Source organism: Allobosea sp. P2_A10 (genome assembly GCF_056405115.1).
Genome location: NZ_JBFUCS010000023.1, coordinates 1 through 57,671, shown reverse-complemented (window position 1 = coordinate 57,671; position 57,671 = coordinate 1). Strand labels below are relative to the sequence as shown.

20 protein-coding genes (1 of these 20 running past the window's edge) are annotated in these 57,671 nt (G+C 67.6%); 13 read left to right on the top strand and 7 right to left on the bottom strand.

From position 1 onward, the window contains the following. The 3 genes in view from AC1DZY_RS23475 to AC1DZY_RS23465 are tightly spaced (at most 5 nt apart) and all read right to left on the bottom strand, a layout consistent with a single transcriptional unit that may run on beyond the window. Window positions 1-269, bottom strand: partial view of a carbohydrate ABC transporter permease gene (locus AC1DZY_RS23475; protein ID WP_476822578.1) — the 5' portion only. The gene continues 784 nt to the left of window position 1, outside the view; the window shows 269 of its 1,053 coding nt (coding positions 1-269); it begins with the start codon at window positions 267-269; the stop codon falls past the left edge of the window. Then, complete coding sequence (locus AC1DZY_RS23470) at window positions 266-1,285, bottom strand: carbohydrate ABC transporter permease (protein WP_476822577.1); 1,020 nt, start codon at window positions 1,283-1,285, stop codon at window positions 266-268. Before AC1DZY_RS23470 ends, AC1DZY_RS23475 begins: the two co-directional genes overlap by 4 nt. A gap of 5 nt (window positions 1,286-1,290) precedes the next feature. Then, window positions 1,291-2,571, bottom strand: a complete 1,281-nt coding sequence (locus AC1DZY_RS23465; protein ID WP_476822576.1) for an ABC transporter substrate-binding protein — start codon at window positions 2,569-2,571, stop codon at window positions 1,291-1,293. Between the two features lie 168 nt (window positions 2,572-2,739). Between AC1DZY_RS23465 and AC1DZY_RS23460 the strand changes: the two genes are divergently transcribed. From AC1DZY_RS23460 to AC1DZY_RS23435, 6 genes are all read left to right on the top strand, one after another. Next, window positions 2,740-3,756 (top strand): LacI family DNA-binding transcriptional regulator, encoded by a 1,017-nt coding sequence (locus AC1DZY_RS23460; RefSeq protein ID WP_476822575.1) that lies wholly within the window; start codon window positions 2,740-2,742, stop codon window positions 3,754-3,756. A 211-nt stretch (window positions 3,757-3,967) separates the two neighbouring features. Beyond that, complete coding sequence (locus tag AC1DZY_RS23455) at window positions 3,968-5,899, top strand: glucosaminidase domain-containing protein (protein WP_476822574.1); 1,932 nt, start codon at window positions 3,968-3,970, stop codon at window positions 5,897-5,899. Between the two features lie 106 nt (window positions 5,900-6,005). Further along, complete coding sequence (locus tag AC1DZY_RS23450) at window positions 6,006-7,037, top strand: alpha/beta fold hydrolase (protein ID WP_476822573.1); 1,032 nt, start codon at window positions 6,006-6,008, stop codon at window positions 7,035-7,037. Between the two features lie 182 nt (window positions 7,038-7,219). Then, window positions 7,220-9,202 carry an efflux RND transporter periplasmic adaptor subunit gene (locus AC1DZY_RS23445; RefSeq protein WP_476822572.1) on the top strand — a complete coding sequence of 661 codons (1,983 nt, stop codon included), beginning with the start codon at window positions 7,220-7,222 and terminating at the stop codon, window positions 9,200-9,202. A 10-nt stretch (window positions 9,203-9,212) separates the two neighbouring features. Then, on the top strand, window positions 9,213-11,396 hold the full coding sequence (locus AC1DZY_RS23440) for a PqqD family peptide modification chaperone (protein ID WP_476822571.1): 2,184 nt from the start codon (window positions 9,213-9,215) through the stop codon (window positions 11,394-11,396). Continuing rightward, complete coding sequence (locus AC1DZY_RS23435; protein ID WP_476822570.1) at window positions 11,389-13,413, top strand: preprotein translocase subunit SecA; 2,025 nt, start codon at window positions 11,389-11,391, stop codon at window positions 13,411-13,413. The genes AC1DZY_RS23440 and AC1DZY_RS23435 overlap by 8 nt, the downstream gene beginning before the upstream one ends. Window positions 13,414-13,422: 9 nt before the next feature. On the opposite strand, the gene AC1DZY_RS23430 is transcribed toward AC1DZY_RS23435, so the two are convergent. The 4 genes from AC1DZY_RS23430 to AC1DZY_RS23415 form a co-directional block, all read right to left on the bottom strand. Further along, on the bottom strand, window positions 13,423-14,274 hold the full coding sequence (locus AC1DZY_RS23430; protein WP_476822569.1) for an efflux RND transporter periplasmic adaptor subunit: 852 nt from the start codon (window positions 14,272-14,274) through the stop codon (window positions 13,423-13,425). Then, the gene (locus AC1DZY_RS23425; protein ID WP_476822568.1) at window positions 14,271-14,594 is read right to left on the bottom strand and encodes a DUF3467 domain-containing protein; all 324 of its coding nucleotides are present in this window, start codon (window positions 14,592-14,594) and stop codon (window positions 14,271-14,273) included. Before AC1DZY_RS23425 ends, AC1DZY_RS23430 begins: the two co-directional genes overlap by 4 nt. Window positions 14,595-14,638: 44 nt before the next feature. After that, window positions 14,639-47,260 carry a CARDB domain-containing protein gene (locus AC1DZY_RS23420; RefSeq protein WP_476822567.1) on the bottom strand — a complete coding sequence of 10,874 codons (32,622 nt, stop codon included), beginning with the start codon at window positions 47,258-47,260 and terminating at the stop codon, window positions 14,639-14,641. 320 nt (window positions 47,261-47,580) lie between these two features. Continuing rightward, window positions 47,581-48,969: an aminotransferase-like domain-containing protein gene (locus AC1DZY_RS23415; RefSeq protein WP_476822566.1), complete on the bottom strand. Its 1,389-nt coding sequence runs from the start codon at window positions 48,967-48,969 to the stop codon at window positions 47,581-47,583. Between the two features lie 144 nt (window positions 48,970-49,113). Here AC1DZY_RS23415 and AC1DZY_RS23410 point away from each other — a divergent pair, with 144 nt between their 5' ends. From AC1DZY_RS23410 to AC1DZY_RS23380, 7 genes are all read left to right on the top strand, one after another. Further along, window positions 49,114-50,433 (top strand): hydroxymethylglutaryl-CoA reductase, degradative, encoded by a 1,320-nt coding sequence (locus tag AC1DZY_RS23410; protein WP_476822565.1) that lies wholly within the window; start codon window positions 49,114-49,116, stop codon window positions 50,431-50,433. A gap of 77 nt (window positions 50,434-50,510) precedes the next feature. After that, the gene (locus AC1DZY_RS23405) at window positions 50,511-51,713 is read left to right on the top strand and encodes an ABC transporter substrate-binding protein (RefSeq protein ID WP_476822564.1); all 1,203 of its coding nucleotides are present in this window, start codon (window positions 50,511-50,513) and stop codon (window positions 51,711-51,713) included. Between the two features lie 187 nt (window positions 51,714-51,900). After that, complete coding sequence (locus AC1DZY_RS23400) at window positions 51,901-52,818, top strand: branched-chain amino acid ABC transporter permease (protein WP_476822563.1); 918 nt, start codon at window positions 51,901-51,903, stop codon at window positions 52,816-52,818. Further along, window positions 52,818-54,635 (top strand): branched-chain amino acid ABC transporter ATP-binding protein/permease, encoded by a 1,818-nt coding sequence (locus tag AC1DZY_RS23395; protein ID WP_476822562.1) that lies wholly within the window; start codon window positions 52,818-52,820, stop codon window positions 54,633-54,635. The genes AC1DZY_RS23400 and AC1DZY_RS23395 overlap by 1 nt, the downstream gene beginning before the upstream one ends. Before the next feature lie 2 nt (window positions 54,636-54,637). Then, window positions 54,638-55,342: an ABC transporter ATP-binding protein gene (locus tag AC1DZY_RS23390; RefSeq protein ID WP_476822590.1), complete on the top strand. Its 705-nt coding sequence runs from the start codon at window positions 54,638-54,640 to the stop codon at window positions 55,340-55,342. Between the two features lies 1 nt (window position 55,343). After that, the gene (locus tag AC1DZY_RS23385) at window positions 55,344-56,204 is read left to right on the top strand and encodes a hydroxymethylglutaryl-CoA lyase (protein ID WP_476822561.1); all 861 of its coding nucleotides are present in this window, start codon (window positions 55,344-55,346) and stop codon (window positions 56,202-56,204) included. Window positions 56,205-56,616: 412 nt separating this feature from the next. Then, window positions 56,617-57,671: HAMP domain-containing protein (locus AC1DZY_RS23380; RefSeq protein ID WP_476822560.1), on the top strand; the 1,055-nt coding region annotated here is incomplete at its 3' end.

Here is a 57,671-nt window from a genome sequence, read left to right as displayed (position 1 = left end):
CGCTTGCTCCCGTCCGGCATCTCGACCTCGAACAGCGGCAGCGGCTGGGGCTGGCCGGGCAGCACGACCTCCTTCTGCGACAGCGGCAGCAGCGAAGGCGGGAATTCGAGCAGCGCGGCCTGTGTCTTGAAGGATGACAAGACCAACCAGGCGACGGGCCCGAACATCAGGATGACGCCGAGCCCGAGATAGGCGTAGGCCGCGACATCGGTCCAATGCCAGCGCCCGCTCTTGCGACGCGCGCCAACCAGTTGCGCGAGCCGGCTCATGCCGCCTTCCTCCGGTTCAGCGCGAGCTGGATCACGGTGAGCACGAACAGCACGACGCCGAGCACGACGGAGGCCGCAGCCGCCAACCCGAAATTCTGGACCTGGTTGGCGAAGGCCGTGTCGTAGATGTACTGCACCACCATCAGCGTCGCAGTGCCCGGCCCTCCCCCCGTCAACACGAAGACCTCGTCGAAGGTCTGCACCGCGCGGATCAGCGCGAGCACGATCACGACGATCAGATTGGGCCAGAGCAACGGTAGCGTGATCAGCCGGAAGACGCGCCAGCGCGGCGTCGCATCCATCTCGGCGGCTTCATAGAGATCGGCGGGAATCGCCTGCAGCCCTGCGAGCAGGATCAGGGTGTAGAAGCCCATATGGGCCCAGATCGAGACGAACACCGCCCAGAACATCGCCCAGCCGGGATCGACGAAGAACAGGATTTTCTGGCCGCCGAGCGAGGTCAGCCCGGCGTTCAGCAGCCCGTCGCGTTGCAGGATCCATTTCCAGATCAGCGCGACCACGACCGGCGAGAGCAGAACGGGGAAGAAGTAGACCGCCCGGAAAAAGCCGCGCGCCGCGATGCGCATGTTCAGCACCACCGCCGTCGCGAGCGAAAACAGCACCATGGCGACGACCTGGAACAGCGTGAACTTCGCCGTGTTGGCGACGCCGCGCCAGAAATGGTCCTCCCGGCAGGAGTTGGGATCGATGTAGGAGCCGCAATCGAAGAGATAGGCATATTGCCCGGCGCCGACATATGGCCGCTCGGAGGGGAAAAGCGCCGCCCCTCCCGTCACCGAGAAGATCAGGTTGATGAACAGCGGCACGAAGACGAAGACGCCGAAGAAGACGAGGTTCGGCAGCAGGAAAACATAGGCCATGCGCCGCTCGCCGATCAGCGCCTGCAGCCTGCTCATGGGCCAGTCGATCAGCCGCATCAGCAGGCCAAGCGGCCCCGATGCGAGGCGCGTGAGCCCGCCGCCGCTTGCAGGCGTCGATGGGGTGCCGGTCGTCACGGCGCTCAGGTCTTCTTGCGCTCGGCGATCTGCTGCTTCACGTCGGAATCGATGCGCTTGAAGGCCTCGTCGAGCGTAATTTCGCCGGAGATCGCCTGGCCGAGCCGGCTGATCGTCGGGTTGAACAGCAGCTGGTTGTAGATGTAGGTCTTGACCTTGTTGGCCAGCGGCGTGATCGCCTTGACCTCCTGGGTGAAGACGCCGAGCGCAGCCTTGGCCAGCGGGCTCGCGGTCGGATAGTCGACGCCCTTGGCCGCGAGCCCGATATGACCGGGCACGAACAGGGTGCGGCTGTAGAACTCGCGCTGCACCTCCTCGCTGGCGAGATAATCCATCACCTTCGCGACGGCCTTGGGTTCCTTGGTGGTCTTGATCGCGACGAGCCCCGCGCCGCCCGGCATGCCGGTGCAGCCGCCGGGTCCGCAGGGGTTGGGCACCGCGATCCAGTCGAAGGCGTTGCCGATCGTCTTGTCGAACTGGGCGATCTGCCAGGAGCCCGACATGTACATCACGACCTGGGCGTTCTTGAACTCGTCATTGGCGCCGCGATAGGCCGCGCCCGAGACCGAGCCCCAGAGCTCCTTGCTCATCACGCCGGAGCGGTGCCAGTCATAGACCGTCCTGGCCATCGCCTTGAAGCCGTCGTCGATCAGTTCCGGCTCGCCCTTGGCGTCGAAGATCTTCGCCCCTTGCGAGATCGCAGGTCCGAAGAAGCGGTGGCCCGAGCGGTCCATCGCGATCGGGAACGGCGCCTGGACCTTGTCGGCCACGGCCTTGGCGGCCTTGGCCCAATCGTCCCATGTCGCCTTGGGGCCGGGCATGGCGATGCCGGCCTGCTCGAACAGCGTCTTGTTAACGAAGGGGCCGGTGATGGTGAGCTGCGTCATCAGGCCGGGGATCGCGGTCTTGTCGCCTTCGGGCCGCATCCATTCGAGGAACGGCCCGAAATTCTCGTCCCAATAGGCCGCGTTGGTCAGATAGGGCCGCAGATCCAGCGTATAGCGCGCGACGCCGCCGAGATCGGTGACGCGGGCCATATCGGGCCCCTGTCCCGAGGCCAGTTGCACGGGCAGCGTCTCGTTGATCGCCTTGAACGGCACCTGGTCGACGACGACCTTGATGTCGGGGTTCCTGGCCTCGAAGCGCTTGAGCAGGTCGAGCAGGACCTCGCCCTCATTGCCATCGGAGTACCAGGCCATGCGCAGGGTCGTCTGCGCCTGCGCGACGCTGCCTGCCAGCATGCCCGCCGCCAGGGCGAGCGCCGAAATCCAGCCTGTCCTCGTCATGTCCGCTCCGTCCCTGTCGATCTTTGCGAGCACCTCATCGGGTGCCTTGATCTGAATTAGGCAAACGTTTGCCTAACTTGTCAACCGGCACGATACTGGCCATTCAGGACATGCGGATCGCGTCGAAAAATTCGCTGCGCCTCGACCGCGTCGCTACCGAGGATGACGATGGAGGGCGCGAGCTCGAAACCGATAGCGCCCAGACCGGCTTCGCTGGTCACGGTGGCGCGCGAGGCCGGCGTCTCCGCCGCGACCGTCTCGCGCATCGTCAATGGCGAGACCCGCCGCGCATCGGCCCAGACGATCGCGCGCGTCGAGGCGGCCGTCGCCGAACTCGGCTACCGGCCCAACCATGTCGGGCGGGCGCTGCGTCGCCAACAGAGCCGCATCGTGGCGATGCTCGCGCCCAATCTCGACAACCCGGCCATGGCGGCGATCGCGGTCTCGACGGAAGCCGCGCTGCGCGCCGCCGGCTACGTCATGATCCTGTGCGACACCCATGACAGGGCCGATCTGCAGGACGAATACCTGCAGGCGATGCGCGCCCAGTTGGTGCAGGGCTATGTCATGGTCAGCGCCGTCGAAAGCCCGGCGCTGCGGGACGCCATCGCCCGCGACGAGCCCATCGTCTATGTCAGCCGCCGCAACCCCGAGGGCGGCGGCGCCTATGTCGGCATCGACAATTACGCCGCCGGCGCGGCGGCGGCCGACCACTGTCTGGCGCGCGGCATCACAGCGCCGGCCGTGATCGTCCCCGCCCAGCGCTCGTCATCGACCGGCCAACGCGCGGCGGGCTTCGTCGACCGGCTGGTGGCGCGAGGCGTGCCGGAAGCGGCGATCGGGCGCGCCTCGGCGCCTGGCCTGTCGCATCTCCAGGTCGGCTACGAGGCGGCGCGCCGTCTGGTCTCCCAGACCGGCGGCTGGCCCCAGGCGCTGCTCTGCGTCAGCGACATGATGGCCTATGGCGCCTATCGGCTCGCGGTCGAGCAGGGCGTCGCCATCCCCGAAAACTGCCTGCTGATCGGCATCGACGGCAACCCGCTGAACAGCTGGATCGCGCCCTGGCTGACCTCGGTCCATATCCCCTATCGCGACTTCGGCCCGAAGGTGGTCGAACAGCTCGAAGCCCTGTGGACCGGGCTCTCCCCCGGCGACGCCCTGCTGGCGCACACGATCGATCCCTGAGTGTCGTCTCGCGCCATCACCAAGAGTAACCCGGCGGCACGACCGCGCCATGACTTGATCGGCTTATGAACTCATCCGGAAGCTACAAATTTTAGTGATAAATCAATAAAGGACATTCCGTGTCCGCGAATTCACGTCGGCGCATCTCTTGCCCTCCAGGGGATTTATTGCAACCATTCCGTGCTGATGCGCTCATGAAGGAGCACTCGCCATGCTTCGGATCGATCAATCCGCCCTCAGGGGCAAGGTTCGCGATCTCCCGATCAGCAGGCAGCTTGAAGATGTCCTGCTGAAAGCTGGCGCGGCAGCCGGCATCGACATCATTTTCGTTACGTCAGGTGGACAGCCCGGCACGAGCGGCAGAAGCGTCGGCTCGACGCGCCACAATGGCGGCCGGGCGGCGGATCTCCAGCTCATCGTTCAGGGCAGGACGCTGAGTTTCTCCGATCTGGATGGCGGCGATACCGTCGAGAGGTTCGTCACGGCCGCGGCCGCGAACGGCGCCATCGGCATCGGCGCGGGCCTGGCCTATATGGGCTCCAAGACCATGCATATCGGCTTCGGCGCGACGGTCGACGACCACCGCAAGATCGTCTGGGGCAAGGACGGCAAATCCAAATTCGCGCCGCAATGGCTGCGGGACGCCGCCGAACGCGGCTGGAACAATCCGCCGGCCTGGGCCTTCGCCACGCATGACGGATCGACGACCGAAGAGCACGGGGAAGAGCATGTCGAGGATCATGTGATCCGCGAACATGCCTTCGATCCGCGCGACGTTCCCAGCCGCTTCCCCATCGACGTCATTCTGGCGGCGCAGGCGACGCAGCGACTCTACGGAATCCCGACCTCCGTCACGCTGGCGCAATGGGCGTTGGAAAGCGCCTATGGCAAGCGGATGCCGGCGGGCTCCAACAACCCCTTCGGCATCAAGGCCAGGACCGGCGAGCCGAGCGTCATGGCCTTGACGAAAGAGGTCATCCACGGCCGGACGGTGTCGGTCCGCGCATCATTTCGAGCCTTCCCGACCCTTGACGACGCCTTTATCCGGCATGCCACCCTGCTGGCGACGGGAGATCGCTACAAGACCGCGCGGCTGTTCATGAGCGACCCTAATCGCTTCGCCGACGCCCTGACCGGGGTTTACGCAACGGACCCCAACTACGGAACGCTGCTCAAATCGATCATGCGCAGCAACGATCTCTACCGCTTCGACAAGCTCGACGGCGACCCGTCGTCTCACGAGACCGAACGGGAGGACGATGTGACGCCACCTCTGCAGCAGGGCTCGGAAGACATGACCGGCGTTAAGGCGCTCCAGCAGCGCCTGGTCGAACTCGGCTATCCGGTCGGCGATATCGACGGCAAGTTCGGGCGCCTGACGGCAGGCGCCCTGCTGGCCTTCCAGAACGAGAACGGCCTCCCCACAACGAGCGTTGTCGACACCGCGACGCGGGACGGGCTCAAGACCGCCCAGCACCGCCAACTCGACGAAAAGCGGATCAAGGCCGGCGAGAAGGAGCTCGCCGCCGACGGATCGCGCATCGTCATCGACGCCGGTCGAAGCCGCATCCTCAGCTGGATCACCGGCGGGGTCGGCGCGCTCGGCCTCGGCAACAGCGCCATCATCAATGCCGGTGGCGGCGCGCCTGCGCGGACGCCCGGCGTACTACCCGAGAACATGCTGTCTTTCCTTACCGAGGTGCAAAAGCTCACGCCGACATCGAGTGCAGAGGTCCATATCCGGCTCGCGGGCCTCGCCCGGACGCTCGCCGAACAGCTCGGTGGGCCGATCCTGCCGCCCGAGGCCATTCAGATCCTCGATCAGCTGCGCAAGACGATCCCGCCAGATGTGCTGGCGAGAAATCCCGACGTCATCAAAACCCTCGATCTGTTCGGCAAGATGACCGCCGCAAAAACGCCGGCGATGAACACGATCTTCGACGTCCTGCCGACGCTTGTGTCCAGCGGTGGCGCGCTCGAAGCGACGATGAAGGGCATCGCCGCCGTCGGCGGCAGCGTGCTGCCGGGCTTCGGCGGCTCGCTCGCCGTGCTAGGCGTCGGCCTTGCCGGGCGCTATTTCGCCAACCGGATCGCCGCCGCGCGGGTCGAGGACCACAACACCGGCAACAACATCAAGCGCTGAGGCGGAATGACCGTCGCAGCGTGGCCCCGCTTGTGCGCGGCCGGCAGCCCGGCGATGCTGCTGTCCTGGTCTTCGGACCGGAACATCCTCGCCCGGAGCCGCCAGCATGAACCCGCCGCTCGACTACTCCCTGTTCGAGGCCGGCGACGTCACGCTGGCGTCGGGCGAGGTCTTTCCCGCGATGAAGCTCGCCTACAAGACCTATGGCCGCATCAACGCCGCCCGCGACAACGTCATCGTCTACCCGACCTCGTTCAGCGCCCAGCACTTCGACACCGAATGGCTGATCTCGACTGACGGCATCCTCGACCCCGAGCGCTATTTCATCGTCATCCCCAACCTGTTCGGAAACGGGCTGTCGTCCTCGCCCTCAAATTCGGCCGACGCTCTCGCCGGCGCGCCGTTCCCGTCGCTCAGCTACCACGACGCCATCGCGGTGCAGCGCCGATTGCTCACTGAGGTTTTCGGCATCTCCAGAATCGCGCTGGTCTATGGCTGGTCGATGGGCGGCATGCAGGCCTATCACTGGGCCGCGCTCCATCCCGAAATGGTCGAGCGCGCGGCCGTCGTCTGCGGCAGTGCGCGCTGCGCGCCGTTCAACCACGTCTTCCTCGAAGGCGTGAAGGCGGCGCTGACCGGCGATCCTGCGTTTCAGGACGGCCGTTTCGTCCACCAGCCGACAGCCGGGTTCAGGGCGATGGGCCGGGTCTATGCCGGCTGGGCGCTGTCGCACGCCTTCTACCGGGACGAGGCCTGGCGCATGCTCGGCTTCACCTCGCTGGAGGATTTCCTCGTGAGGTCATGGGACTCGACCTTCGCAAGACGCGACGCAAACGACCTGCTCGCCCAGATCGCGATCTGGCAGGGCGGCGATATCAGCCGCTGCGCGAAATTCGGCGGCGATGTCGCGAAGGCCCTGGGTGCGATCGAAGCCCGGATGCTGCTGATGCCGGGCCAGACGGATTGCTATTTCCAGGTTGGCGACAACGCCGACGAACTGGCGCTGCTGACGAACGCCCGCTCGGCGGAGCTTGCGCCGATCCCGTCGATCTTTGGCCATCGCGCCGGCAATCCGATGCTTATCCCCGCTGATCGGGCCTTCCTCAAGGCGAAGGTGGCTGAACTTCTGGCGATGTAGCGGCCATGCCGCATCGCGCTGAGCCTCTTGGCCGGCGTGATTCACCAAACCTTCAAATAGTCGCAAGCATTTGCCGCATCCTCAGCCCGCATCTCCGGCTATGACGTTGCGCAACCTGCGTTTTCGCGGTCTAAATACCATCAGGATATCGCAGGCAGCAGGCTTGTCTCCCCGGGGCAGTTGTGAACATCCGCCAGACGGCCCAGTACAGCGCCCCGCAGGCCGATGCAGCCGAGCATCTGCTCTGGGCAAGCTTCGCTCAGCCGGCCGATGGCAGCGCCTTCCTGTCGGCATGGCTCGCGCTCCTCGTCAATCAACTCGGGCCCTCCGAACTCGCCGTCCTGCTGCTGCGCCAGCCTGACGGCGCCTTTGCGCCGGCCGCCGTCTGGCGCGAGGGCATTGCCGGCGACGCGCCGCTCGAGATCGACGTTTCCGCGCTCGGGCCGGTCTGCGAGCAGGCGCTTGAGAAGCAGCGCGGCGTGGTGCGAGGCGTTGGAGACGCCGCCCATATCGCCTTTCCGCTCGAACTGGACGGAGGCGCGGGCGGCATCGTCGCGGTCATCCTGAAGCGCCACCCCGGCGCTGGGCTCGCCGGCCTGTTCCGGCGCGTGCACTGGGCCTCGGGCTGGCTCCAGGCGGCGGCGCTGCGCACAAAAGCCCTGGACGGCGACCGCCGCGTCACCCGCGCGGCCGCCGTGCTGCAGGCGCTGGCGGCGCTGGAGGAACAGCAGACGCTCGATGGCGCGATGCTGGCCTTCTGCAACGAGCTTTCGGCGCGCTTTGCGGCCGACCGGGTCTCGCTCGGCCTGCGGCGCGGCCGTCGCGGCGCCGGTCGCGCGCGGCTGGTCGCCATGTCCAATGCCGCCTGGTTCCAGCGCAAGACGGCGCTGGTGCGCGCCATCGAGACGGCTCAGGCAGAGGCACTACATCAAAACGAGATCGTGCAGGCGCCGCCCTTGCCCGATGAGCGCCGCGCCATCGACGCGGCCCATCGCCGGCTTGCCTTCGGCCATGGCGCAAGCGCGCTGATCAGCCTGCAACTGCGCTATGAAGGCGATGTCATCGGCGTCGTCACGCTCGAACGCTTCGGCCAGGCCAAACCGGAGACCGGCGATGCAGACGCCGACGCCGGACCCGCCCTGTCGTCAGAGACGAATTTCGACGCCGAGACAGTCGAGAGCCTGAAGCTCGCGGTCGCTTTGGCTGGTCCGGTCATCGGGCTGAAGCGGCGGGGCAATCGCTTTTTGTCCGGACGCCTGCGCGACGCCACCGGCGAAGGTCTCGCAAAACTCTTCGGCCCGCGCCGGCCCGGCCTGAAACTGCTGGTGGCGGGGCTGGCGGTCGCGCTCGCCTGGCTCTCGCTGGCGCAGGGCGAGTTCCGCGCCGGCGCGCGCGCCACGATCGAAGGCGCGGTCCAGCGCGCGGTCGTCGCGCCCTTCCAGGGTTTCGTCGCCGAAGCGCCGGTGCGGGCGGGCGAACGCGTCGAGGCCGGACGCCTGCTCGCCCGGCTCGACGACCGCGAACTGCGCTTCGAGCGGCTGAAATGGGAAAGCGACCGGCTCAAGGCCGAGCAGCGCCAGCGCGAGTCGCTGGCCAAGGGCGAACGCGCCGGCGTGCTCGTTGCAGCCGCCCAGATTGCACAGGCGCAGGCCGAACTGGCTCTCGTCGATGAAAAACTCACCCGCACCCGGCTCGTTGCCCCGCTGGCCGGCCTCGTCGTCTCCGGCGACCTCAGCCAGATGCTCGGCGCGCCGGTCGAACAGGGCAAGGTGCTGTTCGAGATCGCCCCGCTCGATGCGATCCGCGTCGTGCTGCAGGTGCCCGAAGGCGATTACCGCCCGGTCGCGGCGGGTTTCGCGGCACGCCATGACAGCCCTGAGGGCCTGCGCGGCGCGCTGACCCTGACAGGAGAGGCCGGCCGCGCCCTGCCGATCAGGATCACAGCCGTGATGCCGGTCTCGACGCCGCTCGACGGTCGCAACAGTTTCCGCGTCGAAGCCGAGCTGATCGAGGACGCCGCCTCCGGGCTGGCGGCCGGCGCAGGACTACGGCCGGGCATGGAAGGCTTCGCCAAGGTCGATCTCGGTCAGGCCAGCCTGATCTGGATCTGGACGCGGGCGTCGATCGATCGCGTGCGGCTGTTCCTCTGGACCTGGCTGCCGTGAGCGCRCGGTCGTGAGCGAGCCGTTCCTGTCATCGTCCTGGCATCGGGTCTCGGGCCTCAAGCCCAGGCTCAAGCCGCATGGCGAGATCGACGCCCATCTCTATGGCGACGAGACCTGGTATGTGCTGCGCGACCACGCGACCAACCGCGTGCATCGCTTCACGCCATCGGCCTTCGCCCTGATCGGCGCGCTCGACGGCACGCGCACGCTCGACGCGATCTGGAACGATCTTGCCGCGCGCATGGGCGACGCCGCGCCGAGCCAGGACGATGTCGTCAGGCTCCTCGCCAACCTGCACCAGCAGGATCTGCTCGCCGCCGGCATCCCGCCGGAATCGCGCGAGCTTCTGGAGCGCATGCGCAAGCAGAGCCGCCAGCAGCGCGGCAAGCTCTACAAGAACCCGCTCTCGATCTCGATCCCGCTGCTCAATCCGGATCCGGCGCTGGCCGCCATCGCCGCGAGCCTGCGCTGGATCGATCGCCGCTGGCTGCTCGCGCTCTGGGCGGCGCTCGTCGTCCCCAGCGCCATCGTCGCCGGTCTGCACTGGCACGAACTGACCTCCAATCTTGGCGACCAGGTCCTGGCCGCGCAAAATCTCGTCGTGCTCGCACTGGTCTTCCCACTCGCCAAGATCATCCATGAACTCGGCCATGGCCTCGCCGCCAAGGTGCAGGGCGGTGCGGTCAACGAGAGCGGCGTGATGCTGCTGGCGCTTTATCCCGTGCCCTATGTCGATGTCAGTTCGGCGCAGGCCTTTCCCTCGAAATGGGATCGCGCGCTGGTCGGCGCCGCCGGAATGATGGCGGAGCTCGCCTTCGCGTCGCTGGCGCTGTTTGTCTGGCTGAATGTCGAGGAAGGCCTGCTCAAGGCCGCCTGTTTCAACATCCTTGTCATCGCCGGCGTCTCGACCGTGCTGGTCAACGCCAACCCGCTGCTGCGCTTCGACGGCTATTTCATCCTCTGCGACCTGATGGAGCAGCCCAATCTGGGCCAGCGCGCCGATCGCTGGTGGGGCCGGCAGGCGCAAAGGCTGCTGCTCGGACGCAACGCCGCCCGCCCGGAGCCGACAACGCGCCTGGAAGCGACGATCTTCACGGTCTATTCCCCCGCGGCCTATGTCGCGCGGCTGACGCTGCTGGCCTCGATCGCGCTGTTCGTCGCCAGCGAGTATCTCTTCGTCGGGCTGCTTCTGGCGCTCTGGTCGGTCTTTCTCGGCGTGATCCAGCCGCTCGGGCGCGTCGCTAAGCATCTCCTGACCCATCCGAGCTTCGCCGAACGCCGTGGTCGCGCCCTGCTCGTCATCGGCGGGCTCACCGCCACCGCATTCGCCGCCGTCGCGATCGTGCCGCTACCGCATCATGCGCTCGCCGAGGGTGTGATCTGGCTGCCCGAGGATGCGCAACTGCGCGCCGGCACCGACGGCTTCGTCGCCGAGGTTGTCGCGGTGCAGGGCGCGCAGGTCCGCCGCGGCGATATCCTCGTCACCATGCGCGAGCCCTTGCTGGAGACCCGTCTCGACGTGCAGCGGCGCAAGCTCACCGAAGTCGAGGCGCGGCTCGCAGCCGAACGCTTCGGCGATCAGGTCCGCGCCGCCCTGCTGCGCCAGGAACTCGAGGATGCCCAGGCCGAGGAGGCGCGGCTGGCCGAGCGCGTCGATCGTATGACCGTCCGCGCCGGAGCCGACGGCGTCTTCGTCATCCCGCGCGCGGCCGATCTGCCCGGCCGCTACGTCAGGGAGGGCCAGGTTCTGGCGCATATCCTGCCCGGCGAGGCCACAGCAAAGGACGCCAGCGGGATCACGGCCGCAGGCCGCCAGCTGCGTGCCGTGGTCGGGCAGGACGACATCGACCTCGTGCGCCAGCGCACCCGCAGCGTCGAGGCACGCCTGCCCGACCGCGCCGGCGAGACCTTGGCGGCGCAGGTCCTGCGCGAGGTTCCAGCCGCCGACAACCGCCTGCCGAGCCCGGTGCTTGGCGCCAATGGCGGCGGCAGGCTGGCGCTCGATCCGCGCGACTCCGAAGGCCAGCGCACGCTCGCACGCGTCTTCCAGTTCGATCTCGCGCTGCCGGGCGCGAGCAGCGATGTCGGCTATGGCACGCGTGTCCACCTGCGCTTCGAACTGACGCCGGAGCCGCTGGCGCAGCGTGTAATCCGGCGCGTCCGCCAGCTCTTCCTCGCCCAGTTCAATGCGTGACGCGGCAACCAAGCCCTGGCTCGCCTGCGAACTGGCGGATGCGCCCTGGAGCGAGCGCATCCGGCCCGAGGCCGCCTGGTGGGACCAATGGCTCGTCGCCATCGGCGCGCTGTGGTGGCGCGCCTGGGCCTCGCCCGATGTCGCGGCGCACTGGACCGTCTGGCTGACGCGCCGGCGCGCCGGCAAACTCTCGAAATGCGACGACGCGACCCTGCTCGCCCGGGCGGAGGCCTTGCGGCCCGGGCTCCTGGCCCAGGGCTTTCGCCCCGCGCTCGTCGCCGAGGCGTTTGCTCTCGCGATCGAGGCCACCGCCCGCGAGCGCGGCCTGCGCCATCATCGCGTCCAGATCCTCGGCGCGGGCCTGATCCTGCGCGGCCACATCGCGGAGATGGCGACTGGCGAGGGCAAGACCATCACCGCCGTTCTGGCGGCTGCCACCGCAGCGCTCGCCGGCACGCAGGTCCATGTCCTGACCGTCAACGATTACCTCGCCAGACGCGACGCCGACACGCTGCGCGGCATCTATGCGCGGCTCGGCCTCAGCGTCGGGCTTGCCGCCTCGAAGGAGGACGGCACGCAGGAGGATCCCGCCATCCGCCGCGCCGCCTATGGCTGCGACATCGTCTATGGCTCCAACAAGGAGGTCGCATTCGACTATCTGCGCGACCGCATCGCCATTCGCGAGACGCCGACCGCGCTGCGCACAGCCGCCGCGCTCGTCACGCGGCCGGCCGGCCAGGCGATCAGCAAGCCGACGGCGCGCGGGTTGCCCTTCGCCATTCTCGACGAGGCCGACAGCCTTCTGGTCGACGAGGCGCGCACCCCGTTGATCATTTCCGGCGCGGCCGACGGCGACACCGCCGCCATCGTCTACGCCGCCGCGCTCGACCTCGCCCGCAGCCTCGAACAGGGCCGCGATTTCGAGCTGGAACCGGAGATGCGCCGCGTCCGCGTCACCGATCCCGGCCGCGCCCTGATTCGCCGCCACAAGGACGCCCGCCTCGATGGCTACTGGACCGCCGCCCGCGCCCGCGAGGAACTGGCGACGCAGGCGCTGAGCGCGCTGCATCTGTTCAAGCGCGATGCCGACTATGTCGTGATCGAGGATGAGGTCCAGATCGTTGACGCCTCGACCGGCCGCATCATGCCAGACCGAAAATGGGAAGCAGGACTGCACCAGCTGATCGAGACCAAGGAAGGCTGCGAGCTCTCCGACAAGCGCATCACGCTCGGCCGCCTGACCTATCAGCGGCTCTATGCGCGCTATCTCTGGTGCGGCGGCATGAGCGGCACCGTCGCCGAGGTCGGCCGCGAGCTGCGCCAAGTCTACGAGCTGCGTGTGACGCGCGTACCGACCCATCGCGTCAGCCGGCGCCGCCATATCGGCACGCGGATCAGAAGCTCGCAGGACGCCAAATGGCGGCTGGTGGCGCAAGCCGCGCAAGCCCGCACGCAGACCGGACAGGCCGTGCTGGTCGGGACGCGCTCGGTCGCCGATTCCGAAGCGCTGTCGGCGGTGCTCGGGGCAAAAGGCCTCGCCCATGTCGTCCTCAACGCCCGCCAGGACAAAAGCGAGGCCGAGATCATTGCGGAAGCCGGCAAGCCCGGTCGCATCACCGTGGCGACCGCGATGGCCGGACGCGGCACCGACATTCATCTCGACCCGGCCGTGCGCGCGGCCGGCGGCCTCCACGTCATCCTGACCGAGTATCACGAATCCGGACGGGTCGACCGCCAGCTCTACGGCCGCGCCGGCCGTCAGGGCGATCCGGGTTCGACGGAGGCGATCGTGGCGCTCGACGATCCCCTGTTTGCCGACAATTGCGCCTGGCTCACGCGCGGCCTGCGCCCATTCGCCGTCGCAGCGTCGGGCTGGATGCCGGGCTGGTGCGCGAGCCTTCTGCGCTTTGCCGGCCAGCGCAAGGCCGAGGCTGTCGCTGCGCTATCGCGGCGGCGCACGCTCGCTTCGGCGCGCGACCTCGACCGTCAGCTCGCCTTCGCCGAACGACCGGACTGAAACCGCGCTTCAACCGGGACGCGCCTCGAAGCGGATGCGGCAGCGCAGTCCGGCAGGGATCGCGAGCCCCGGATTGGGCAGGTCGAGCCGGACGCCGAAGGTGCCGCTGGCGGCATCGATGGTGCGGTCGATCACGGTGATCTTCGCCTGATGCTCGCCGCCGATCGGCTGCTCCGGCATCACGGTCGCGCTCATGCCGACCTTCAGCGCGCCAAACAGCCGCAACGGCGCGAAGACCTCGATATGCAGCGGGTCGATCCGCGCCAGGGTCAGCACATGCGCCTGCTCGGAGCGGTACTCGCCGACGGTCAGCGCCCGCTCGACCACGACCCCGTCGATCGGGCTGGAGACGAGCCGCAGACCCAGCGTCGCCTTGGCGCGCACGGCTTCCAGCCTGGAAAGATGGCGGTTCTGCTCGGCGTCGCGCACCGCCGCGAGTGCGGCGGCAACCTCGGTCGTCGCCTCGTCCGCCTTGACCTCCGTCACCGCGCCGGGACTGGCCTTGCGCAACCGGCCGAGCCGGTCGAGCACGCGCCGGGCAAGGTCGAGCCGTGCATTGGCGCTGGCGATCGGCTGGTCATTGGCGGCGCGCGCCTCGGCGGCGGCGAGTTGCGCCGCCTCTACGCTCGATTCAAGCTCGACCAGCGGCTGGCCGACTCGCACGACATCGCCGCGATCGACAAGTATCTTGCTGATGACTCCGACGCTTGCGGCGCTGACCTTCACGCGCGAATGCGAATCGACCAGACAGTCGAACGCCTCGTTGGGCGAAGGCTGCGCCGATACAATCGAGGCCCAGGTCAACGGTCCCGACAGCGCCATCGCAAACAGCGCGTGGCGCGCCGATAGAGATCGCCTCACCGCGCGGTTCCGTAGCGCTTCTCGTGCTCGCCCAGCAATTGGCCGAGCACCTCGTAGAGCCGCCGCGCGGCATGCGGGTTCAGAATCACGCGATGGTGCAGTTCGACGTCAAGCGTCGTCCCGCCGAGATCCCAGTTCTGGTTGATGCCGAAATTGAGCACGACCTCCTCGCGGGTCGAGGAGGCGTTGCAGACATTGCAGTAGCTGCTCTTGAGGTGCCGGGTGTCGACATTGGTTGTCGGCGCCGCCGGTTCGGGGGTCGCGCCGGAGCCGTTGACAGGGGCTGTGCCGGAAGCACCGGGGCCGGTTTCGGTCGACATGGATGAAAAGCCTCTCTGTTGGGAATCGAGCCGGGACGTCCCGGTCAGTCTTGCGCACCCAAGCCGGCATGCGCCAGAGGCGCGGCCCGACGCTGGAAATCGATACGCGCGCCGCTGTCGCCGGCCGGGCGGGGATTTTCACCGGCCGACAGCGCATCCGCAAGCGGCCCGTCCTCGACCTCGCCCGGCAGCATGATCGGACCCGCGCCGCGCCGCGCATTGCGACGCCGCAGCGCCAGCGCCGCAGCGGCAGCCCCAAGCATCACGCCAGCACCATCGATCGTCCTGCCATTGGTGATCCGAAGCGGCGCGACGGCTGCAGCCTCTGCTTCAACGGTGTCGGCCGTGCCGCCATCCACCCCGGTCTCGACCAACTCTGTCGCGGCGAGTCCGGCCTCAGCCACCAGGCGCTCATCGTCCGATGGCATGCCTTCGCCTTCCGCCGATTTCGTCGACAGGTTGAGGTCGGAATTTTCCTCGATGAACTCGATGAAATCGCTGAACGAGGCCGGCCCTGCCGCAGGCAGATAGGGGCAGGCGCGGCGCAGCCCCGCAGCGCTTGTCAGAAGCTCTCCCGAAGCCAGCCTGCCAAGCGAGCCTGTGGTCTCGGTCGGGTCCGACAGGCGGTTGCCGACCTGCCGGAACTCGTTCCCCGTGCCGGACGCCGTGCCGGCATCCGCCGAAGCGCCGCGCTCGCGGCCGCCCGCCGAGCCCGTGGCGGTCGAACCGGAACCCGTCCCGACCGAGGTACCGCTGCTCAGCAGCGACAGCGTCACGAGTTCGCTCAGGCCGTTGCTGAAGCCGCCGAACGGATCCGTCGTCGAAATCTGCCCCGACGGGTTGCGGCCGAACGGCGTCTGGATCACCCCGCCCGGGCCGCCAGCCGTACTCCCGCCTATCGGCAGACCGGCAAGACCATCATCGAGATTGGTCGGCAGGCCAGGCCGCCCGGGGCCAGTCGGGTCGCCCGGACCGGTCGGGTCGCCGGGGCCGGTCGGATCACCAGGACCAGTCGGATCGGTCGGACCGGGGCCGCCTGTGGCGAGCGCCGTCAGCAGCGCAGGATCGACCAGCGGGAATGCCGGCAGGCCCGTCGTCAGACCTGCCGTGTAGAGCGCGAAGGAGAGTGTATCGAAAGCCGTCAGTACACCATCACCGTCGGCGTCGCCTGGCCGAGTCGCCACGGTCAGCGCATAAGCGTCCGACGGCAGGTTCTCGGATTCTCCATTGATCCTGAGCACGCGGACCACGACGGCGCCGGCGCTCAGCGGCGTCGCCCCGCCGGCCATCGCGCCGGTGAAACGCAGCAATTCGCGGGCGCCCGGCGGCGGCGCGGATGGGAAGGTCAGCGCCAGCATCACATGGACATGGCCGCTGCCATCGGTGGTGGTGGTCACCGTGCGCGTCGCGTCGCCCGGCCAGCCGGCGCCATTGGCGATGCCCTGGAACGCGACCAGCGCCGGATCGAATTCGAGCTCGACGATCATGTTCCGGACGCCGCCATCGCTGGTCAGCGTCAGCGGCACGCCGTCTGCCCCACCAAATGTCAGGCGTTCGCCCGGGCGGGCGAGCAGGGGCGAGAGCCGCACTGTGTCGGCAGCCGTGCTGCCATTGCGTGCAAACAGCGTCAACTGCGTCTGGAAATCGCCCCCGGCCTCGCCGTTGCGGTCGCCGTCGAGCGCTCCTGCCGCGATGCCGACGAAGCCGGTCGGGCCGCCCGACAGCAACAGGCTGTAGACGCCCGCGCCGAGCGCACCTGCCGTCGGCACGAAGGAGAAGCCGCGCCCGTCACGATCGAACAGGACGCTGCCGGCGATGGCCGCACCATTGGCGTCACGCAAGGCGAGGTCGATCTCGCCTCTCGTGTCGCCGTAAAGAGCGATCCGATCGGCATCGACGGCCTGGTTGAAACGGACGGCAAGCCGGTTCTCGTCAAGCACGGCGGTTTCGACGAGCAGGAGCGAACCAGGCTCGGTGACGACCTTGGCACGCACCGAGACAGTCACGCTGGCCTTCGCCGTAGCGCCGGCGCTGTCGGTCACCGTGTAGACGAACCTGTCCTGCCCGACCGTCCCGGTCGGGAGGCCGTTAAAGGCGCCGGCGGGATCGTAGACGAAGACGCCGTCGGCGCGCAGCGTGACCTGCCCGAGCAGCCCAGTGCGATCGAGGTCGTAGGTGAAGCGCTCGCCGGCATCGGGATCGGACACGTCAGGGCGGATCACGATCGGCGCGGCATCGGCCGATGTCGCAGCCGTCACCGGCCGAGCCTGCGGCGGCTGGTTGACGACGGTCGGCGCGCGCACAGTGACCGTCACCGTCGCGGTCGAAGTTGCGCCCGCGCTGTCGGTCACGGTGTAGGAGAAGCCGTCCTGGCCCGACGAGCCGATCGGCAGGCCGTCGAAGGCGCTGCCGGGGTCGTAGATGAAGACGCCATCGGCGCGCAGCGTGACCTGGCCGGCCAGCCCGGTGCGATCAAGGCTGTAGGTGAAGCGCTCGCCGATGTCGGGGTCGACGACATCCGGGACGATCGCGATCGCCGGCGCATGGGCATCGGTCGTTGCCGTCACCGGGCGGGCCAGCGGCGGCTGATTGGCGACATCGAAGGCGACGTCGTCGATCCGCACGCGGGAATCGGCTGCGGCAAAACCGAGCAGGTCGAAATAGAGCGTGACGCGCTGCCCGGCCGGAATGCCGCTGACATCGATCACGACGACGAACGGCCCCGAGCCCGACAGGTTCTGCCCGTTCATCGGCCCGCGCAGGGTGACGGCCGGTCCGGCGCTGTAGCTGCCATCCGCCTGGATGTTCAGCAGGGCGTCGGAGCCCCAGCGCCCGATGCTGCCCACGGCGGGCTTGCCGTCCTGCGCCAGCAGCGCGATCTCGAAGGCGTCGGGCGGCTGTCCCTCGGCCGCATTCAGCGTCAGGTTGCTGATCGTCAGTGATAGCGTATGCGCGCCCGCCGGCAGCGTGAAGCTTTGCGTGGCGCGGCTCGTGACGCTGGCGCTCTCGGCGAGGTCGAGTTCGCCGCCCGCCACCACCGCGCTGCCGGCAAGGCTCCAGCCAAAGCCGGGATCGGCGGCGTCGCCGACCGAGAACGCGCCGTTCCGTAGCGGGGCGCCCGGGCCGATCGGGATCGCCGACCAGACCGCGAGGTTATCCGCCGCGAGAGCGTTGCGCTGCGCATTGCTGACGAGAGTCTGGTTGAACGGATCCGCCACAACGCCGGTGCCGTCATCGGGCTCGCCGCTGGGCTGGAAGACGATCGTGCTGGCGACGGGCGCAGCGCTCTTGGCATAGGCCGGCAGCAGCGTCGCCTTGGTGAGATGCAGCAGCGTGTCGGCGAATTGGCGCAGATCGCCGCCCATAAGTTCATAGGGCGAGGTCGTCGACGGGGCCGCATGGTTCGTGGCGAGCCACAGCGCCTGGCGCTCGAACTCCGAGACCGGCAGCTTCCAGTTCGCGTCGGCGGTGACATAGTCGGCGGGGTTGAGGCCCATATAGGTGCCCGGCGTCGTCAGCTGATGCGACGACTTGGGGTCATATTCCTCGGGCAGGCCTAGCGTGTGGCTGAGCTCGTGCACCAGGATCGCGCCGAAGAGCCGCCCCGCCTTGATCCGCGCCGCGGTGACGGCGGCCGGGTCGGAAACATCGACCTCGCCGAGTTGGCGCAGTGCGCCATAGACCGAGAAGGTCACGCCGCGCTGGGCCACCGATTGGGCGCCCCTGTCGCCGGGAATGACAGTGGAACGGTCGGCATCCGTCGGGTTCAGCAGCTTTTCCAGGCGAAACCGCAGCGAGGCCAGCGTCAGATTGGGGTCGATCGCGACGCCGTCGCCGATCGAGCCGATCGGGTTGGTGGGATCGATCAGCGTCTGCGACAGCAGATCGGTCCTGAGATCGAGCACGGAATTGCTCAATCGCTGCTCGTCTTTAGGATCGCGGCCCTGCCCCGCCGGCGTGTCGGCGGGATCGACGCGTCCGCCCTTCACGGCTGTGATTTCGATGCCGAGCAGGTTCTGCGGCTTCTTAGCCAAACCTTGAGCCGTCAACTCGCCTACGCTGGTGTTGGCGACGCCTTCGGGCAGAATCAGCTTTAGCAGCCCGGCATCGGTCAGCGGCTTCGCCCAGGCGCGCACGACATCGATCATCGCGGTCTGGAAGGCAGCATAGTCATTGGCGAAGAGACGGCCCTGGCCAGGCGCATCCACATCGTCGCGGATGAAGCGCAGCAGCGTGGGCAGCGAATCGTAATCGCCATGGGCCAGGCCGTTGAAATCGGAAACCGCGCTCGATGGCGGCGTGCCGCCGGCCGCGACGAAGCGATCGGCATCGCCCGCCAGCAGCGTCAGCATGCCCTGGACGTTGGAGAGGAAGCTGGTCAGGTCGACCGTCGTCGTCGAGCGCGTGCGCGCCGCGATGTCGAAATTACCGATCACCGCGCCCTTGTAGGTCAGCAACACCTTGCCCGAACGGGAGCGTCCATCGGCCAGGTTGTCCTGCGACGGGGACGCGCCGAAATTGCCCGTATAGGACAGCGTGACCTTGTCGGCCGTATCCGGCCCGGTGACGATGGTCTCCGATTTTATGGCAAAATAGGGCTGGGCCGACGCGCTCAGATCGAGCTTGAGCGCGGTGTCGCGCTTGTCGATCGCCAGCGTCACAGTCTGGCCCTCGCGGGCGTCGCGTAGCGACAGCGTGCCGTCGAGCGCGTTTTGATCGGCGATGTCGAGCAGATAGAAGAATTTGAGCGATTGCGAACCGATCTGCGAGGTCGGGGTGCTGGCCGAAATGGTGATGTCGGCGTCGAGAAGAACCACGTCCTTGTCGGCCATGGACCGCAGGAAGGCAGGGGTGACCGCTGAATAGAACGTCAGGGTCTTCTTCTCGCCGGAGGCCAGGTCGAGCCGGAAGCTCGTTGTGTTGTCGAGGTGGAGATCGACGTTGGCGGGATCGACGAGGTAGAGGAAATCATTGGCGCCGCTGCCCTTCAGGATCAGCGTCATCGTCTCGGTGCCGGTATTGGTGAAGGTGACGCTGTCCTTGTTGTAGCCCGCGACGAGCTGGCTCAGGCGGCTGCCGCCGAGATTGAGCACCTGCGAGGTGTCGGGCGAATAGCCGAGATCGTCGGACAGGAAGATGACGCCGTCGTCGACCGCGCCGTTGGTCTCGTTGATCTTGAAGGCGGCGGTCCCGATATTGTCGATGAAGAAGTCGGGGAAGACGACGCTCAAGCCCGGAACGGTGACAGGCTTGATGGCCGAGAAGGACAACCGTCCGGCCTTCCCGCGAAGATGCGGAGGAATATCGACGCCGACGCGCACGAACTCCTTGTTAATGCCCGGGATAGTCGGCACGAACCGGGAATTCAGCGTCCCATCCGGGTTCAGGACCGATGCGAAGCCGAGGAATTCCGAGTGACCGTCGGGCGTTCCATCGTCGACGATGAAGCGCACCTCGACCCCGGCCTGCCCGATGTTGAGCGAGGTCCAGTCGATCAGGTCCGTGACGTTGTAGCCGAGCTGCAGGTCGAAGCCGAGATAGTCCATGTCATTCGGGATCACCATCTCGTTGTGAACGAGATCGAACCGGGACAGGTTGTAGGACCAGTCGATCAGGTTCGCCTGGACGAACTTGATCGCCCAGATCCCGAGATCGAGCGCCAGATCGACGCCGAAATCGTTGAACGAGCCACCCGGCTTCTTGGCCGCCGGAGCCGTTGTGATCGTCTTCGAACGAGAGAGCAGCGCGTCCAGGAGATCCTTCAGTTCGCCGGCGATGGTCGCGCCGCCCGCCTTGATCGCCTTGACGACGGCGGCGGTGCCTTGGGCGAGCGCGTCGGCGAAGGCCTTGATCGCGGCCTGCGAATCCTTCGGCGCGGAGGCGATGCTGAGCTTTCCGAGCGAGTCCTTCACGGTGTTGAAAAGATCGCCGATCGTCGAGCCGATATTGTCTAGAAAGCTGCCAATCCGCTCCAGCGTCTCGCGCGAGAACAGCTTTTCGACCGAATGCAGCAGCGAATCGAGAGCGCCCTGATTGAAGCGGGGGCTCAGGTTCAGCACCTGGGCGAAGCTGCCGGAGCCGCCCTGCAGCGCCCAGCCCGGCAGGTAGAAGCCGGTCACGCTGCGTCCGTAGAGCGGGGCCTTGCCAGCCTGGAAGTCGCCGTTGAAGACGGACGCGATCGCGTCGGCGTCGATCCTCGCCTGCTTGTCCTGCGCTTCGGTTGCTGCCTTGGGCCGTTCATCCTTGCCGCCGCCAGCGGCCGAATAGAACCAACCGGAGCCGATGCCCTCCCAGGGCCGCCGGTCGATCGCCGGAATGATCCCGACTTTGCTGGTGATCTCCTGGTTATAATACCAGGAGCCGGCCTGCAGGTCGGTATTTGGGTCGGCTTTGAGATCGTCAATGTTGCGGAAAGCGCGAAAATCGACGCCGATGCGGCCGTTGAGCGCATTAACGCCCGCGGACCGAACGATATTGAAAGGGTTCAGCGTAGCGAACGGCTCAAGCAGGCTGATCGGCCTGATCTTGTCGAAGCCGCGGTCGGCGAAGGTCCGCCAGATACGGTCGGTCGGCAGGAACGGCGTGTTGAACGGGGTGATCGCCGAAATCAGATTCTCTTCGCTGCGATAGGGATAGCCGGCGGGGAGATCCGACAGCGAGAGATTGGCCGTGCCGGTGTACCAGGAGGTCACGCGCCGGTCGACGGAGCCGATGCCGACCGTGCCGAAGATCGCCTCGTCATAGATGAAGCCTGGCCGGCCATTGAGCTGGATCTCGGCGTCGACACCCGGCAGCGAGCGCCCGTTTGGCGTCAACGTGAACCGCGTCACCCCGCCGACGACGGAGCCGAAGACCGGCAGCAGCCCGATGCCGAAGGTCAGCGCCTGGCCGAAGGCGCTGGAATTGTCGTAGGCGAGATCCTGATAGTAATTGTCCCAGAAATCGACGCCTTTCCAGACCTGGATCGAGGGATCGCTGAAGTCGCCGAAGGCGAGGTCGGCGAGACCGCTGACCTTGATCGACTTCTCGAACGCTTTCGCCCAGGCGGCGAGGCCGCCGAAGGTGATGGCCGCGCCCCCCGTCACCGTGCCGCTGGCTGCGGTCGCGCCGCCGGTAAAGGGCGAAATCAGGAACTGCGCTACCGACGCGAACGCCGAAGCGCCCGCAGCCACTTCCGCGACATGACCGAAGGTCCCGATCAGGTCCTGCAGCGCGACGTTCATCGTCGTCTGCGCCTGGTCATGCGGATCGAGCGTCGTGACGTGCAGATCAGGCAGCCGGCCGCCGCGCTGTCCGGGCAGCTCGCCGAAATAGTTCAGCATGCGCTGCGACATCTCACTGGCGATGACCGCGCCGCGCCCGATCCCGATCAGATGCACCGGCGAATTGAACAGTGCCTTGGTGAGCTGGCCGTCCAGCGCCAGCAGCTTGGCGAAGAAGGCGTCCGCCGCCGCTTCCGTATACCCGGTGTCGAACAGGAACTTCACCGAATCCCAGTCGAGCACCAGCGTCAGCGCCTTGCCGCGCGCCTGCTGCGGTGTGCTGCCGATCTCGGTCAGCGGCTGCCATTCCACGCCTGGAGCGCGCGAGCCGATGATATTACCGTCGGGCGCATAAATGTAGTCGGAAGCCCAGCTATGGGCATTGAGCGTGAAGGCCAGACCCTTGTTCTGGGTGGCGATCGCCTGTGCAAGCGCGACCGCGCTCGCATAGCTCGAATCCACCAGCGGCAGGATGTCGAGCGGCGTGTAGCCGGGGATGACGATCGTCACCGAGCTGAAGCCGCCCTGGTCGGCCGCCGGCTTGACCTGGAAGAAATCGGCCTTTTCCACGGTCGAGGCATTGGGCGGGAAGGCGCGGACACCCCACCAGTAGGTCTGCCCCCTGGTCAGCTCCAGCCCCTTCGGCAACTGGATGCGGATTTCGGTGCCGGCGGCGACCGGCGCGAAGCTCTTGGAGTAGATGCGGTTGCGGTTGCCGTCTCCCTCATATGGGGTCGAGCCCTCGCCCAGCGACGTTGCCTGGAAGCCGAGCGCGATCAGTTCTTTTTGGAGCTCGTCGCTCTCGTCGCCGGGGAACAGGCCCTGCCCGGGCTCGGCCACCGCGACGAAGAGTTCTGTGCGGACATCGCCCTTGAGCACGCGCCAGGCGAAAGTCGGTAGCGTCCCCTCGACCGTTTGGCCCTGTCCGGGCTCGAGCAGGGTCAGCAGCGAATCCTGCACGCCGATGCCGCGCGGATAGCCGCCGACATTGAGCGGTGCGTTCGGCGAATTTGGGACGGAGGACGAAAGAACCGGCCCGCCATCGACCAGCCTGACCCCGAAATCAGCGCGGATGTCGATGTCGGCGTTGAACCGTGTCGAGGTGCCCGGATAGGCCGAGTAGAAGCCGGTGTCGGGATTGAACAGCCGGAGATATTCGGTCTTGCTGCCGTAGCCGCCCCAGACGTCGTCGATGCCGATCAGGCGCTCGTAGCGATAGGTGTTATCGACGAACGGTTTGACCTGATTGCTGATAGCCGCGACGTCGAACACCAGCACGGCATGCTGGCCGGTATAGGACGCGTACAAATATTTGCCGTCGTCGGAGATGTTGAGCCCCTGGGCCCAGGCCTCCGGGATCATGCGGGTCGCGGCGACGAGTTTCGGATTGGCGCCGAATGGATCGGCGATGATGCCGATATTCGAGCCGCCGGGCTGGAAAATCGTGTTGCCGCCGAGCAGGCCGAAGAAGCTCGGCGTGGTGATCAGCGAGGGATCGCGCTGCGGATCGCCCCAGGTCAGGCGGTCGAAGCCGAGGACGAAGGCGAATTTCTGATCCGGACTGATGACGATGTCGATCGCGTCGGAGACGTCGAAGGAGCCGCCCGACGCATGGGGCAGCTGCACATTGATCGTCTTGTCGCCGACCCAGCCCTTCGGCCCGCGCTTGAGGATGCCGACGCCGGCGGCTTCGTTGGAGCGGTCGGTGTAGACGATGCGCGGCTGGCCGTCCTCGCGGCTGACGATGACCTTCAGCCCGTAGGGTTCGTAGAGAGCGTTGCCGTTGACTTCGCGGATCAGGTACTCGCTGACCACGGCGGCGGTCGGGATCGCGCCCTTGGGCGAATTGGAGCCCTGCAGGATCGCGGAGATGTCGGGCCGCGTGATGATCGCGATCGCGCCATTGTCTTCGCCGCGGACCACGCTGGTCGCGGTCGGGCTCGGCATGGTCGCGATCAGCTCCTTGCCGTCGGGCGTATAGACGAGGTCGCGGATGCCGTTGCCGCGCAGCGTCAGTGTCGCCACCACCGTGTGATAGCTGTCGACGTCGCGCTTGGTGTCGATGACGTAGATCACCGCCTTGAAATAGTCGGCGACCATCAGATAGCGGCCGCTCGGCTCGAAGGTCATCGCCGACGGTGCGGCTCCCTCCGGCAAATGGATGAAATCCGAGTTGTTGACGCCGTCGGCCCCAGGCTTGCGGTCGACGTCGACCTGCTTGAGAAGCATGGTGTCGACGACCGCGACGCCGCCCTTGCCGCGCAGCGCGACATAGGCGCGGGCGTTGTCGCCCGACATCAGGACGTCGCCCGGCAGGCCGGTGCCGTCGAGGACGTTGCCGTTGCGGTCGACGGTGCCGATCGGGATGCGCGCGATGATCGCCGGACCGCCGTCGACGGTCGAAGCGGTCGGGCTGATCACGACGATCTGGTCGCGCCGCTTGATTGGGCTGCCATCGGCATAGTCGCCGTTTGCCACCGCGACGAAGACGTTCGAGGTCAGGGCGCTGAACTTGAACTGGCCGCTGGAAGCGGCCGACAGCTCATAGGCGGCGCCGTTGCCAAGCACGCCGGCGACGGCTTTGGAGGCGGCGGCGCCGGCGACGGCGCCTGGAGAGGTGTCCTTCTTGGCGGCCTGGACGCCGTTCTCGAGCCTGAGCACACGGATCGAAGCTTCGCCGAGCACGACCGTCGGCGGCGTCTGGAACCAGACGCGGTTGCCCCCGAGCAGGCCGATGGTCTCGATCGCCTCCGCCCGGAAGACCCAGCCGCCGCCGATCTTGACCGGGGTCGCGCTGCGCAGCACTTCGTCGGTGATCAGATCGTCCGAGACGTTGCCCATGACGATGCGGACGCGATCGAGCAGCGGGCCGTTGATCGGCGGCAGGAACGGCAGGTTGGTGTCGAGGCCAACCGTGTCGAGCGTGACATAGGCGCCGGTCGGACCTGGCGGCGAATCCGCGTCGGGCGCCGGCAGCGCATCGAACCGGACCTGACCGGAGGTGATCGACGGCGCGTTGGCGTCCGCACCCTTGGTGGTGTCGAATATCTGGAAGTTTGCGCTGGCCACCGCGCCAGGCTGGATCTCGGCGGTCGCGCTGGTAAAGCCGAGCGGGCCCTGCGGCGCGAGCACCCCGATCGAGAGGTTCTTCACGCCGCGCCCGACAGTGAGGAACATCGTCGCGAACGGCGCCGCGACCACGCCGACGACGGTGCCTGACAACTGCAAGGAGGCGACCGCGTTGCGTTGCGCGCCGGTCGGCGCCCCGAGCAGGCTGACCGAGAGGTTGAGCATGCCCGCCGCGAGCGAGGTCTTGCCATCCCCCATCGCCTGGCCTGCGCCGATGGCGATGTATTTGCCCGCTTCGGCTGCGCCCGGATGGGGCAGCGAGGTCGTGCGCGCGATGCCGTCGGCGCCGACGAGACCGGATTCGACCTCGATCCAGCCCTCGACGATCTGGCCTTCATAGGCGAGCGGGCCGCGCTTGTAGAAGATCACGTAGTCGCCCGCCGTCAGCGTCGGCGTCGGGATCGCAAACTGCACCGGCGCGCCCAGCGGCACGTTGCCGGTATCGAGCTCGAAGCCCGCACCGAAACTCCAGCCGTCGTCGAGCGGCGGCGGCAGGCCGAGATCGGCGAGGCCCAGCGTCCGGATCGCCACCGTGGCGGGCCGTGCGAGCGCGCCCGGCGCAATGCCGACCTGATAGCCGTCGGCGTTGCGCAGCACGCCGCCTTCATCGCCGAGCATCGCGCTTTCGGCGAGGATCGCGTCGGCGACGGTGATCTCGATCTGCTGCTCCAGCATCTTGTGGATGATGGTCAGAGTGGCATGGCCGGCGGCGAGGCCGGTGATCCGGGCATTGGGGCCGACGCTGACGACGGCCGAATTCGAGGAGACAATCCGCGTCGCGGCGTCGCTGGCGAGATTGCTCGCGGGTTCGGCCGGGTTGGTCAGGATCTGGACGAGGCGCGTGCCGCCGCCCGAGGCCAGCGCCACCGCGCCGGGATAGACCGTGACGCCGCTCGACAGCAGCAGTTCGTCATCGCTCGTCAGCGGCCTGCCGACCATGACCGCCGTGATCGCGCTGGCGGCGTTGCGGCTGGCCTCCAGCACCGTATAGCCCTGCGTCAGGCCGACAAGCCGCCCCGATGCATCGACCGAGGCGATATCGGCCTCGGTGGTGCGCAGGTTCACATAGGCCGCCGAGGTGGTCATGGTGACGCCGTCGGCGAAGGTGGCGTTGATCATGATCGGCCGGCTTTCGCCGATCGCCAGACGCGGCGCCCGCGCGCTGAAGTCGATCTTGACCAGCGCCGAATCCGATACGGAAACCGGAACCAGGATCGGCCCGCTCTGCATCCAGCCATCATCGGCGATCAGCGTGAACGACGCCGCCCCGGTATACCCGGCATCAGGCGTGAACAGCACGCTGCCGCCGTCGGCCGACAGCGTCGCGACGCCGTGCTGCGCTCCGACCAGCCTGATGAAGACCGCCGCGCCCTCGGGATCGGCGGCGAGCTGGGCCGCGGTCGGCGCGATGCCGAGCCCCTCATAGGTCTTGAGCGTCGTCGTATCGACGATGGGCGCGCGATCGACGCTGAAGCCATAATTGGCGTAGAGCAGCGCCCGGTCGTCGGCGTCGATGTCGCCGTCGTGATCGGCATCGGCGCGGGCGACATAGCGCGCATCGCCGAGATGCGAGCCGACGGCCTGCCCGAACGCGACGACGTCGGAGCCGTCGACCGCACCCGAGCCGTCGACATCGCCGGCGATGAAGAGCTGCAGCCGGAACGCGCCGCCCGTCAGCGCCGAGAGATCGAGCCTGGCGAGCCCGGCCGCATCGACCCGGAACAGGGCGAAGGCCTCGCCAGCGCCGCTGCGCGAGATCAGCGCCGTCAGCCCCGACAGGCGCGGAACCTCCGGCGCCAGCCCGCTGCCGGGTTCGGCGGTGACGATGACGCCAAGCAGCATGCCGCCGCCAAGCGCCGTCTCGACCTCGGTCGGGCGGATGGCGAGCGCGAAGGACTGGGTTGCGCCGGCCGCCAGCACGCCCGTCGTCGCGGTCGCGACGGCGCGGCCCGTGGCCCCGAGCGATCCGGCCAGAGGCGAGGCGACCCGGGTCAGCGGATCGAAGGACACGCCCGTCGTGCCGGCGGCCAAAGCCAACCTGCCGCTGGCGTCGTAGCCATAAAGCGTTGTGACGGCCGCATCAGTGCGGCGCACGCCGATCAGCCGGTCATTGTCGTCGTAGAGATAGCGCAGCGTCGTGCCGTCGGGCCCGGTGACGCTGCCGAGATGCCCGTCGGCATTCTCGGTGAAAGCGATGCGATCGCCGTTGGAAGCGGTGACGCCGGCATCGGTGATGCTCCAGCTGACGCCGTCGGTAAAGGTGACCGAGCGGACGCCGCGCCCGCCATTGATCTCGTAGCGCGCGCCATCGGGTCCGGTGAGGACGAGCGGTGCGCCGCCTTCGCGCGTCGGATCGAAGGGCAGGCCGGTGAGCAGGTCGAAATAGGCCCCGCCGACCCGCGTCAGCTTGCGCCCCTCGACCGCCAGGCTCCAGCCGCCATCGCTGCTGAAGGCCGGGACATAGGTGGGCGACACGACGCTGCCGTCGCGCAGGCCGTCGAAGCTGAAGGAGCGGCGCACGCCATCGGGCGTCGTGATGAAGATGCGCGTGCCGTCGCGGAAAGGTTCGTTGAGGCCGCTGATCGCCGAGGGCGGCAGGTCGGTTTCGACGAAGACGTCGCGCAGTGTCAGGCGCCAGCCCGCGCCAAGTCCCATGTCGCGGTCGAGCGTGGCGTCGTCATAGGCGTAAGCCAGCGTGATCGCATGGCCGCCCAGCAACGCGGTCAGCCCGTCCTCGACGCGGATGGCTCGGCCGCTCGGCGCGGCGTTCAGCACCAGCGCCATCTCGGTCACGCTGGTCCGCCCGGCAAGATCGCTCGCGACCAGCCTCAACCGGTAGCCGCCGGTTTCGAACAGGCCGGGATCGAGCGCAGCCAGCGCGCCGTTGAGACCCGTAATGCCGGCTGCGAGAGTCATCACCGCGCCGGTGGCGACTCGCACGAGATCGAGCCGCCAGCCGTCGAGATTGGCGTCGGAGACCGAGCCGCGCACCGTGACGGGCGCGCCGACATCGCCGGTGGGCAGCGCCGTCAGCGCGACCACGGGCGCCTGCGCATCGGCCGGGTCGGCGACGCGCAGGATCCGCGTCAGCGTCCCGATTCGGCCGTCGGCGTCGGTCGCGGTCGCCACCAGCACGTAACGGCCGGGATCGACGGGGGTGAAGAAGCCGCGGCCCTGGGCGTCCAGCGTCACGGGCGCGCCGTCGACGGTCAGCGTCACGCTTGCGATGTCTGAGAACCCTGCGGCGCGCGCGCCAAGCGTGACCCGCTGGCCGGGCTGCGCAACGCCCGATGGGGTCGCGGTGATGCTGACCACCGGCGGCTCCGGCGCAAGACCGGCCCGCAGGATCAGGGCTTCGGTCGAGGAGACTGGACCGTTGGTGGCGGTGATCCGCACCAGATAGTCGCCGCTCTGCGCCGGTCCAGGCGTCCAGGTCAGCAGGCCGGTGGCTGCGTCCAGCACCGCGCCGGCAGGCAGCCCCGCGGCCGACCACAGAATCGTCGCGCCGGGGTCGATGGCGGCGAGGCCGAGCTGCAATTGCAGCGGCTGGCCGAGCACGACGGAGTGGTTCGACAGGTCGAGCACCGGCACCTGCGCGACATTGTCGATCCGCAGGACCACCTGGCCCTCGCCGCGCGCTCCGCTGGCGTCGATCGCGGCGAAGCGCAGCGTGTAGTCGCCGGCAGCGGCGTAACCCGGCGTCCATTCGAACAGGCCCGAGACCGGGTTGAGCTTCGCGCCGGCCGGCAGCGTGCCGATCGCAGCGAAGCTGACCGCCTCGCCGTCGGGATCCGCGCCGACGAGCTGGAAGCTCAGCGACGTCCCTTCGCGGCCGCTTTGCGCGAACATCGGGGCGAGCAGCGGAGCGCGGTTCACCGGCGTCACCACCAGCGCAAAGGTCGTGCTGGTCGAGAGCTGCCCGTCGCTCGCCATCAGGGTGACGCCTTCATAGCGCCCCGCCTGCTCGAAGCTCGGCCTGAAGGTGATGACGCCGCTGCGCGGATCGAGGCTCGCGCCGCCCGGCAGGCCCGACACCGTGAAGCTCAGCGGGTCGCCGTCGGGATCGCCCGCGCTCGGCGTGATCACGAGCACCCCGCCCTCGGCGACGCTTTGTTCGGGAATCGCCGCGATCACCGGCGCGGCGTTCGTCGCCCGCACCCGCAGCGAAATCGTGACGCTGTCGGCGCCGACCAGCGCCGGGTTGCCGCCGCCATTGTCGCTGACGCGCAGCGTTACCGACTTGACGCCGGCATCCGCCTCGGTCGGCGTCCAGCTGAAACGCGCCACGCCATAGGTCGAGAGGCCGAGGAAGGTCGCGCCCGCCGGCAGGTTGTCGGCCGAGAAGGTCAGCGGCCCCTGGTCGGGATCGCGCGCCAGCACGTCGAAGACGAGCGGCTGGCCGATCAGCGCGACCTTGTCGCCGATCGGCGCGAAACGCGGCGGGACGCTCGGCGCGGTGACGCTCAGCACGAAGCGGGCCTCGCCGCTGAGATCGCTCTCGACCCCATCGGCGGCGCGGATGGTGATGACGTAGTTGCCGCGCTCGAAAGCGGTCGGCGAGACCCGCAGCGTGCCGGTGCCGTTGGGCCCGGCGATGAAGCGGATGAAGCCGCTGTCGGCCCCCAGCGTGATCGGCGTGACCGAGAGATTGAGCTGGCCGGACGCGAAGGCCGGCTGCAGCACGACGGTCAGCGCCGGCGCGTCGCCGTCGAGGTCGGTGGCGACGATCGGGATGTCGAGGCTCGCCCCGGCCGCGACCGTGGTGTTGGCGATCGGCGCCACCACCGGCGGGCGGTTGGCGTTGGTCACCTCGAAGCGCACCACCGTCATTGTGGTGAGCGGCGCGCCGCCATCGCCCGTATCGGTCGCGAACACCCTGAGTTCGTGGATGCCGGCCTGGTCGTAACCCGGTATCCAGGCAAAGCGCTGCGTATCGACGTCGAAGCTCGCGCCCGTCGGCAGGCCTTCGACGCGATAGCTCATCGTCGCAGCCGGGCCGTCCTCGACGTTGACCAGCACACCGGCAGCGTTGCGCGAGGGCGGAACATAGAACGGATTGTCGGGGTCGGTGGCAGACAGCGACAGCGCGATCGGCTGTCCTTCGCTCAGCAGGAACGGCCCGCGTGGTACGAATACCGGCGCGGCATTGACGTTGAGCACGGTGATGCGGGCTGTGCGCGTCGTCAGGCTGGTCCCGTCGGTGACGCGGAACGGTACATCGTACACACCAGCGGTCGTGTAGTCCGGCGTCCATTCGAAGATGCCGGTCACCGGGTCGAGATCGGAACCCGGCGGCAGGAACAGGCTGGAATAGATCACCGGCCCGCCATTGGGGTCCTGACCGCGCAGGGTGATGCGCAGCGGATCACCCTGCGCGACCGAGATGTCGGGAATCGGCGCGAGCACTGGCGGCGCATCGACGGGCCTGACGGTCACGGTCATGGTCCGGGTGACGAGGTTGACCCCATCGCTCACGGTTAGCGTCACATCGCGGTAGATTCCGGCCTGCCCGAAGCCCGGCGTCCAGACCAGCGTGTTGGTCGCGACATCGAAGCGCGCGCCCGGCGGCAGCATGTCGGCATTGTAGATCAGGCGGCGGCCTTCGGGGTCGCTCGCGAGAAGCGTCAACGACAGGGTCTGCCCGGCAATGATCGTGACATCGGGCGCGACTTCCTGGACCGTCGGGGCGGCGTTTCCGCCCTCGACCACAAGCGAGAAGCTCTGCTCGGCATAGGCCCCGAACCGGTCGATGACGCGGATGGTGACGGCGACCTCGGCGGGCGTCGCGGCGGTCGGTGTAAAGCTGAACCTGCCCGATGCATCGAGCACCGCTCCCGACGGCCCGTTCAGCAGGAGCCAGGTCAACTGGTTGACGGCTTCGTCGGCCGCGACGGCCTGATAGACGTAAGGCGTCCCGGCGACAGCATCCTCGGACACCTGCGAGGTGATGACGGGCGCGAGATTCAGCGGCGCGAGCGCGAAGATGCCGTGCCCGACATGGACGGCCTGGGCGCCCTGCCCGACGATGGTGACGGTCTGGCCCGAGACGGTCTCGCCCGGGCGCAGCCGGCCGGCGCGCTGGTCGATCTCGGCGCTGATGTCGATCAGCCAGACGCCGCCGGTATCGGCGACGCCGCCGACGGGGCGGCCGGCGAAGTCGCTCGCAGGGTCGATCAGCAGCGTCAGCGGTCCGTAGATGTCCTGTGGCCCGGTGTTGGTGACCGAGACGTCATAGGAGATGCTGCCGTCGCTGCGGTTCGAGCGTGTGCCGGTGAAGGTCAGCGTCAGCACGTCGCTGAGGTCGATCAGCGTCGAGAACTCGACATCCGCGACCGTGCCAAGCTGGACGCCCAGTGCGCTCTCGATCGTCGGCGAAAAACGCAGTGCATGGCTGCCGGGCGGCAACAGCCCGGTCGCGAGCCGGACCGTCCGCGTCGCAGCGTCATAGGTCACCGACTGGATCGGCGTGATAAGCCCGTCGTCGCGGATGATCTGGTAGTTCAGTGGGTTCTCGACCGAGCGTGGGTCGCTGGCGCCCAGCCGGGCCATGTCGGTCGAGAAGATCGCCGTGAACAGCGGCAGCGCGCGCGGCACCAGCGCTCCGTCGACCGGCGTCGTCGCGATGATGCGCGGCACCACGCGTGGCGAGACCACGTCGATGCCGAGCGTCTGCGCCACCAGGATACGGCCGTCGGCGGTGGCGATGACCTGTTCGCCGCGTTCGCCGGCCAGCGCGACCGGCGTCAGCCGCCGCGTCGCGAGATCGAGCGCAAGCAGATGACCGCCGCCGCCGTCCGTCAGGCCGGCTCCGCCGTTCTCGCTGATGAAGACGAGCCCGACGAAAGGTGTGCCCGAGCGGCCGAAGGCGAACGAGTCGATCGCGAGGTCGAGCTCGACGACGATCTGCGCCTTGCCGGCGGCGTCGAAGGTGTAGAGCGAGCCGCGATCGGGCCAGCTCGTAGCCCAGAGCTTGCCGTCGGGATCGAAGCCGAGCGCGTCGACGCGGACGCGGGAGAACGGCTGGAACACGCCGGTCTGAGGATCGAAGATCGCGACGCCATCCCCGGTCGAGACATAGATCAGCCCGGTCGCGGGCTGCACGGCCAGAGCCTGGGTGACGCTGGTGCCGTAGCGCGCCAGAACCGCGCCCGTCGTCGGGTCGAGCTGCAGCAGCGCGTCGCCGCCAGTCGAGGCCCAGAGCCGGCCCTGCCCGTCGAAGACCAGCGCGAAAATCGGCGTATCGAGCGTCGCAAAGGCTTCGCCCGCAACCCCGCCGTCGCGGCCGAGCCGGAAGAGCGAGCCGCGATTGGGCCCGCCGCTGGCGATGATCGTGCCGTCGGACGCCTCAGCCAGCGCCAGGACGCCGACACCGACGCCGCTCTGCCCGAGGCCGACTGCGAAGCGCTCGACTGCAAAGGGCGCGATCGCGATGGCGTAGCCGCTCGGCCGCGCGGTCGAGGCCGGCGCGGGCACGGCCTGCTCGGCTTGCAGGAACAAGGCGTTGGCCGTGCCGCCACTGGCGGGCGGCGGCGCCTGTGTCGGCGTCTCCGCCGTGGTCTCGGCAGGAGCCGTGCCGCCCAGATTGACGACGAAGCCGTCGGAGGCGACCTCGCCCGTGCCGGGGTTGCGCTCGCGGTTGCCGGCCATGTCGGTGGCCAGCGCCAGGAAGCGGTAGCTGCGGCCCTCGATCCCGGCGAAGACGAAGCTCGACCCGGTCAACTGTCCGGCCACCAGTGTGAAGGCGCCGTCGCCCTCGGCCGCGTAGAGGCTGACATGGCGAACGCCGGACGCAGCGCTGCCGCCGGGGTCGGTCGCAACCCATGAAAGGTCATAAACGCCGCCGCCGACGCCGCGCACCGTCAGGTCGGTGACCGGAGCGACGAGGTCGAGCCTGGCCGTCGCGGCCGCCGAAGCGACAGCCGGCCGGCCATCGAACGAGGCGCTCGCTACCGCCGTGACGACCGCGCCGCTGGCCGCCCCGTCGCGCGACTGGACGGTGTAGGACACCGAGCCGCGCGCGCCCGAGCCGCTGCCGGCGATGCCGAGCAGGCCGGCAGCGCCCGTGCGCAGAACCTCGCCGGTCGCCGGGTCGATCGCCTGGACCAGCCAGGTCGCGATCCGGCTGGCCTCGTCGAGGCCGGCGGAGACACGCAGCACGAAGCCCTTCGAGGCCGAGAAGTCGAAATCGGCCTGGAAGCGGACGCGGTCGGTCGGCACGCCGACGGTGATGTCGCCGATCGTCAGCGTCCCCAGGCGGAAGCTGGAGAGGTCGAGCGAGGAATCGAGCTCCGTAGCGATCCGGATCTCGCGCACCGGCGTGCCGCTGCCGGCAGGGTTGCCGAAGCTGATCTGGAACGGCAGCGCCGCGCCCGCCGGAACGAAATTGGATGCGCCCGCACCCTCCGGTCCGAGCACCGCGATGGTCTCGTCGGCCAGCGCCGACTGCGCCAGGAAGCGCCGGAGGTCGAAGCTCTGGAGTTCGCCGGTCGAGGCGTCCGAGCCGAAATCGGGTGGATTGCGATCGTCTCCGAAGGGCGAGAAGACATTGTAGGCCTGGAAATAGGTCGGCTGCGTCAGGCCGAGATTGGCCTCCGCCGCTGTCGGCAGCCGCGCCACCGGCACTTCGTAGAAGCCGAGCTCCTCCGAATAGCGCACGTCCTTGCGCGCCAGCGGGGCGCTCTCGCCCGGCGTATCGCCATACCAGCGCCGTACGGAGGTGAAGAAGCTGGTCAGGTTGCCGTCGCTGATGATCTTGTCGCCGTCGGGGCCGAGCACGAGCCCGATCGCCAGCGTCGAGACCAGGCTCGCCACCTTCGGCGTGCTGCGGATCGGCGGCGCGGTGCCCTCGGGGCGCAACAGCCCGGCCTCCTCGAGCGCGGCGAGATAGCCGGCGACGAAGGTGTCCTGGTCGGCGGCGATGACCATCAGCGCTGCGCTTGCCGCAGGATCTGCGAGGATCGCGAGCCTCAGCCTGCGCGCTTCGGCGGTCTGGTCGGCGACGAACTCCTCGCGCGTCATCGCGGTCGCGCTGGCGGCGACATAGAACTGGAACGGGATGAACGGCGCGATCGCCTTGTCGATCACGTCCAGTGTCGGATTGCGGAAGATCGCGTAGAGCGCCTCGTCATAGGTTCTCAGCGACTCGATGCCGGCGTCGAGCGTGCCGGCTTCCGCCAGCGCCGGATCGCGGGCGTAGAGGAAGGCGCGCAGCGAGGCGAAGTCGCGGTCGATGATCGCCTGCAAACCGGGATAGGAGGTGACCTGGAAGGTCAGCGGCACATAGCCGGACGCCCCGACGTCGAAGACATAGCCCGGCGCGGTCAGGCGGCCGTCGATATTGACCGTCGGCGTCAGGCTCGCCCACGGCACGCCGCCATCGGCGCCGTCGGGAGCGCCGCCGATATTCGTCGCCGCCTGGACGAAGGGCAGTCCAAACAGCCAGGGGTTGCCGCCGAGTTCGGGCGTCGAGACGTCGAAGCGGACATAGGGCGTGTCGAGATTGGTCAGGTTGCGCAGCGCGACGCTGTAGATGCCGCTGGTGCCGACCGGAACGATGCGCGGTCCGCCCAGCGACAGCGAGACATCGGGTGTCTGCGCCGGCTCGATCAGATAGCGATAGGCGATCGAGGTGGTCTCGCCGTCGGGATTGGTGATCTCGATGTCGTAGAGCCCGCGCGGCGCGCCGGTCAGATCGTAGATCGCCACGATCTTTGTCGCGTCGATGACCTGGTAGCGCACCGGCTCGAACTCGGCGACGCCCGGCCGGATCAGCTTGACCAGCGCGTTCTCGCCGAAGCGCGCGCCGGTGATGGTGACGCTGACATAGCGGCCGTCGCCGCCCTGGTCGGGCGTGACGCTGGTGATCGAGAAGGGCAGCGTCTCGGCGAGCAGGGTGAAGCCGGTCGCCGGCGCCGGCTGCCTGGCCCCGCGCACCAGCACATAATAGTCGCCGGGCTTCGTCGTCGGGACGACGACCTCCTGATCGGCCTGCAGCGGGCGCGTATAGGCGACATCGTAGGCTGCCGGCGTCGGCGCATCGCCATAGCGGATGTAGAGTTCGTTGTCGGCGGCGTCGGACAGGCCGTCGAGGCGGATGCGCAGCGTCTCGCCCTCGCCGACGGTGATCTTGTAGAGCTGCTCGGTGCCGGTCGAAAGCACGCCCGAAAGCGGCTGGTTGAGCAGCAGCGGCGGCACCGAGACGAAGATCGTGTTGGTCGAGACGCTGGTGTTGTTGCCTTCGCCGGTGCGCTCGTCGACCTCGTCGAGGATGTCGGTGCGGACGATGAAGCGGTAGGAGCCTTCCTTCAGCGGCGGCAGCGCGGCGATCAGCGTCGCGGTGTAGCTGTCGCCGGCAGCGAGCCCGCCCGCATGCCGCACCCGCCCGACGAGACGGTCGCTGATGTCCCAGCGATCGTCAGCCGAGAGATAGACCGCGTCCTCCCAGCTGTTGGCGGCCGGGTTGGTCGCCTGGTTGGTGACAGTCCAGGTCACGGTGGTCGTGGCCCCGACGAGACCGGCGCCGGAGCCGGAAGCGGTGATCTCGTCGACCACGAGATCGGCCGGCGGCGGCCGCGACACCAGGATCGGGGTGATGCTGGAGCCGGTGTTGTTGGCTTCGTTGGCGCCCTCGAAGACGAGCCCGCGCGGCTTGCGCGCCGTGGCGAGATCGGTGCCCACCAGCAGGTACCACGCACCCTCAAGCCGCTGCGGGATGCTGAGCGCGATGCTGACCGCGTCGATCGCGCCCGACGCCAGCGCGACAGTGCCGATGCGGGTGCCGAGATAGAGGTCGGTCGTGATGTCGAGCACGGTGTCGCGCGACAGGTAGAACACGTCGGTGCGCCCGGCATCCTCGGCCGCCATCGCGCCCGGCCCGAGATTGGCCACGGTGTAGTTCAGCGTGAAGCTATCGCCCGCGAGCAGCGCGGCGGGCGGCGTCACGGCCGTGACCTGCAGGTCGGATGCAAGGCGCGGCGTCACGGTGAGCGCGGCGAGCACCGAATTGTCGCCCTCGTCGGCGAACTCCTGGACCTGATCTCCGGCGCCGCCTAGCCCGGGCGCGCCCGGCACGATGTTGCTGAACGGACCGTAATAGGCGTCAGCCGCGCCGACGCGGGTATCCGTCATCACCAGAATGTAGAATGGGCCGGAAATCTCGTCGGGGATGACGACCCGCGCCTGACCCTGATAGCTCGCGCCGGCGGCCAGCGCCGTCTCGCGATCGAAGGTCCCGAGCACCATATCGCTGGAATCGAAGCTCTCGTCGCGCGACAGCACGACGATGTCGCGCCAGCGGCTGACCCGCGTCTCGCGATTGCCCGCATTGGTCACGGTCCAGCCGACATCGACGGCGGCACCTGCCTGAACGGTCGCGGGCAGGACGAGCGCGCTCGCCACCAGATTGGGCTCGCGATAGATCACGCTGAGCGCGCCGGAGCCGAGATTGTCGCCGGTCTGTCCGCCCTCGAACACCGTGTTCACATAATACGAGGCGGCGGCCAGACCCGAACCCGAGAACGAGTCGGAGACAGCCGAGCCGCCATAGCTGCCGGCCTGACCGTCGGTGATGACGTGGACGTACCACGAGCCCTCGATGCCGGGCGGCAGCTTGACCCGCGCCTGACCGACATAGCTCCCGCCGGCCTCGAGCGTCGTGCTGTTGCCATGGGCGACCGCGGCCAGCAGCACGCCGCGCCCGGGAATGTAGACCGGATCCTGCGACAGGTAGATCACATCGTTCCAGACGCGCGTGCCGGCCCAGACGGCAGCCCCGGTGTTGCGCACGGTCCAGGTGACGTCGGTGAGTTCGCCGGAGACAGCGCCCGTCGCGGCCGTGACGCTCTCGACCTTCAGATTGGCCGCGCGGTTCGTGACGACGCTGGCGGCGCGGCCGCTATTGTCGGTCCGGTCGATCTCGGCGGGGCGGATCAGGCCCTGGATGCCGTCGTTCTGCGTGTTGGTCTCGACGAAGACATAGAGGCCGGCCGCATTGGGGCCGAGATCGAGCGTCCGCGTCTCGGTGTAGCTCTCGCCCTGCGCCAGCGCACCGCCATGGATATAGTAGCCGAGCGTGAACTGGTTCGCGCCGGCGGCATCCAGCGTCGGCTTGTCCGACAGGATGATGCGGTCGACCCATTGCTGGTTGGCCGCGATCCCGCCCGGCCCGTCATTGCGGACGCTCCAGCTGACCGTAAGCTGCTCCTGCCCGGCCAGCACCTGCGGTGTCGCGGTCACCGCCGACAGCACGAGATCGGGCGCGGGCGGAATCGCCCGCCCGATGACCTCGATGCGACGGCCCTTGTAGTTGCTCGACTGCAGCTCGTTGGGGTCGTCGGAGTTGACGTTGGTCGAGACCTCGTCCTCGAAGACCTGCCCGTAAGGGTTGGTCCAGGGCGTGATGTAGTAGGTGCCGGTCGCCAGCGTATCGGGGACGCGTACCCGCACCGTGACCTGATAGCCGCCCTCGACCGCGATCGCCCCGACATGGGTGACCGAGGCGAGCAGCATCGCGCTGTTGCCGCCGGAAAAGTCGATGCCGCCGTCGTCGAGGACGCGGGCCGGCAGCGTGTTGGGCCGGCGCGGATCGCGCGCGATCCAGACCGTGTCGGCCCAGCTTTCGGCGTCGGTCGTCGCCGCACCGAGATTGGTCACGGTGTAGCGGACCTCGATCTCGGAGCCGGCGACGGCCTGCGTCGGCGCGACCGGGTTCGAGAGCACCAGATCGGCCTTGGGCGACGGCGTCACCGAGATCGGCGTGGCGCGGCTGTTGTCGAAGGTGTTGGGATATTCGTCGAGCGCGCCGTTGAAGTTCGAGACGACGATGATGTAGGCCGGGCCGCCGAAGCGCGACGGGATCGTGATCGAGCCGGTATCGGTGTGGTAGCTCTGGCCGGGGTTCAGCGCCGAGCCGTTGGCGAAGGTGCCGATGCGAATGTCGTCGCCGGAGAAATTGGCGTCGAGCGAAAGATAGACGGCGTCGGTCCAGGAGCCGGTCGCCGCGACCGTGCCCTGGTTGATGACGGTGAAGCTCGCCGCGATCGAGCCGCCGGCCTGCGCCACCGCGGGCGCGGAGACGGCCGAGACCTGCAGATTCGGACGCGGCTTCAGCGCCAGCGTCATCAGGTCGGCGTCGACGAGGCGGTTGTCGGGCCGGTCCGCCACGGCCTCGTAGATCGCGCTGTTGGAATTGGTGGTGACGACGACGCGGTAGATGCCCTCGATCCGCGCCGGCAGCTGGAAGCGCTCGGTGCGCTGGTAGCTCTGGCCGGCCGCCAGCGTGCTGTCGTTGGTGAAGGTGCCGACCGTGATCGCGCCCTTGGTCGGGTCGACCGGCTGCAGCGTGACGGTGTCGGTCCAGATGCCGGTCGCGGGTGCGAAGCCGGCATTGGAGACGCGCCAGGCGATGTCGATGAAATCGCCCTCGGTTGCGTTCAGGACCGAAGCGATGTCGTCGACCTTGAGATTGGCGGTCGGAGAGGCGTTGACGGTCAGCGGCAGCTGCTGCGAGCCGTTGTTGTTGGTGTAGATGAACTCGAACGGCCCGCCCGTCGAGATCGAGAGCGTGTAGGCGCCCGCAAGGCCCTCGGGCAGCGTGACGGTGGCCTCGCGGCGATAGTAGCCGCCGACCGCCAATACGCCGAGATGCGGCTGGCTCCACTGCCTGACCACCGCGCCGGCGGTGTCGCGCAGCGTCACGATGTCGGACCATGCCGCCGAATCGGTCGCGCCGATGCCCTGGTTGCTCACGGTCCAGGCCAGCGTCACCGGCCTGCCGCTGTCGCCGATCGTGTCGGCGCTCGCCGCCGTGATGATCAGGTCGGCATAGGGCTTCGTCATCACATCGACGGGATGCGGCACGACGCCGTCGTCATTGGCGGTCTGGCCGTTCTGGAAGACCGCGTGCTCGACATCGCTGCGGACCGCCAGCGTATAGCGCCCGGTGACGGCCGGCGGGAAGGTCACGGTGACGTCGCGGGTATAGCTCGCGCCGACGGCGAGACCGCCGGTGCGCTGGAAGCGGCCGAGCACGATGTCGTCGCCATCGCCGATGATGGAATTGACCGACGCGATCACGGCGTCGAACCAGGTATCGGTCTGGCCAAGGCCGGTGCCCTGGTTGGTGACGCGCCAGCTGACCCGGATCGAAGCGGGATCGGCGATGATCAGGCTGGGAGCCGTGACCGCATCGACCGCGAGGTCGGCATAGGGAGCCAGCGTTACGGCAAGCGGCGTCGCGGCGACGTCGTTGCCATAGCGATTGTACTGGTTCAGCACCTGCCCGGAATCGCCGCGCACCAGGATCTGGTAGGAGCCGAGCGAGCCCAGCGGCAATGTCGCCGTCAGGCTCTGCGAAAGCGTCGCGCCCGCCGCCAGCGCGCCGGTGCTGAGGCTGCCCAGCACGATGTCGGAACCGTCAGCCGTGCCGTCGCGCGACAGATAGACGGTGGTGACGAAGGGCTGGCGCGCCTCGCCTGCGCCGAGATTGGCGAGCGTCCAGTTCAGCGTGATCTGGGTGCCCGAGATCGTGCTGGCGAGCGTGCCGAGGCCCTGCACGGCAATGTCCGGCGTGCCGATCGCGATCGTGCCCGTCGAGACGAACGGAGCCGCGCGCGGCGTGCCGGGCTGCGGAACCGAACCGTAGATGTCGGGCACCACGACGATGCGATAGGCGCCGTCCGCGATGTTGGGCAGCGTGACGCTGGCCTGGCGGGTATAGCTTTCGCCGATGCCGAGCGCGGCCGGCAGCGTCACCGGCACGGCGGCGAGGTAGGTTGCGCCGTTCAGCGTGCCGTCGAGGCTGAGATAGAGATAATCGACCCAGCTCGCGCTGCCATTCGCAGGCAGGGCGCCGCGATTGGTCACGGTATAGCTCACGGAGCGGACATCGCCGGGCTGCCCGCCTGCCGGCAGCGTCACGCCGGTCGCCGCGATATCGGGAGCGGGCGGACGCACCACCGTCAGCAGCGTCGAGGCCGCGCCGTTATTGGCCGTCAATCCGTTCTCGAACACGGTGTTGGCCGGCTGCGCGGTGCGCACCAGCACGCGCCAGTCGCCGAGCACGGTCGCGGATTCCGCGATCGTGACGCTGAGCGAGCCGACATAGGAAGCGCCGGAGGCAAGCGCCCCATTATGCGTCAGCGTTCCCAGCAGGATGTCGTCGCCGCTGAACAGCCCGTCGCGCGAGAGATAGACCTGGTCGATCCAGCTCGCCGCGCTGGTCGGATCAGGCCCGATATTGGTGACCGTCCAGCCCACGGTGAACGGCGTCGCGTAGCTGACGCTCGCCGGCTTCGTGATCGCGCTGACCTCTAGGTCCGAATAGACCGGCGCGATCGCGATCGCCTGCGAGGCGGAATTGTTGGCGCGCGTGTCGGGCTCGACCACCTGCGAGCCGACATCGGTTGCCACGAGGATCCGGAACGAGCCCGAGCGGTCGGCGGGGATCGTCACCTGAGCCGAGCCGCCATAGCTGCCGAAGCCGGCAAGCACGCCCGAATGCGGCACGGTCGCCAGCACGATGTCGTCGCCATCGCCGAAAATGGCGTTGCCGGACAGGACGATGCGGTCGTTCCAGGACGAGGTGGTCGTCGCCACCGATGTCAAATTGGCGACGCTCCACGTCACCGTGATGGTCTCGCCCGCGCGGGCGGCCGCAGGCGCACTGACGGCCGAGACCGTCAGGTCGGGATAGATCGACAGCGCCGAGGTGAAGTCCGCCGTTGTCGAGTTGTTGGATTCCGCCGTGCCGCCGGCATTGGCTTCGACGACGCCGGCGAGGTTGAAGCCGTAGTCGACGTCGATGACGATGCGGAAATTGCCGGCGCCGCGCGCACCGTCCGGCATCCTGAAGCTCAGCGCGCGCATCGCTTCGCCGCCGGGCGCAAGCGCCCCGGTCGAGGATACGAACTGGTCGAGCACATACTGGCCGGTATCGATGTTGTAGACTTGGACGCGGTCGATCCAAGTGGTCGCGGTCGAGGCTCCGCCGCTTCCGGCGGCGCTGGAATTCACGTCGCGCCAGCGCAGCGTGATGGTGTTGCCCGAGGCGATCGCGCCATCGACCGTCAGGCCGGTCGCAACAAGATCCGGCGCCGAGCGGAAGGCGATGCTCGCGCGGTTGTTGGTCTCGCTGAAGCCTCCAGCTGCGTATTCGACGATGACGTCGCTGCTGTCGACGACGACCTCGGCGCTGAAGTTGCCGGTCGCGATCCGGCCCGCGGGCCAGGTCAGCGTGACCGAGCGATGCTGTGTCTGGCCCGGCGCGATCGCGGCGTCCGCTCCCTCGACCAGAAGGTCGCGCAGGCTCAGCGTCTCGTTCGTCGTCAGGTTGCGGATGACCAGCCGCTCGGTCCAGCCGGGCGCGGGAGTGCGGGTGCCGCTGTTGCTGACGTCCCAGGTCAGCGTGACCTGGTCGCCCGGCGCATAGGGGCCGGCGCTGATCGACACCGCGCTGGCGACGAGGTCGGGGTAGTTGGCAAGCGTCGACGTCAGCGAGAGCGTAGCGTCGTTGTCGGTCTCGTTGGTCTCGGTCACGCCGTTGCCGGCGTCCGTGGTCACCCTGATGCTGATCGTGCCGACGCCCCGCACGCCGTCGGGCAGCCGGAAGCTCGTCGAACGGTCGAGCGAGCCGCCGACGCCGAGCGGCGTCGCATCGCCGGCATAGGGCAGGTTGCGCGTCAGCAGCACCTCGCCGGTCGTCGTGTTGGTCACGATCAGCCGGTCGATCCAGGAGGTGTCGGCCGGCAGATTGCCGGTGTTCAGGTCCTGCCAGGACACCGTGACCTCGGCGCCCGACTCCAGCGCGCCCGTCGCGACGGCCGCAAGCCCGGCGATGGCGAGATTGGCAGCCTGCGCAACGCCGAGCCCCAATGCGATCGGGGCCGAGACCGGGAGATCGACGACCCGCAGAACATAGGGGATCGCCGCGATATCATACGGATAACCCTGTACGACGACCGTGTAGACGCCGTCATAGGGCAGGATCACCGGCGCTGCGTTCGCCGTGCCGATCGGGCTGATCACCGTCATGGTGGGGTCGAGCAGGACGAAATTCGCGTAGTTGGAAAGCTGGCTCAGCGCGACGAAGACGCGCTGCCCGGCCGCACCGGTGAAGCGGAAGGCCTCGTTCTCGACGCCGGGATCGAGCGTGCCGGAGACCGACGAGCCGATGCTGATCGGCGTGGCGTGGCCGAGATCGATCAGCTTGAAAGCATAGGCGCCTGGCCCGTTTCCGACCGACAGCGTGTACTCTCCGGGCGACAGCAGCACCGGCAGATTGCCGTCGGCCACGCGGTCGCTGGGGAAGGCGCGGTTGCCGAGCGTCTGGCCGGCCGTGTTGACGACGGGGCCGTTGGGACCCCGCAGACTCCAGCGCGCCTGCGAATTCGCGCTCATATTGTCGAACGAGACCCAGGTCGGCTCGGTCACGGTGAAACGGTAGTTGGCGGTCTGGCCTGCGGTGGGCAGGCTGCCGCTGACGACCGTGTCGAGCGTAATCGTCGCAACGGTGTCCTGGATCTTCTTCGGCGTGAAGACGTAGTTGGCGCCGCCGGGCTGGTTGTAGGTGTAGAGGGCGATGAAGATATCGCCGCCCTGCGGCTGGCGATAGGGGCCGCTGTCATAGAATTGCAGGTTGGACTGGCGCGTCAGGCTGGCGTCGAGCAGGCTCCAGTAGCCGTTGATGAAGTTCGTATCGCTGTCGAAGAAGAAGGCGTCCCCGTCGGCGACGGAGTATTTCAGCACCTGGACGCCGTTGGTCGGAATCGTGCCGGAGACGGGCGTGTCGAGGCTGGAATAGGCCAGCGCGTCGAGGTCGATAACCTTGAAGTTGAACGGCAGCGCGACAGCGCCACCATCGTTACGCGAATAGGTGATGCGGTAGGTTCCGGCCGCCAAGACATAGGTTCTGAAGTCGTAGGGACCGTAGTCGTAGGCCGAGGCGACCGCGCCATAGGGACCTTCGATCGACCAGGTCATGTTCGGCTGGCCGCCCGGCGCGAACATGACGCGGTGCTTCTCGTTCAGCGTCAGGATGAAGCTCTGCGAATTCCCGGCTTCGGTGATCGGGTTCAGCAGCCCCGAGACGGCCTGATCGAACGCGATCACCGCGCCGGTGTAGGAAGCAGGCGTCGCCGGCGTCGAAGACACCAGGCTGAAGCTGAACGGCGCCGGCGTCGCCGAAGTCGAGGAGCCGCTGACGAGCAGCGTATAGCGCCCGCTCAGCGTCAGCACCCGTGTCGCAACATCGGTGAAGCCGTTATTGAAGACCAGCGCCCCATCGGGTCCGTAGAGCTGCCAGTTCGACGGTCCGGCCGTCTGCGCGTCGAAGGCGAGCCGGTCGCCGGCGGCGGCGTCGAACTTGTAGATTTCGAGCGCCGAGGCGGGCGACAGGGTGCCGTTGACGACCGTGTCCTTGGTGATCAGCGTGCCGGTGGCGAAATTCAGCAGCCGGAACGCATAGGTGCCGGTGATCAGGTCGGACGCGCCTGCGATCGTCAGGGTGTAGCGCCCCGGACCGAGCGCACGGATCGGTGCGCCGTTCTGGTCGAAATTCAGGAATTCTGACGACGCCGTGTAGTTGTCGCCCTCCAGCGTGCGCAACAATGTGCCGGTATTGACCAGCGTATCGATGACGATCGTCGTGAACGCCGGAACCGTGAAGCTGTAGACCGCCTTGTCGCCGGGATTGACGATGACGCCGTCGACCCGTTCGCCGATCGTGATGTCGTCGCGCAGCGTCGTCAGCTTGCGCATCACGAACGGCGCCGACAGAGCCCCCGCCGAGCCCGGCGCTTCGTCGAAAACCAGCCAGAAGGTGCCGCTGCGCACCACGGTGACCTGGTTCTGGCTCGTGCCGACCTGCCCGTTCTGCACGACCGCGCCCGTCGCATCCAGGAGACGGTACTGCAGGTTGTTGAAGCGCGCCTGATTGGCGCCGACGCGCTGGAACAGCAGCCGGTCCCCGACCTCCGCTTCGAACTGGTAGGCCGATGCTCGGCCCTGCTCGGAGATTTCGGCCGTCGTGGGCTGGCTCAGCGTGATCGAAGGCGCCGCGCCGAGATCGACCAGTCTGAAAGGCAGGTTAGGCAGGACGCCGTTGCTTGCCTCCAGAACGAGCGTGTTGCGGCCGGGTCCAAGCAGCAGGCCGCGCCCGTTGTAGCGATAATCGTCGGCGACGTATTGAACGACGCTGCGCGTGCCGTCGGGCGCGATCACAGACCAGGTGATCGCGTAGAGCGGGTCGGCCACCAGCGCATCGAAGGCCACGAGCGTCGCTTCCGCGAGATCGATCGTATAGAGCGCGCGCTGGCCGCGAGTGGCCAAGGTCGGCGTCGCGACATCACCCACCGCGAGCGTGGCGACCTGATCGGGCACCGCCGACAGGGTGAAGCGCGCAGTGATGGTGGTTATGGTGCTGGAGGTCGAGACGGGCCGCTCGATCAGCAGCGTATAGGTGCCGCCGTCGCGCAGCACGCCGCTGCGCACGCCGCTCTGGAAATTGCCCGCGAATGGCTGGCCGACCTCCTGTCCGTCGGCGTCGAGGATGCGCCAGGAGGGTGCGTCGTATGTGAACCGATAATCCGCCGGGGCGGTGAACTGCGGCTGCGGATTGAACGTGACCCGCGTGCCGGGATCGACCGTGAACTGATAGGCGACCGTCTCGAAACCGGGGTCGAGCACCTCGACCACCTGCTGGCCCAGCGTGATCGGCGTGAAGCCGCCGCCATCGGGCAGGCCAGGCAGGGCCGCGCCCGGCGTCAGGTCCATCAGGCGGAACTGAGGCGTGGCGGGTTGTGTACCCTGGTTGCGGACGACGAGGTGATAGGCTCCGGTCGGCAGCCGGTTCAGCGCCTGGAAGCCCGCGACGCCGGAACTGAAATTGCCGGTGTCGAACTGGCCCCATTCGGTCTGCAGGCCGTTGGGCCCTTCGAGGCGGTATTCCAGCCCCGTCTGACGCGCGAGGACATCGATGTAGAGCCGCGTGTCTCGGGTCAGGTCGAAAGCGAAAGCCTGGCTCCCACCGGGCTGCAGCGTATCGCCGACGACGCTCTGGCCCAGCCCGACGCCCGTCGCGGCCTGCGGCGGAGGCGGCGGCGGCGCGATCGTGGCGCGGAAGAACAGCACCGCGTCGTTGCCGTCGATCGCCGCAACCGGCATGTCGAAGCGGATCGTGTAGAGCCCGGTCAGCAGGAACGTCAGGACCGGCGGCGTCGCGCGACGATAGTTCAGCGGATCGCCTGGATTTTCCGGCGGGCTGTCGGGATCCTCTTCCCAGACCGGCGTGGTCAGAAGGAGCTGGCCGTTGGGATCGAGCACCGAGATCGTCAGCGCGGGTTGGATGATGTCGTAATAGCCGAATTGCTCGACCGCGAGATCGTCAAGCGTCAGCGACCCGCCGGCCTCGCCTTCAATCGCAAGAAGTTGAAGCGGCGAATAATTGCTGAAGCTCAAGCCGTTGATGCCGGAGGGCAGCGTGTCGAGGTTGGCCGGCGTCGCGTCGATGAAGCTGATCGACAGGTCCCGGTCGTTGTCGGGATCGGTGTTGGTCAGGACGAAGCTGTAATAGCCCGGCGTGAGATCCAGCACCGATCGCGGCAGGGTCTCGTCGTCGGTGAAGCTTATCGGCCCGGGCGAATTGAACGCGATGTCGCGCACCTCGAACCCGCGCGGCCCGCGGACGTCGAGGCGGAAGCCGTTGAAGTTGCCATTCGTCAGCAGCAGGCGGCGCGGCTCCGTCACCTCAAGTTCGAAAACGATGTCGCTTCCGGCCGAAATCGTGGCACCGATTCCGTCGCCGATATTGACCCAGATCCCGCCGATGCCTTCCTCTTGCGCGGGCTCATGCGTGACGTAGAAGGAGACAGTGACGTCGTTGTTCGCATAAGCGCGGTCGAGCAGCAGCAGGTAACGCCCCGTGCCACGCGCCGTGAAGGTCGCCTGATCGAAGACGTCGTGGTTTTCGATCAGCACGCCGTTGGGGTCGAAGATCTTGACCCGATCCTCGCTGAAGCCGCCGGTCGCATTGGCGGTCTGGACGTTGATGCGCTCGCCGTCGGAGGCGTCGAACCAGTAGAGTGCGCCCTCGTTGAAGCCGACGGTCTGATTGTTCTCGATCAGCGCCTCGGGCGTGTCGGCATCGAGCGTCAGCACCTTGAAAGTGAAGGGCAGCGCACTGGATATGTTCTGGTCGTTGGTTGCGACGGACAGGACATAATCGCCTGCTTCGAGCGTCAGCGGTTGGCCGCGAAAATTCGGCGTTCCGCCGAACAACTCGCCAAACACGCGCGCATCCGTCATCGGCGCGCCGTTATGCAGCACCTGCCAGGTCACCTGCTCGCTCTGGCTGATCGAGTCGAAGATGAGCGTCTGGCGCTGGTCGAGCGTGAACTTGTATTCCTCCGTCGCTTTTCCCGAAGGCAGCGAGCCTGAGGTTTTCTGGTTGAACACCAGGGCGCTTTCGACGATGTGCCGCGACGCAGCCGTCAGCGTCACGTCGAAGCTGCTCGTCGTGTTGTTGATATCGCCCTCGGTGAGGATGACGTATTCGCCGCTCTGCCCCGACTGGAACTGGACCGTCGAGCCGAAACCGAAGCCCGCGACCTGCACGCCCTCGGGATCGAAGACGCGCACGCCCCCCTGCCGCCCCTGACCGCTGGCGGAAGCCTGCGCCGTCAGCGAGACGAGATCGCCGCCGGTCAGGGACAGCCGCGTCGCATTGCTTTCGCGCCCGTCGACCAGCGTCCGCGTCAGGCTGGAATCGAGCGCGATCGTCGCCGACTCGTCGATGTCGAGCAGCCGGAAAGAGTAATCTCCGGTCGCAGCCGCGAGATTGCCGAAGCCCCCTACGGACACGGTGTAGGTGCCGGCCGACAGGTCGAGCACGCCGGGCTGGGCGCTGCCGTTCCAGCGATCGCTGTCGGAAAACGCGCGCGGGCTGAACGGCACGATGGCCTCGCCATGCGAATCGTTCAGCGACCAGCGGATGTCGCTGCGGTTGGTCAGCGAGTCGAATGCGATCCGCGTCTCCGCTGCGACGGTGAACGTGTAGCGGTCAACCTCGCCGGCGACGTCGATCGTGCCGGAGACCGGGATGACGTCGGCGGCCAGCAGGACGCGCGGCTCCAGGGTCTCGAACAAGGCGCGATGCGCAACGCTCTCGGCAAGCAGGCTGCGGCGGTCCCGCGCGACGCTCAGCTTCGTCCCGAGACCGCCGATCGCCGCCGCCAGCCGCGCGCCCAGACCGTTCGTCGTCCCCCCTGCGAGCCCGGCCGGCAATGGGCCAAGCGCTGGGTCATGCCGGCGCCCGCGCCGACGTCGTTTGTAGCGCTCAAGAACCATGGCGATGGCCGGAGGCGCGGCGATGCGGGAGCGGATTGCTCCACCGCTTGCCCACGCTGTGCGCCGGCGGCGCTATGTTCTCGTCCAGGCCCATCGACGCAAAACCCTTAACGAAACGTAAAGGATTTATACCGGGGCCGTTTTACCGGGTAATCCCCCGTTCGGGGGAGACCGGGACGAGTCGAGGCGACAATTTAAGACATGGTAAACATTGGCGAACTGGGCACCCCGACCTCCAGTTGCGAGGCGCGGTTGCGCTAGCGCGCCAGAACGCCTTGCAGGAACCTGATCAGGACGGGATCGTCGGCATAGGCGACATTGACGCGCATGCCTGGCCGGGCCTGCTGGCGCTCGGGGAAAAAGACGGTGCCTGGCGCGATGAAGATACCTTGCTCGGAGGCCTGGCGGGCCAGGTCGAGATCGTCGAAATCCGGCGGGAACTCCGCCCAGAGATAATAACCGCCGGTCGGGGCGGTGAAGACCGGTAGTCCCAGCCGCTCCAGATTGCCAAGCGCGCGCGCCGTCGCCTTGCCGATGCGCTCGCGCAGGCGCCGTAGGTGATGCCGGTACTGGCCGCTTGCGATCAGGTCGCTGACCATACGCTCGAGATAGCCGGAGCTGTTGACCACGGTCAGCATCTTCATGTCGGTCAGGGCCCGGCTGACGCCGGGACTTGCCGCGACATAGCCGATCCGCAGGCTGGCCGAGAGCGTCTTCGAGAAGGTGCCGAGATAGATCACGCGTTCGAGCTGGTCGAGCGCCGCCAGCCTCGGCAGCGAAGACGGCACGGCGTCGGCGAAAACATCGTCCTCGACGACGAAGAGATCGTGTTTCGCGGCGATCTGGAGCAGGCGGTGCGCCACCGGCAGCGCGATCGACCCGCCGGTGGGATTATGCGCGACCGACTGCGTGAAGAAGGCCTTTGGCGCGTGCCGCGCGATCTGCACTGACAGATCGTCGAGATCGGGCCCGTCGGCGAGCCGCCTGACGCCGACGACCTCGACGCGCGCCAGCCTGAGCTTGCCGAACAGCGGGTAGTAGCCCGGGCTGTCGACCAGGACGGTGTCTCCCGGCTGCAGCAAGTGCCGGATGATCAGGTCGAGCCCGTGATTGGCGCCGAAGGTCAGCAGGATCTGGTCGGGCGAGACCTGGATCGAGCGCTCCGCCAAAATCAGACCGATCTGCGCCCGCAACGGGCCATAACCGAGCGGGTCGCCATAACCGTGCTCGATCGGCAGGCCGCTTTTGCCGGATTTGACGCGCAGATGCCGTCCGAGCTCGGAATCCTCGGTCCATGACGCCGGCGGCCTGCCATCGCCGACGCGCACCGGATGGGTCTGGCGCAGCTGTTCCCGGAGCAGCGAGACGATATCGATCGCCTCAGCCATATGGGCGGGAGGGGCCTCGATGGCGTTGCGGCCGGGCGCGCGGACGTAGAAGCCGGCGCCGCGCCGCGCTTCAAGCCGACCGAGCGCCACCAGCCGGTCATAGGCCTCGACCATGGTGTTCTTCGAGACGCCGTATTCCAGGGCCGCCGCCCGCAGCGAGGGCATGCGCCGACCTGGCTGGAGCAGCCCCTCCTCGATCGACCGCTCGATCCGCGCGACGATGCGCCCGGTTCGACCCGCTTCCAGCTTCTGCTCCATGGAGCCCTCCACTGTACCAGTGAATTGACTGGTACAGAGATTCCAATCGTACGGCCAATTGTCCCTTGTCGCTGTCCTGCGATTGCCTGAGCCTGTCAACCAACAAGCAGGCAAAAGCCCGCGCTGGCGGGCGGAGGAAGCACCATGACGACGGCCAAGGCGCGCGAGCCCATCGCGCGCATCGTGAACTCGCGCATCGAGAACTATCGCAATCTCTCCTGCCTGGAGCGGCTCGACATGGCCGTCGCCGCGGCGGGCCTCCCGGCCAGCGACCGCGCGCTGCTCGCAGCGCCTGGCGCGTTGCCCCTCAATCTCGCCAACGGCATGATCGAGAACGTCGTCGGGACCTTCGAGCTGCCGCTCGGCGTCGCCACCAACTTCACCATCAACGGCAAGGACTACCTGATCCCGATGGCGGTGGAGGAGCCTTCCGTCGTCGCGGCCGCCTCTTACATGGCCCGGATCGCGCGCAGCCATGGCGGCTTCCGGACCTCGAGCACCCTGCCGATCATGCGCGCGCAGGTGCAGCTCGTCGGCATCTCCGATCCGGAAGGCGCGCGCCAGAAGTTGCTGGCGGCGCGCGACGAGATCGTCAAAGCCGCCAACGCCCGCGACAAGGTGCTGGTCTCGCTCGGTGGCGGCTGCCGCGACATCGAGGTTCATGTGTTCCCGCAGACGCCGCGCGGGCCGATCGTGGTCATGCACCTGCTGGTCGACGTGCGCGACGCGATGGGCGCCAACACCGTCAACACCATGGCCGAGACGGTCGCGCCGATCGTCGAACGCGTCACTGGCGGCACGGTCAGGCTGCGCATCCTCTCCAACCTCGCCGATCTCAGGCTCGCCCGCGCCACGGTGCGCGTGCCCGAGGCTGCGCTCGCGACGCCTGAATATTCGGGCCGGCGCATGATCGACGGCATGCTCGACGCCTACACCTTCGCGGCTATCGACCCCTACCGCGCCACCACCCACAACAAGGGCATCATGAACGGCATCGACCCCGTCGTGGTTGCCACCGGCAATGACTGGCGCGCGATCGAGGCCGGCGCGCACGCCTACGCCGCCCGCAGCGGGCGCTACACCTCGCTGACGACCTGGGAGGTCTCGAACGAAAACGAACTCGTCGGCTCGATCGAGATGCCGATGGCGCTCGGTCTCGTCGGCGGCGCGACCAAGACGCATCCGTTGGCGCAATGGTCGCTGCGGCTGATGGGCGTCGAGACGGCGCAGGAACTGGCCGAGGTCACGGTCGCCGTCGGCCTTGCGCAGAACATGGCGGCGCTGCGCGCGCTCGCCACCGAAGGCATCCAGCGCGGCCATATGGCGCTGCACGCCCGCAACATCGCCATCGTCGCCGGTGCCGAGGGCGCCGAGATCGAGGCGATCGCCGCCGAACTTGCCCGCACGCACGACGTCCGCGTCGACCGCGCCCGCGAACTTCTGGCCGAACGCCGGAAAAGCTGACGCCGAGACCAAACCTTTCGACCAGCAACCACGACGCAAAAACCGCGAGAAACGCGGATCACACCCGGAGGAACACCATGACCACATTGCTTTCGCGCCGCTCGCTTGGCGCTCTCCTCGTGACCACGAGCCTTGGCCTCGCCGCGCCTGCTTTCGCGCAAAACGAGATCAAGATCGGCTATAATGCCGATCAGTCTGCTTCGGGCGCGGCCGAACTCGGCCTGTCGGGCCTCTACGGCTTTCAGGCCGCGATCGAGGACATCAACGCCAAGGGCGGCGTACTCGGCCGCAAGCTCGTCGGGATCGTGCGCGACGACGCGGCGTCTCCGCCCAAGTCGATCCAGAACATGAACGAGCTGATCGACAACGAGAAGGTCGCCGCCGTCGTCGGCCCGACCAATTCCGGCAATGCGCTCGCCTGGCTGCACATCCCGCAGCAGAAGAAGGTGCCGGTCGTCTCCCATGTCGCGACCGCCACCGACATCACCGCCCGTTACGCCAAGGAGCCGCAGAACTATATCTTCCGCGTCTCGATGGTTGATCGCGAGCAGCTCGCCTTGCTGACCGCCTATGCGGTGAAGGCCTCGAAGACGAAGAACATCGCCGTCATCGCCGACACCACCGGCTACGGCCAGGCGGCGACCAAGGATCTGCTGGAAATCCTCGCACTTCATGGCGTGAAGCCGGTCGGCGTCGAGAAATTCGGCCCCAAGGACACCGACATGACCTCGCAGCTCGCCAAGCTGAAGGCGGCTGGCGCCGACATGATCATCACCGGCTCGCTCGCCGACGCGACCGCCCAGGTGCTGAAGAGCATGGAGAAGATGGACTACTATCCCGGCCTGCTCTCGACCTGGGGCTCGATCAATACGCCGCTGGTCAACATTGCCGGCGCAAAGCTCTCGGAGAAGACGATCTTCGCCGCCTCGACGACGGAGGATGCCAGCGACCGCGCCATCGCGCTGCACAAGCGCCTGATCGCCAAATACCCGAACATGCCGGCCTTCGTCTCGGCCGCGCAGGGCTACGATGCGGTCATGCTGATCGCAGCCGCCATCGCCCAGGCCAAGGGCACCGACGGCGACAAGGTCCAGCAGGCGCTCGAAAGCCTCGGCCCGGTGCAGGGCATCATCAAGGCCTATGACAAGCCGTTCTCGAAGGAGCAGCATGAGGCGCTCGGCGTCGCCGATTTCCACCTCGCGCAGTGGAAGGACGGCCGCGTCGTCAAGCTCGACAACGAGGTGGTGAAGGGCCTGACCGCAGCCGATCTGAAGCGCTGACAGGCATTCGAGAACGCGCAACGGAAACACCGCGTCATCCCGGACAAGCCGCGCAGCGGCGCTGATCCGGGATCCATCATAGGGCGTCGACGAGCACTATGATGGATTCCGGGTCTCCGCTTCGCTCGCCCGGAATGACGGAGAGCTTGAAGACGCAAACTAACCCGCCCGAAGGCGTGGAGACGAGATGACGGCAATTCTCCAGGCTCTGGCGAGCGGGCTGGCGCTGGGCGCGATCTACGGGCTGATCGCGCTCGGCTTCAACATCACCTACGCCACGACGAAGACCTTCAATTTCGGCCAGGGCGCCTTCCTCGTTCCGGGCAGCCTCGTCGGAGTTTCGCTCCTGCTGCTGGCCGCCGGCAAGCCGCATTGGGGCAATCTCGCACCCTCCGAGATGACGCTGTTCAGCTACGGCCTGGCGACGCTGGCGAGCGTCGCCGTAGTCGGGGCGATCGGCATCCTGCTCTACTACTGCGCGATTAAGCCCTTCGTCGGCGCGGGCGGCCTGAACTGGGTTTTGAGCACCATCGGCTTCGGCATCATCATGCAGAATACGGCGCTCGCGATCTGGGGTCCGGCCTCGATTGCGGTGCCCTCGCCGCTCGGCAACGAGGTTTGGCGCATCGCAGGCGCCGGCATCAGGCCCCAGGAGGTGCTGATCGCCGTCGTCGCCATCGCGGTCATGATCGGGCTCGACATCGTCATCCGCAAGACCCGCTTCGGCAAGGCGCTGCGCGCCGTCGCCTATAACCCGCAAGCGGCGGCGATCGTCGGCATCAACGTCGAGAAGATCGTCATCATCGCTTTCGTCATCTCGTCGGCGCTGGCGGGGCTGGCCGGCATTCTGATTGCGCCGATCACCACGGCCTCGGTCTTCATCGGGCTTGGCGTGGCGCTGAAGGCGTTTTCGGCCGCGATCGTCGGCGGCTTGACCAATCCGCGCGGCTGCGTGCTCGGCGGCTTTCTGCTCGGGCTGATCGAGGCGCTGGTCGGGCTGTGGCGCGCCGAGATGCGCGAGATCACCATCTTCCTGCTGATCATCATCGTGCTGGTGCTCAGGCCCGGCGGCCTGCTCGGCGCGCGCAGCGTGGAGAAGATCTGATGCCGGGTCCCCGCCGCTCGATGGCCCTTGCCCACGCGCTCGGCCTGGCCGCGCTCATTGCTGCGCTCGCGCTGCTGCCGGTGTTGTCGCTGAACGACTTCCACCTCCAGATCCTGTTCACGATCGGCGTCAACTATCTCGCCGCCTCGGGCCTGAACGTGCTCGTCGGCTATGCCGGCCAGAAATCGCTCGGCCATGCCGGCCTCTTCGCGGTCGGGGCCTATACGGCAGCGATCGCCAGCGTCGAATGGGGGATCAATCCCTGGCTTTCGCTGCTGCTGGCTTGCGGTTTCGGGGCATTGTTCGGGCTGGTTATCGCCATGCCCTCGGTCAGGGTCTCCGGCCCGAGCCTGGCCATGGTGACGATCGGCTTTGGCATCGTCGTCGAGAAGATCGTCACGGAGTGGACCGACATCTTCAAGGGTCAGGCCGGGCTGTACGGCATCGGCGCGCCCACGCTGTTTGGACACAGCTTCACCAATCTGCACTGGGTCTGGTTCGTCAGCGCGCTGTGTATCGCCATTCATCTGATGCTGCGCGCATTGCTCGCCGGGCGCTATGGCCGGGCCTTCCTGGCGGTGCAGCTTGCCGAGCCCGCCGCGCAATCGGTGGGCATTTCGGTGGCGCGCTTCAAGACGCTCGCCTTTGTCATCTCCGCGGTGACCTGCGCGCTGGCTGGCGCAATCGTCGCCCAGCAGAACCAGTACTTCAACTCCGACTTCGTCACCTTCAACCTGTCGATCTTCTTCCTCGTCGTGGTGATCTTCGGCGGGTCGGGTTCGATCTACGGGCCGCTGCTCGGCTCGGTGATCCTGACCCTGCTCGACGCCTGGCTCGCGCGCTGGCCGGCGCTCCAGCATTTCAGCTATGGCGCGCTCCTGCTGTTCTCACTGTATCTGATGCCCAACGGTATTGCCGGCGCGCTGGCAAGCCTTGCCCGACGCGGCAGTTCGCCAACTGTGCCACCCGCACCTTCGGCGACGTCCTCCTCGGTGCTCTCAGTCCATGCGGCGGCGCAGGCCGGCGCGCCGCTTCTGGTCGTCGGCGATCTCTACAAGGCCTATGGCGGCATCGTCCCGGTCAACCATGTCGGCTTCACCATCGGTACCGGCAAGGTCCATGCCCTGATCGGGCCCAACGGCGCCGGCAAGACGACCCTGCTCAACCTGCTCTCGGGCCATGTCGCGCCCGATGGCGGCAGCATCAGCTTCCGGGGCAGCGAGATCGCCGGTCTATCGGCGCATGCAGTCGCGGGGCTGGGTATCGCCCGGACCTTCCAGAACCTGAAACTGTTCGGCGATCTCTCGGCGCTCGACAATGTGCTGCTCGGCGCGCATCTCCACGTGAAGAGCGCGTTCGTCCCCGCGCTGCTGGGCCTGCCCGCAAGCCGCAGCGCTGAAGCCGCCGCCCGCGACCAGGCGCTGGCGCTGCTTCACGAACTCGGCCTCGGCGAACGCGCCTTCGAGCCGGCCAAGAGCCTGCCCTATGGCCTGCAGCGCCGGCTCGAAATCGCCCGTGCACTGGCCTCGCGACCAAAGCTGCTGCTGCTCGACGAGCCCGCCGCCGGGCTCAATCCGCAGGAGACCCATGAACTCGGTGACGTCATCACCCGCATCCAGTCGGCCGGCATCACCGTGCTGCTGATCGAGCATCATATGGACCTCGTCATGGGCATCTCGCAGCATGTGCTGGTGCTCGACTATGGCGCGCTGATCGCGGAGGGCGCGCCCGATGCGATCCGCCGGGATCCGCGCGTCATCGCGGCCTATCTCGGAACCGAGGATCTGGCTGACATGCCAGCGGCGGAGGTGGCATGAGCCTGCTCCAGATCGACGGGCTGAAAGTCCGCTATGGCGCGGTCGAAGCCCTCAAGGGCATCTCGCTGCGTGTCGCTGCGGGCGAAATCGTCACGCTGATCGGCGGCAACGGCGCCGGCAAATCGACCCTGATGCGCGCCATCGCCGGGCTGGTGAAGCCGGCCGCCGGTGCGATCGCCTTCGAAGGTCGGCCGCTCGCCGGCATTCGCCCGCATGACTGCGTTCGGCTCGGCATCGGCCATTCGCCGGAAGGCCGCCTCGTCTTCGGCGACCAGAGCGTGCGCGACAATCTGATGCTCGGGGCCTATGCCCGCGATGACGACGCAGGCATCGAAGCCGATATCGCGAAATATTTCGCCATTTTCCCGCGCCTCGCCGAGCGGCGCGACCAGCAGGCCGGCACGCTGTCGGGTGGCGAACAGCAGATGCTCGCGATCGCCCGCGCCTTGATGAGCCGGCCGAAACTGCTGCTGCTCGACGAGCCCTCGCTGGGCCTCGCCCCGCTGATCGTGCGCGAGGTCTTCGCCGTGATCCGTCGCCTGCGTGCGGAAGGCATGACGATCCTGCTGGTCGAGCAGATGGCCAATCTCGCGCTCGGCGTCGCCGACCGCGCCTATGTCATCGAGACCGGCACGATCACGCTCGAGGGTACCGGCGCGGAGCTTTTGCGCGACGAGCGCGTCCGTTCGGCCTATCTCGGCGCGTGAGATGACCCGGCAAAGCGTCAGCATCGTCGAGGTCGGCCCGCGCGACGGCCTCCAGAACGAGAAGACCCCGATCGCGACCGCAGACAAGCTCGCGCTCATCGAAGAGCTCGCCGATGCCGGTCTGCGCCGGATCGAGACGACCGCTTTCGTCTCCGTCCGCTGGGTGCCGCAAATGGCCGATCACGCCGAGGTCATGGCGGGGCTGACGCCACGACCCGGCGTGGTCTATTCCGCGCTCGTTCCCAACGAAAAGGGGGCCGAAGCAGCGTTGGTCGCAGGTGCGCAGGCGCTGGCCGTCTTCACCGCCGCCTCGGAAAGCTTTTCGCGCAGCAACACCAATTGCAGCATCACCGAGGGCATCGCACGCTTCGGGCCGGTGATGGCGCTGGCTCGGCGCGCCGGCGTTCCGGTGCGCGGCTATGTCTCCTGCGCTCTCGACTGCCCCTATGAAGGGGAAATCGCGCCTGCCGCCGTGGCGGCGGTGACCGCGCGCCTGCTCGCCATCGGCTGCGATGAGATCGCTTTGTCCGACACGCTGGGTCGCGGCACGCCGGAGCGGACCGCACGCATGGTCGAGGCTGTGCTTGGCGTCGCACGGGCCCCGCAACTCGCCGGGCACTTTCACGATACGAATGGCCGCGCCATCGAGAACGTCGCCGCCGCCTGGGCGCTGGGCGTGACCGTCTTCGACGGCGCGGTAGGTGGTCTCGGCGGCTGCCCTTACGCGCCAGGCGCAGCCGGCAATCTCGCCACGGAGACGCTCGTCGCCCATTTCGAAAGGCAGGGTGTCGAGACTGGAGTAGAGCTCGCGCGCCTGCGTCCAGTCGCCGAAGGAATCAGGACGCTGACACGCGGCATCTGATCCGAATAAATGACTTTATCACATGGAAATAACACCAGTATTACTCAATACCGAACGTAGGTTTGCTGGATCGAGAATTATTTCATTTATCTACGCTTGAAATCGACAAATTCTCGATCGTTCGCGAGCGTATGATTGAAATAGACCGTGACGCTCCCTTGCATGCGAGCGGTTCAATTTGACCCTACGGCGATGCAGCGCAGTCTAAATCGTAAATTAACGCCTTTCGGACAATGATCTTCATATTGTCGGTGAAATCGCGCGCAGAAATGCTCGCTGAAGTTGCATTGCTCTATTTGACGGAGAGTGGGCGGCGAGCCGGCGATGACGATGCCTGAAACCGTTTCAAGATCGGCCGGCGAGCCGGCTCTGCCTCGCGCATAGCCACCTTGCCGCCCCAGAGGCCAGTACGATGAAATCCATTCGCATGAAGATTCTGGCGATGCTGGCGATCATCGCCGCAGGCGCGATCATCTCGGCAGCTTTGAGCCTCTATGCCCTGTCGAAGGCGAGCGACCTGAACCAGCGCTCCAGTCTCCAGGGCGACATCGCATTGCTGACCGAGCGGATCAATGCGCAGGTCATCGGCGTGGTCATGGATGCGCGTGGCATCTACATGTCGAAGGACGCCAAGGAAGCCGAGCCTTTCGCCAAGGGAGTCGAAGGCCGGTTTCCGACGCTCCGCAAGCTGGTGGCCGAGCTGAACAGGCTCGCGCCGGCAAACGAGCGTGCCGGCCAGATCGAGAAGGCGATCGCCAGCTTCATCACGTTCCGTTCCGAGACTGTCCGGCTCGGCCGGGAGGTTTCGACCTCGGCGGCGAACGCGCAGGGCAACAACGATCTGAACCGCGAGAACCGGAAGGCGCTGAACGACCTGCTGGTAAGTTTCAGCAAGCGCAACGAAGAGGTCGGCAATGCGCTCGGCGAAGAAGCCGCGGCCTTCACCGCCCAGGTGCAGGTGATCCTCCCCGTCGTCCTGCTGGCGGCGCTGCTGGCCTCGCTTGCTGCGGCGCTGCTCTTCGCGCAGCGCTCGATCACCAGGCCGATCCTCGACCTCGGCGGCGTGATGGAGCGCCTGACCGCCGGCGAGACCGCGATCGATGTGCCCCATGTCGGCCGCCAGGACGAGATCGGCGCCATGGCCCGCGCCGTCTCGGTGCTGCGCCAGAGCACGGAACAGGTCGCGCAACTTCAGGAGCAGGAACGGGTTCAGGCCGCCGCGCGCCTGGCGCGAGCGCAGTCGATGGAGTCCGTGGTGTCCGACGTCGGCGACGTCGTCACGGCCGCGGCCGCCGGCGATTTCTCGGCGCGTTTGCAGATCGAGCATGCCGACGAGCAGATGCAGAAGCTGGTTGCGGGGATCAACGAGATTAATGCGGTGGTGGATTCGGCGACGAGCGAGTTTGCCGCCGCGCTGCAGGCGGTCGCCGATGGCGATCTGACCCATCGCGTCGAGACGTCGAGACG

Excerpts from the sequence above, each read along its gene's own strand:
- AC1DZY_RS23465 (WP_476822576.1), bottom strand. The coding sequence starts at position 2,571 with ATGACGAGGACAGGCTGGATTTCGGCGCTCGCCCTGGCGGCGGGCATG.
- AC1DZY_RS23460 (WP_476822575.1), top strand. The coding sequence starts at position 2,740 with ATGGAGGGCGCGAGCTCGAAACCGATAGCGCCCAGACCGGCTTCGCTG.
- AC1DZY_RS23455 (WP_476822574.1), top strand. The coding sequence starts at position 3,968 with ATGCTTCGGATCGATCAATCCGCCCTCAGGGGCAAGGTTCGCGATCTC.
- AC1DZY_RS23450 (WP_476822573.1), top strand. The coding sequence starts at position 6,006 with ATGAACCCGCCGCTCGACTACTCCCTGTTCGAGGCCGGCGACGTCACG.
- AC1DZY_RS23435 (WP_476822570.1), top strand. The coding sequence starts at position 11,389 with ATGCGTGACGCGGCAACCAAGCCCTGGCTCGCCTGCGAACTGGCGGAT.
- AC1DZY_RS23425 (WP_476822568.1), bottom strand. The coding sequence starts at position 14,594 with ATGTCGACCGAAACCGGCCCCGGTGCTTCCGGCACAGCCCCTGTCAAC.
- AC1DZY_RS23415 (WP_476822566.1), bottom strand. The coding sequence starts at position 48,969 with ATGGAGCAGAAGCTGGAAGCGGGTCGAACCGGGCGCATCGTCGCGCGG.
- AC1DZY_RS23410 (WP_476822565.1), top strand. The coding sequence starts at position 49,114 with ATGACGACGGCCAAGGCGCGCGAGCCCATCGCGCGCATCGTGAACTCG.
- AC1DZY_RS23405 (WP_476822564.1), top strand. The coding sequence starts at position 50,511 with ATGACCACATTGCTTTCGCGCCGCTCGCTTGGCGCTCTCCTCGTGACC.
- AC1DZY_RS23400 (WP_476822563.1), top strand. The coding sequence starts at position 51,901 with ATGACGGCAATTCTCCAGGCTCTGGCGAGCGGGCTGGCGCTGGGCGCG.
- AC1DZY_RS23395 (WP_476822562.1), top strand. The coding sequence starts at position 52,818 with ATGCCGGGTCCCCGCCGCTCGATGGCCCTTGCCCACGCGCTCGGCCTG.
- AC1DZY_RS23385 (WP_476822561.1), top strand. The coding sequence starts at position 55,344 with ATGACCCGGCAAAGCGTCAGCATCGTCGAGGTCGGCCCGCGCGACGGC.